The following is a 47,374-nucleotide window of genomic DNA, read 5'->3' as shown; positions in this document are numbered from 1 at the left end:
ACGCATCAACACTTGGTTGGTGCAAGGCGTATGTTCGCTCAATTTGACCATAGCGCGATTACCTGCTGCCAATGCTGTGACTAATGGAGCCATACTGAGCACGATAGGAAAATTCCAAGGCACAATCACCCCTACAAGCCCCAAGGGTTGATAGTGAACGCTCACTGTCGACGGCAATAATAGCCAACCGGCATGACGCGATTGCGATTTTGTCCACGATTTGAGGTTTTTAAGCGTGTAATTGATGTGTGAAACGGCTGGTAGCAGATCGCAAACCGTACTATCAAAGCGACTCCGATAACCATAATCCTGATTTAAGGCTTCAACGAGTGCGGCCTGTTCACTGAGTAACGCAGTTTTTAAGCGCTGCAACCAAATACGTCTTTGCTCAAGGCTTGGATATGGCTCTGCTATTGCCTGCTGTTTTAACCTAGTAAAAAGTGTCGTAACATCTTTAGTTAAAGGCTGTTGCTGTTCTGTTTCTTGCACCGTATTTCACCTCATTCGCAGCTAAGGCAGCGTCTTGGAAATGAGCTCAGGATTAATGCCAAAGCTGGCTTTATGTTCTTCAATCACAAATTCACTGCGCGTTTGAATCACTCCCGGCAATGTACCCAACTTGCCAGACATAAAACTTTGGTAGGCTTTCATATCTTTCACTCTCACTTTGATCATGGTGTCAAAATCACCGGACAATGAATAACATGCTTCAATCTCTGGGATGTCCGCCACTGCTTGTGAAAAACGCTCAAAAATAGAGAAACTGGTTTGATCCAATCGAATATGAATGAACACTTGTACATCCAGACCTAACTTTTCTGGGCACAGTTCTGCATGGTAGCCTTTGATATACCCTTCCTTTTCTAAGCGTTTAACACGATCAGAACAAGGCGATGTGGTTAAATTCACCAACTTTGCTAGCTCAACAACGGGAAGCCGTCCTTTACTGTGCAAAATACGTAAGATCTGTTGGTCAATGCGGTCTAGGCTCATGGTTTTGCACGGCGCTCTAAAAAGAAGTGATATGGCATACAATAATGGCTTACAGCCTTAAACCAACCTATCATCACAAGGCATTGTGATATAAATCACATAGAATAGGGGAACGTTAGAATAAAAAGACTGAGGAGAAAAAAGGAAAAGAAAGTGAGCAAGCACCCACTTTCTTGGTTGTAATCTATTTATCACCTCTTTACTTTGAGTATGTTGAGATGATTACAGTTTGAAACGAGAAATTTCTTTATCTAACTCATTGGCTAAACGGTGCATTTCATGAGCTTGTTGCACTGCATTTTGCGCATCACTGGCGAGTTGGTCGCTGACTTCACGTACCGATTCGGTGTTGCCATTAATGTCCGCTGTCACCAAAGATTGTTCTTCTGCTGCTGATGCAATTTGTGTCGCCATATCACTGATCATCTGAATGGCTTCGCTGATTGCGTGTAAGCTTTCTCCTGTGTGGTTCACATCTTGTACACTTGTTTCGACCAGTTTATGGCTTTCCGTCATGACAGAAACCGCATTGGTCGTTACTTTTTGCAAACCGGAAATTTTAGACTGGATCTCCTCGGTAGAGGCATGAGTACGCTGAGAAAGCACTCGGACTTCATCAGCTACAACGGCAAAGCCACGGCCTTGCTCTCCGGCGCGCGCCGCTTCAATCGCCGCATTCAAGGCCAACAAATTTGTCTGCTCTGCAATCGAGCGAATGGTCGACAGAATGGTTGAAATCTCATTAGCGTGCACTTCTAATTCACCAATGATACCCACAGCACTGCTAAGCTCTTGTGCTAACTGATTGATTGACTGTTTGCTTTGTTGCATCTGGCGATAGCCTTGTGCACCAAGCTCAACCGATTCATTGGCATTTTTAGCGGTATTATCGGCATTGCCCGCGATTTCAGCGGTCGCAGACGCCATTTCAGTGACCGCAGTTGCAACCATAGTAATTTCATCTTGTTGAGTACGAATCCGTTCACTACGTTGACTGGCTGAGCTTGCGGCCTGTGTCGCTCCTTGGTTAAGGGAGACGGAAACATCACGCACGCTTTGCACCATGACATGGATGCGATCGACAAATTTATTGAACTTATCCGCTAAGATACCGACTTCATCATCGCTGTGAACGGCTAAACGACGGGTTAAATCGCCATCACCTTCGGCGATATCTGACAAAGCTTGAGCAATATTACTCAACTCATTCAACTGACGAGCGACGAACCATGAGGTCGCTAATGCCAAGATCACTAAAATCATCAAGCCAATCAAGCTCTGTTTCAATAGCATGTCATTGAGTGGCTGTTCAAGAACCGTTTTGTCCATCACCATGACCAACAGCCAGTCAGTATGTTCAATACTTTGCGCCATCAATACTTTGGTCTGACCATCAATATCAACAAAGAGTGGTAATTGAGAATTTGCCGCCTCTGATATGCTTTGAATGGTCAGTTGTGAGGCCATTTCTTGGGTAGGTTTTAAAATAAGATCTTGATTGGGATGGGCAACAATTAGCCCCTTGGTATTCACCAAAATAGCATTGCCCTTCCCAGGAACCTCAATGGCTAAGACGTCCTTGATCAATTTACCCAAAGCTAAATTGGAAGCGGCGACGCCAATCAGTTGGCCATTTTGACGGACAGGTTCTGCCAATGTCACCACTAAGGTTTGCATGGTAACGCTGACGTAGGGGGCGGTTGTGATCGGTTTACCCACGACTTTGGCTTCTTTATACCAACCACGCTCACGGGGATCATAACCATTTTGGTTACGCGATCCGTCATTGCGGATCATATCGCCCTGTTCATTGCCGTAATAACTCAGCCCAAATTCACCAGACTCCAAGGTTTGGCGTAGGTGAGGAACAATGTCTAATTGTGGATTACGTTCGATTTCGTTTTTTAATCCTAGCAGCGTTTTTTGTTTGCCATTAAACCAGTCACCAATCCCTTTTGCATGAGCCTGTAATGTATTACGCGCTTCACTCTCAATCGCTCTCCAGCTGTCGGTTTTAAAGGTTTGATAGCCAACCATAACCAATGCAGCGGCTGTCAATGTAATAGCAGCAACCACAGAGAACACCATTTTTCTCTTTAAACTCAATTGCATTGCAATGCTCCTTGAAGCTTGTTCACCAAAGTAATGGGCTTGAGAATATTACAACTATGGATTATTACTTTGCCTAAGTTCCCAATACTTGACACTCGTGCAATAGAACGGTGGTGAATGTGCACTAAATCAAACTTAGTCAGCCGAATAAAAGCAAAATTATCTTTTGAGCGAGAGGCGCACTACGCCAAAAACCTTAGCGCAGTGCTGGAAGTATTTAGAGAACGCGGACGCGTGAGAAGTCAGTGTGGCTTAATGTTGATGAGTGATTACATACTCGGCAAAAACCTTGCTTTTCCATTTTGTAATGAGGTTCACCTTGTATAATGAGCGCAAAAAACTTTTGAACACCTTGCCATGTTGAACAAGGTTCTGACTGACAGCGCTTCATCACGACTTTATGCGGTGTCTCTTTACGACAACAGGTGCAATAAGCTTTTGACATGGTCCAATAATCCCTACAATTTGCATCATTATTGATAATTGACACATTTTGCTCCTACAGGTTCATTTTTCTCAAACTTTAGTGTGTGTTTCGTGAGCTATCTTCAAAAAACGTCCATCCCAATCTCCTTATTTTCTGCTAAGCACACTACACAATCTAACCTATACAAAAAAGCCCCTCAGAAAGGGGCTAGTTATTGAACAACGGTATGAATATCAATCTAGTTCAACCAGCTGCTTTTTAAAGGTCACGTGCTGCGCTTGTACGCTCTCTTCAGGTTCATCTGTCGCTAAGCTCACCACAAGAATCGCAATTGTCGAGAGAATGATCCCAGGAACAATTTCATACACATCAAACCAACCGCCGGACAGTTGTTTCCAAACCACAATTGTAACGCCACCAACAATAATGCCGGCTAGTGCGCCATTACGGTTCATTCGAGACCAATAAAGGCTCAATACAACTGCAGGACCAAATGCAGCGCCAAAACCTGCCCATGCATACGAAACCAAGCCAAGCACGGAACTATCTGGCGTCATAGCCAGCACTAACGCCACGATCGAAATTAGAATCACTGCAAATCGGCCAACACGAACAATCTCCTCCGAGGTAGCTTCTTGTTTGATAACTTGCTTGTAAAAATCTTCCGCTAACGCAGAGGAAGAAACTAATAATTGCGAGTCCGCGGTACTCATAATCGCCGCAAGAATAGCCGCAAGCAAAATACCAGCAATGACTGGATGGAAAATGGCATTCACTAGCAGCATGAATATTTTTTCACCATCTGCCAGCTCTAGCGAACCAGTATTGGTAACATAAACAAGCCCAACCAAGCCAACTAATAAGGCTCCCGCCATGGATAAACCGGTCCAAATGACCGCAATACGACGTGCTGTGGTGAGGTCTTTATTTGAGCGAGAAGCTTTGAAACGCGCCAAAATATGCGGTTGACCAAAATAACCAAGCCCCCATGCTACTAATGAGATGATGGCAATAGCGGTTAACGGTTCACCTTTTGCGTCATACCATAACGTCAATAAGTTAGGGTTAATCGCCGAAAGATCCTGACCCAGTTGACTCACTCCGCCGTTGATTGCTGCGATAGGAACGATCATCAATGCGGCCGCCATTAATAGGCCTTGCACTAAGTCAGTCCAAGAAACGGCTAAAAATCCACCAAACAGTGTGTAGGAGACCACACAAATGGTGCCAATAATAACCGCGGTTGAATAATCTAAACCAAATACCGTTTCAAATAATTTACCGCCAGCCACAAGGCCAGAACTGGTATAAAAGAGGAAGAACAGCAAAATAAAGAAGGCTGAAATGGTTTGAATCAGTTTAGATTTATCATTAAAACGGCGTGATAAAAATTCAGGTAATGTTAATGAATCTGTCGTGATGCTATAAGTGCGCAAGCGCTTAGCATTCACTAACCAGTTAGCCCATGTGCCCAATAATAAGCCACCCGCTAGCCAGAAAGCCTCAATACCAGCGGCGTACGCGTAACCAGGTAAACCGAGCAATAACCAACCGCTCATATCAGATGCACCCGCCGATAAAGCCGCAGGCCAAGGGCCCAGTGATCGCCCTCCTAAGAAATAATCTGCGGAGTTCTTCGTTCGCAGATACGCTGCCACACCAATAGCCAGCATCAAAATAAGATACAGGATAAAGGTGGTTGTAATAGCAAAGCTATTTTCCATTGTGTTTGTCCTCTTTAAAAGATCGCCTTCCATGTCCTCTTCCGAAGAAGAGGATAAAACAGAAAGGATTAATGGGTTTCGCTACCAAGCTCAAGCAAGGTCGCATTACCACCCACTGCTGTTATATTTATTGTGCGAGTACGCTCGGTAATAAAGCGCAACGATAAGTGAGGATCATGAGCCACGGGGATCGCGCTCAAGTCCGTTTCAGAAACTAGGCTGACAATCGCACCATTACGATCAGCTAGCTGACGGTTGAGGCTACGCTCAACCGAGGTGTTCCCAACGTAACCTACACTTCGAACATCCGACGCCATCAAGGGATGATAAGCATCAAAAGACGTAAACTGAATGAGATTAGTAGGGAGTGTTGACTGCTCAAATGCCGCTTGCAGTGTTCGAATCAACATCGCATCGTCACTACATAAGACGACGCTATTGCCTGCCACAAGAGCGGCACAAAGCTGAGCTGCCACCGCCTGTTGCGCTTTATCACTGTGTTCACCTTGGATGATCACAGCCACGCCCCGACCTGCGGTGTATAGCTCATTGGTTTCTCCAGTAGGGCCGATCAATTGGTGCGAATACGCCAACAACGCCGATGCCTGATGAAGATGGTAAGAAATCACTGTTGCCAGTTGTGGCATAGCGCTTTCTAGTAGATTTTTAAATGAAAGTAAGCACTCACATTTAGAATCAAAATCGGTGATATTCCAATTTTCCCATGCTGAAAAAGCGTCAGAAAAACGTGTTACTTGATGAACCATTCTAATTCTCCTGAGCCTTTATTACTGAGAAAATTCAGTTTGAGTAAAACGGTATAAGTAATGCGGGCCACCTGCCTTTGGTCCGGTACCAGAAAGCCCTTGCCCACCAAATGGTTGCACGCCCACCACCGCACCCACTTGATCACGGTTGATGTAACAGTTACCTACTCGGGCGTGTTTTTCTATCCAACGATACGTCGTTTCATTGCGGCTATGGATCCCCATGGTTAAACCAAAACCAGTTTGATTAATTTGCTGCACTACATCGGCCAGCTCACGCGCTTTAAAGCGCACGATATGCAAGATCGGCCCAAATTGTTCTTCGGTTAAGCAGTGAATATCTGAGATTTCAAAAGCCGCTGGCGGTACAAAATCACCGTGTTGGCACTCCGAACCGAGCTCTAATTGCGCAACTTTGGTCTGTGTCTTGGTCATCTGTTCAATGTGAGAGAGCAACTTTTGTTTGGCTTTTTCATCAATAACAGGGCCGACATCGGTACTGTGGAGGTAAGGAAGACCAATTTTGAGCTCATTCATCGCACCATGAATCAAGCTGATGATGCGATCGGCAATATCCTGTTGAACAAATAGCACTCGTAATGCAGAGCAGCGCTGCCCAGCCGAAGCAAAGGCCGAACGAATCACATCTCTCACCACTTGCTCGGGTAAAGCTGTACTATCAACGATCATCGCATTTTGCCCACCCGTCTCTGCAATCAGCGGCACTGGCGCGGCGTCACGTTGAGCGAGAGCTTGATTGATACGTTGCGCGGTCGCCGTTGATCCAGTGAACGCGACACCTGCAATGGCAGGGTGAGAAGTCAGCGCACTGCCAATTTCTGCACCACGTCCAGGTAACAATTGGATAACGCCAGCAGGAAAGCCAGCTTCCAACATCAGTTCCACGGCACGCGAAGCAATCAAACTGGTTTGTTCTGCGGGTTTGGCAACGACCGTATTACCCGCCACTAACGCTGCCGTGATTTGCCCAAGAAAAATCGCAAGAGGGAAGTTCCATGGGCTAATGCACACGAAAACACCGCGACCTTCACGGCTCACTTTACGCTTTTCATTATCAAAACTCGTCACTTCAAAAGGTGTTAAAGCGGAAACTTGTTTGGCGTAATAGCGACAAAAATCGACCGCTTCGCGGATTTCATCAATGCTATCGTGAATGGTTTTCCCTGCTTCGTGATGACAAATGGCGACCAGTTCAGCCAAGTTCTCTTCGAGTAAATCAGCAAGTTTATCAAGTTTGCCCGCGCGAACACTGTGCTCTTCTTGCTTCCAAGCGGCAAAGGATTGCTCTGCTATTGAGATAGCTTCGGAAACATGATCAAGGTTGGCAAATACCACTTGTCCAACATGCTTGCTACGGTCATACGGCGCAGTCACAACTTCCGGCGATGCCCCTGCCTTGATCATGCTTTCGAACTGAGCAACACCATTGATGATAGGAGAAGCATGCCACTGCTTATTGAGCCAACATTCTACTTTCGCTTCAAAAGGTGTTGCCTCACTTTCAATATCAATATTGACGCCATAGGAATTAACGCGTTCGGCAAAGATATGCGGTGGCAAAGGGATTTTGGTATTTGGTAAAGAATCAAACGAGAGCAACATATCGACGGGATGTTGCGTTAACGTATCAATAGGACAACGAGCATCGACTAAACGATGCACAAACGAACTGTTCGCACCATTTTCAAGCAATCTACGAACTAAATAAGGCAGTAAGTCTTTATGACTACCTACTGGAGCATAAATTCGCACCGATTGTTGATAGGCTTTCATTGCATGATGATAAAGAGCATCACCCATGCCATGCAGACGCTGGAACTCAAAATCTTTGTGTTGTGACATCACCGCAATCGCGGTCACGGTTTGTGCATTATGACTGGCAAATTGAGGGAAAATATGACCACGAACGCCCTCACTTAAAAGAAAACGAGCGCAAGCCAAATAGGCGACATCCGTCGCTTCTTTACGTGTGTATACCGGATAGTTGCTGTAGCCACTTTGCTGAGACCACTTCACTTCGCTATCCCAATACGCCCCTTTGACTAAACGCAGTGGGATCACATCACCTTGCTGTTTCGCCAACCCATTAAGCCAAACTAAAACGGGTAAAGCGCGCTTAGAGTAAGCTTGTACAACTAAACCAAATTTCCCCCACCCTTTCACGGGCTCACTACGATATATCTTTTCAAATAGCTTTAATGACAGCTCTAAACGGTCTGCTTCTTCTGCATCAATAGTAATCGCCACATCCAGCTCGATAGCACGGGCTAAAAGCTGTAGCAGTGTGCTATAAAGCTCGCTCAGAACGCGCTCTTGATTAGCCACTTCATAACGCGGATGCAATGCAGAAAGCTTGATGGATACGGACGGTGCCGGGCTGGTTGATAAGCCATATTTCTCGCGGCCAACCGCCTCAATCGCCATCAAATAATCTTTGAAATATTTATTGGCATCGGCCGTGGTTAACGCTGCTTCACCGAGCATATCAAATGAATAGGTATACCCTTTATCACGCATAGGACGGCCATTTTTTTTTGCTTCTTCAATGGTTCGGCCTAGCACAAATTGGTGGCCCATCACCTTCATCGCTTGGTGCATCGCCTTACGAATCACTGGCTCAGAAAGCTTATTCACTAGACGATTAACCGCCTGCGTTGGACTCGTAGTATCCACATCAGCAAGGCCAATCACTTTACCGGTCAGCATCAACCCCCACGTGGACGCATTGACAAAGACAGAGTCAGAATTTTTCAGATGAGATTTCCAATCCGCAACGCTGAGGCGATCTTTAATAAAAGCATCCGCGGTTTCCGCATCTGGAATGCGCATCAGAGCTTCAGCCAAGCACATCAACAAAATACCTTCTTGTGTATCTAAACTGTACTCAAGTAATAAGGCATCGATCATTTGCACCGCTTTTTTATCGGCTCGGATCGCTTCGATCAACTGAGTTGTTTTATTTAATATCGCCGATTTTTCTGATTCTATAGCTGTTGCCAGTGGTAATAACTGCTTCAGCCATTGGGATTCGTCCACCATATAAAGTGGCGAGATCAGCGACCATAATTTATCAAGCGGTTGCTCGATAAACTCTGCATTCAACACATCTGTTGCTGTAAACATGCGTTTTCCTCAATCTCACTCCCGAAAAAGGTCGGGTTTCCTACACTGGCTGGCAGTGTATTTTGAGCGCGAGAATAATACTTGTCAAAAACTCTGATATTTTTGTCAAAAACTCCTTTCATTAACAAAATAAAAACACAATCACATCAATTAAAGCCATTCAAAATGCGAAAATAGAAACATTCTCCCTAAGTTTAACCAAAGATAAGCAGGAGAAAGTGAGATAAAGAGTGCACATAAAAAAGTAGATAGAAAATTAGCGACGCGACAATTTTCGGTATTGAGAAGGAGAAATACCTTGTAAACGGGTAAATGAATGAGTGAAGGTACTTTGTCCAGAAAAGCCGGTTAATTCCGCAATTTGACCAAAGCTTAAACACCCTTGTTCAATCAGGTCTTTAGCCATATCAATGCGTTTACCTAATAGATACTGGTGAGGCGTGATCCCTATCTGCTCTTTAAATAACAGATGAAATTGGCTTTCACCTAAATAAACACTGCCAGCGAGTTGAGCCACTGAAATTTTACGTCCAAGGTGCTGCTCGATATAACGATCAATCGATTCAAGATCAAAACGAGATTCTTTGCGATGCGTTTCAAATGCAGAGATATGGCGTTGCAGTAATGCCATAACGGTGTCATTGCAGGCACGGCTCAACAATAAATCATCAGGACTCGATTGCATCTCTTTAACTAGCAATTGGATCAGCTTTTGGATTTGTCCATCCAGTTGAAAGTAAATATCCGCATTCGACAACTCATTCATTTTTTGTAGAAGCAAGGGATCATCTCCACTGGAGATAGGAAGGTTAAGCACTAAGATATCCGACTGGCCAACCACACCACCAAATGCATGGTCAGTTCCAGAGGTAACGACACAACCTTGCCCCGGGCCCACCAAATTGCCTAGACCTTGTACTTCAAACTCAGCTTTGCCTTTCAACCCAATTACAACTTGAGTATAACTATGATCATGGCACTCCATATAGGAAGGTAAAGTCACTAACTCGGCTGGTCTAGGCGACAAAACTTTGTCATTTTGTTGATAGTTAAATCGCTTAACCGAAGAAAAGTCACTCATATCGCCACATCATGGTTGAAATCAGAGTCTGATGTTATAACAAAACTATCAGGAGCGAAAACAAAGCTGTATTTTTTTGAAAGATACACATCAAGGTGTATATTAAACTTAAGTTTAGGAGTGAAAGAGACACTTTTTTCCAAAACGGAACAATGATCAAGTGCACATAAATTACGGTCAATGTGTGTTCAATCCCAAAACCCCTAAATAGATCGAAAATAGAGACTTGCATATTTCGCTATTAGGCTCAAAATGAAGATGCACAATTATAAAATTTACAAAATCAGTCACCTACTAATAGATTTCCGTAAATTTTTCTATTGTTCGGAATAAATTTTGCATTATGAATACAGCTTATCCATTCAAGCTGTCAAAAGTTTGTCTTTCCCACTTTTGTGGTTAAACGTTAATTTGTTGCAGGGACCTATGATCACACGTCGCATCCCAGCGCTATTGCTTGCGCTAAGCCCTTTTTGGGTATCTGCATCGGTGTACGCGGAAGAAATTGTTCAGGTAGATCCTGTCACCGCTATCGATGAAAAAATGACTACTAAACAGACGGAAATCGACGCGATTTCTGCAGAATACGAAGCCGAGGGAGCTAAGCTTCAACAACTTAAAAATGAACACGCTCGTATTAAACGAGAAAGTAAAGAACTTGATGCCAAACGCAATCGAGCCAAATCAGCTTTGGACAAACAATATAGCCGTCTTTTAGATGATCCAGATACAGATTTGGTCTCCTTTCAAAAGAAGTACCAAGAAACTTGGGCATCAGTGAAGCAAAACCAAGCTGAAAGCCTTGAGAACAATCAAGCGATGACTGAAAATGAAATGCGCTTGTCTCAAATCAAACAGAAACAAGCTCGCCTCAGTAATGAGTATGCGAACCTCGAAGAATCGAGCATTGAAGCTCGGGTAAAACGTCTCGAAGCCGAACTGCGTGAAAGTAGTGTTCTAGAAACAAGCTATAAAACCGCCTGTTCAACAACAATGACACTCGGTGAATGTTCAAATCAAGGACAGCACCTCACCAAACAAAAAGCGGTAAAAACGTTTCGAGCCAAATTGCTTGATGATCTAACAGAATCAGTGATTGCCAAGCAAAACCTGAAAGGTGTGGAACTTAACATCCATGTACAAGATAGCCAAATTATTCGCGGTGGTTTTGAAGGTAACAACGAATACTTCACCCAAATGCAAGCTCAGCTTCAAGCGAAACCAGAAGCGGTGTCTGCGTGTAAACTGCTTAACGTGTCAACTCGATACTGTTTGAAAGGCGGCGTGTCTGAAGGGACACAAAAGAATGACAAACAGTGGGCAAACGTCACTGTAAGATCAGATCAATACAACGATGCTGTAACCATCAACGGTATTAACTACGGCAGTACACCTGTTGAGATTGTTTTACCCAATGGCCGCCACCAAGTTACCGTCTCTAAAGATGGCTACGAAACCTACAATCGGGTGCTGACGATTAATGGTAATGATACGGTGTGGATTAAGCTAAGACCGAACAAAGAGGGCTAATTGCCTCAAAAAAAATCGGTTTTTCTATCGAAATTCACAAAGATGCGGTTAAAACGCCATTTTGTCATTAAGTTATTGAAAGATGACTTCAGACAAAATGGTGTTTTCGTTTAGAATAGTTACAATGAACTAATAACTTAACTGAAGTAGATAATAATGCGACAAGGTTTACCCGCTCTCTTATTAGCACTTTCGCCTTGCTTAGTGGCAACATCGACGATGGCCGAAGGAACGCCTTCTTCAGTAATTGCCATTGATGATGCGTTGTTTACTAAACAGTCCGAATTACAGGCCGCCCAAAAAGCAACCCATGAACAGCAGCTTGTGGTGAACCACCACAACAATGAGCTAGACCAGCTAACGAAGCAAGCCCAAAACTTTGATAAGGCACTTGTAAAAGCAAAAGCTGACTTAGAACGCGATTACATGAAAATGATTGACGATCCTGAACTGGACATCATGCCTTCACAAAATGCCTACCAAGCGGCTTGGGCCAGTGTAAAGCAAAATCAAAAAAACCGTTTAGAAGCTGAGCAAAAACGCCAAGAATCAGAGGCAGTGTTGGCACAAAAAAGGGCCGAACAGAACACTGTCAACAAAAGTATCAACGAGTTAGAACAGCATAAATTACGCGCGCGAGTTGAACGCTTAAGAGAGGAGCTCAAACAGAGCAGCACCGAGAAAGTTAGCTTTACTAACGCTTGCAGTGCCGATATGACATTGGCTCAATGCTCGAAACAGACTACCGACTTAGCGTTACAGAAAGCGGTTAACCAGTATCAAACCAAGTTAATAGCGGCCACCAGTGAAGCTAAACTTATCCAACAACATCTGGCTAATGTCTCTTTTAATATTCATGTACTACGCCATAAATCCGTCGATTCAGGATTCTACAATGGCAATAAATACAAAGCCGTACTAGATGTTCAGTTGGATGCAAGGCCGGATGAAAACACACCATGTCGGTTGCTAAACGTAGAATCACAATACTGTTTCGCCCCCGGTAAATATTCAACCGATACAGAAAAACAGAAAGAAATTGCTTGGATTACCCTAGCCATTCGCTCGAATCAATATAGCGACAAAGTCTCTATTGATAATGTTAACTATGGTAGCACCCCGGTCGAAGTGATGCTTCCTGTCGGACTACATATAATTACGATAGAAAAAGAGGGATATCACTCCTTTCATCAAGAACTAAAAATCACCTCAGATCACACACTAAGAGCGAATCTGCGAGAAAAAGACAACCTACTTAAACCTGGCCATAAATTTGCAGATACCCTTAAAGGGGACATTAAAGCTCCTGAACTAGTCACTTTAGTCTCCGGTGAATATTTGATTGGCGAACACGCATCAAAACAAGTTTTCCTTGATCATGCTTTCGCAATTGGTTCAACCCCTGTTACTGTGGGTCAATTTGAAACCTTTGTAAATCAAACCACCTACCAAACTGATGCTGAGCTCAAAAAACTGTGCACAACAGTTTCTGAATCTGAAATCACGCCGATTGCCGGCAGTTATTGGCGCGACCCAGGCTTCAAACAATCCAGTAATTCTCCAGTGGTGTGTATCAGCCAAAATGACGCCAAAGCCTTTGCTCGCTGGCTGAGCAAAGAAACGGGTTATAAATACCGTTTACCTACAGAAGAAGAGTGGGAAATTGCTGCTCGCGCAGGTACACAAACAGACTATTGGTGGGGAAATGATTTCGGAACAGGGAAAGCGAACACTGGCTGGAGTGGTACACCTTGGTCAAATAAAAGTACCTCGCCTGTGAAGTCTTTCGCTCCCAATAGCCTAGGCCTTTATGATGTTGTCGGTAACGTGTGGGAATGGACAAATGACTCAAGGGGTCAAGCAAAAGGTGGCGCATGGAGCTTCGCCCCCGCAACGGCTGCTGCCTATAGTAATTTGTTCATTGCTCCCGCTACTTCTGCTAATTATGTTGGCTTCAGGGTCATTAGGGAACTTTAGGCAAGCAGAACTAGTTCAACCATTTATATAACAAAGGGGGAATTCCCCCTTTGTTATTGCACTCTCATCGTCTAGGTCTCGAGTAGTGATAAATATCAATCGTGTTTGATATTTATCACTCAACATCGTACAAATTTGCAAAAATCCCTTCTACACGTCAACCAGAAGCCATTCTTCAGAGCAGTTTTTTAACAAGTGGGCATTATGGCGCTAAACGTTCAGTACTCCATTGCTGATCTTGTTGCGTAAACAAGAAGCGATCATGCAAACGGTGCTCACCACCTTGCCAAAATTCTATCGATTCAACCTTAACGCGATATCCTCCCCAAAAGCTCGGAACTGGAATCTCACCTTGTTCGAATTTCTTTTTTAACTCCAAGTATTTACCTTCCAAAACACCGCGTGCTGAGATACGGCTACTCTGGCGGCTCGCCATCGCGGCAATTTGGCTCTCTTTAGGGCGAGAAGTAAAATATTTTATGTTTTCAAAAGTCGACAATTTTTCAGCCGTTCCTGTGATGTGCACTTGTCTCTCTAATGGGTGCCAAGGAAAGTGCAAGCTGACTTTATTGTTGTGTTCAATGTGTTGTGCTTTGCGACTGCCCAAATTGGTATAGAAAACAAAACCGTCTTTTTCGACATTTTTTAATAGCACTATACGTTGGAAAGGCTGTCCATTTTCATCAACCGTTGCCACTGTCATCGCTGTGGGGTCGGTAAGACCCGCATCGATGGCCTGTTGTAGCCAAAGATTAAACTGCTCAATCGGATTTGAAAGCAAATCTTTGCGTCTTAAACCGCCTTTAATGTATTCGCGGCGGATGTCTGAAAGTTCCATCTCTACTCCTTATGAAATTTTTGACGATTGTGCTCCTATCATAGTCATAACTCAAGAGTGCTAAGGTTCAACAAAATCAGCAATTCACAGCTAAACTCTGTAGAACGTACACAATAGGAAGTACAATCAATCCAAATAGTAAATAGTAAATAGTAATCTCATGATAGGTAGCAAATCCTTAACATTTTGCTAGACAAATAATAAAATCAAGCAACTATACCCAAATAACTTACAGTTGTAGCTTCCCTCTACAACAGCTTCAAGTAACAAAGGGAAAGACACTACAATTAGGCGCAAAGGATAAGCGATGAGCAACAAGAGTTATAACAAACTCTCCTCGACAGAATTGGAGTACATAGACGACAAAACGGCGGCTCTGCTACTGAACACGCCCAACAGTGCACGTGTGATGCTCTGGGTTATGGTCTGTTTTTTTCTCTTAGCCATCGTCTGGGCCTCATGGGCACAGGTCGACAAAGTGACAGTTGGACAAGGCAAAGTCGTTCCGTCATCACAAGTTCAAGTGGTTCAAAACTTGGAAGGAGGCTTAGTCAAACAGATACTGGTTCGTGAAGGTGAACGAGTGCAAAAAGGCCAACAGCTGTTATTGATTGATGATACTCGTTTCCGCTCCGACTACCGCGAACGTGAACAACAAGTCGCTAACCTTACCGCCAGTGTCCTGCAGCTATCCGCTTCTATTACTAGCGTAATGATCAACGAAGAGATTGATGATGATAACTGGCAAAAGAGCGTCAAAATTGACTACAACAAACTCGCCTTTCCGCCGCTGTTAACAGACAACCAACCCGATTTAGTTAATAGGCAAAGGGCCGCCTACCGGCAAGATCTTAATAACTTACGCAACCAACTTTCTCTTTTAGATCAACAAGTCAAACAGAAACTACAAGAGTTGGTTGAAATACAAGCGCGCGTACAAAATTTGCGCCAAAGTTATGATTTTGCGAATAAAGAACTTGAGATAACTAGACCTTTAGCAGACGAAGGTGTCGTGCCACGAATTGAGCTGCTGAAACTACAGCGCCAAGTGAATGATACTCGCCGTGAAATGACCACCAGCGAGCTTAACATCCCAGTATTAAAATCGGCGATTCGTGAAGCGGTGCTCAACCGTATTGATGCGGCTCAAAAGTTTCGCTCACAACAACAAGACAAACTGAATGAAGCCCAAGATAGGCTTTCTGCAATCACAGAATCAGCCGTTGGGCTTGAAGATAAGGTAAATCGCACTGTTGTGCTATCGCCTGTGACAGGAACGATTAAAACGCTTTACGTCAACACCGTTGGCGGTGTTATCCAGCCAGGTATGGATATTGTTGAAGTAGTCCCAACAGAGGATACCTTGCTTGTGGAAGCGCAAATTGCCCCACAAGACATCGCCTTCTTAAGACCAGAGTTGCCTGCCATCGTAAAATTCAGCGCCTATGATTTCACCAAATATGGCGGCTTGGAAGGAACGCTTGAGCATATCAGTGCCGACACCACTCAAGATGAAGAAGGCAAAAGCTATTATTTAGTCCGAGTAAGGACCAATCAAACCAGCTTAGGGCATGATGCTAACCTGCCTATCATCTCAGGGATGACGGCATCTGTTGATATTATTACAGGTAAACGAACTGTGATGGATTATCTACTAAAACCAATACTTAGTGCGCAAAAAAATGCGCTAAGGGAGTAAGGTTCACTTATGCTTTTTAATATATTCACGACTGACGGTTTTTGATGAAGTTTTGGCTGCCACTGGTTTTATTGCTATTTATGCCTTCTCTCCCCCAAGCGCTCAACACCAAAGAGCAGCAGTGGGTCGATGCGGTGGCGCTTACCTATGGCACAAGAGCAGGGAAACGCGTCGAAACATGGCGCAAAGAAATTGCTAAACACCAAAATGTTCCCGAACGTGACAAATTGGCCGGAATGAATCGATTTTTCAATCAGCTGTACTTCGTTAATGATATCGATTTATGGGGAAAAAATGACTACTGGGCGACACCGCTTGAGTTTCTAGGAAGCAACGCAGGGGATTGCGAAGATTTCACCATTGCGAAGTACTTCTCCCTACTTGAACTGGGTATCGATGATAAAAAGTTGCGCCTCGTGTATGTTAAAGCCATTGAGTTAAATCAGTTTCATATGGTTCTTGCGTACTATTCAACACCCAATGCCGAGCCTTTAATTTTAGACAATATAAACCCTGAGATTAAGCCAGCATCAACACGCCGTGACCTATTACCGATCTACAGCTTTAACGGTAAAAATTTATGGCTAATGAAATCCAAAAATGACCAGCTTGCAGGAGACTCTTCACGATTAAGTCTTTGGAATGACTTACGTGAACGGGAACGCTCGCTAAAATTGAATAAACCAATTATAAGTTACGATGAGTAAGTAATATGACGCTATATAAACAACTTGTCGCGGGAATGATTGCCGTCTTCATTATGCTGATGACCTCAGTCTTCATTATTGAATTCAATACAACCCGCAACAACTTAGAGCAGCAGCAGCGCTCTGAAGTCAACAACACCATCAACACCGTCGGTTTGGCGCTGGCGCCTTATTTGGAGAAAAAAGATAAGATTGCGGTTGAGTCGGTTATCAATGCCTTGTTTGATGGCAGCTCTTATTCGGTCGTGCGCTTGATTTTTCTAGACGATAACGACGAGATTCTGCGATCTTACCCCATAAAACCCAGTAACGTTCCGCAATGGTTTACCAATTTACACCTGTTCGCACCGATCCATGACCAACGCGTGGTAACCAGTGGTTGGATGCAGCTCGCTGAAGTAGAAATTGTCAGCCACCCTGGTGAAGCGTATGCGCAATTATGGAGGGCACTAATTCGGCTACTTATCGCGTTTAGCACTATTTTTGTGATTGGCCTTGCTGCCATCGCTTTCATTCTGAAGCGTGCTTTACGCCCGTTGCAGATGATTGTCAAAAAAATGGAACAAGTAGCGTGTAATCATTTTGGTGAACCGCTAGCGCGGCCAGCAACCAAAGATCTGATCTATGTAGTTGATGGCATCAATAGCATGTCGGCACAGGTTGAAAAAGCGTTCAAAGCTCAAGCACAAGAAGCGCAACAATTACGTGAGCGCGCTTATATTGATCCAGTATCCCAGCTCGGTAACCGTGCTTATTACATGAACCAACTGAATAGTTGGTTATCAGAAAGTGCCATTGGTGGCGTAGCGATTTTGCAAGCGGAGTTTATTAAAGAACTCTATGAAGAGAAGGGCTATGAAGCGGGCGATGGTATGGTGCGTCATTTGGCTGAGCATCTAAAAGTGTCGATAACGTCACCCGATGTCACACTCTCACGTATTTCCACTGAAGAATTTGGCTTTATTTTGCCTAACATGGAAGAGAGTGAACTCAAAATTATCGCCGATAGTATTATGAATTTTGTGCAAGATACTCTAGCCGACCCAACCGGTATGGCATCAGCCAAAGTCTCTTTAGGTGTTGTTCATAATAAAGAACCAAAATCTTCAACGCAGGTACTTTCCTTGCTCGACAACGCGTTAGCCATTGCAACTGCAAATCCAGATCTGATTTACGGCTTCGTCAGCAGTGAAACCAAACAAACTGTGATGGGTAAACAGCAATGGAAAGCATTGGTTGAAGAGGCTATCCATAACGATTGGTTTAATTTCCGTTTGCAGTCAGCCAATAATAGCTGGGGACAAACTTTCCACCGCGAAGTATTTTCAGCAATTGAGCACGATGGCAAACGCTACAGCGCCAATCAATACTTATTTGCGCTCGACCAACTCAATGCCAGCCATATTTTTGATGAATATGTTATTGAAACGATGATTCGCAAGCTCGAAATAGGCGAGATAACCGAACCATTAGCCATTAATATTGCTCAAAGCAGCCTTTCTCAACCTAGTTTTATTCGTTGGGTCACTCAGACACTGGCGAAACATCGCTCTGTCTGTGAGAACTTACACTTTGAAATACCAGAAAATGCATTCCTCAACGCCCCTCACCATACGGCGCTGTTTTGTAATGCCATAAGAGCCGCAGGTGCAGACTTTGGTGTCGATAACTATGGCCGGAATTTCCAATCATTAGACTACATCAACGAGTACCGTCCAAAATATGTGAAACTCGATTATCTATTTACTCACCATCTCGACGATGAAAAGCAAAAGTTCACCTTAACGTCGATTTCTCGCACAGCACACAATTTAGGGATCACTACCATTGCGTCACGAGTAGAAACGCAAACCCAGCTTGATTTACTTTCAGAGCATTTTATCGAAGTCTTCCAAGGCTTTATTGTGGATAAATAATAAAAAGGTCAGATGTAATGCAAGACACGCTACTCAATTCGCTTATTTATGTGAGTCGTTACTATGGATTGGCGAATTCTCCAGAAGCACTGATCAACGGCCTACCTTTATCAGACGGCAAACTAACACCTTTTCTCTTTCCTCGAGCCGCAGAAAGAGCAGGATTAGTGGCTAAAGAAAATCGCTCGACATTGGATCAAATCCCAAAATTGGTTTTCCCCGTTATCTTAATTTTAAAAGGCGGTGAAGCCTGTGTGCTCAGCAGCATCAACGAAGCGAATCAAGAAGCTGAGGTCGTCACTGCGGAGTCTGGTCTAATCCCCGTTGCTATCCCCTTAGAAGAGCTGACTGAACGCTATATTGGCCGCTACTTCATGGTGAAAAAACAGTTTCGCTATGACGAGCGCTCACCAGAAATATTAAAGACCCGTGATGGCCACTGGTTTTGGGGTACGTTATGGCAGTCAAAGCACATTTATCGCGATGTGTTAATCGCTTCCATTTTAATCAATTTGTTTGCCATTGCGGCACCAATGTTCAGCCGTTTAGTGTATGACAAAGTCGTGCCTAACCTTGCGTTTGAAACCTTGTGGGTATTAGCGAGCGGGATTTTTGTGATCTTCTTATTCGATCTGCTCCTCAAACTACTTCGCAGTTATTTTATTGATGTGGCGGGCAAAAAATCCGACATTCTGATCTCTTCCAAGCTCTTTAGCAAAGTGATGGGAATCCGAATGGAATCACGTCCTCCATCTGTCGGGGCCTTTGCGCGCCACTTGCAAGAGTTTGAATCCATTCGCGAATTCTTTACCTCCGCCACTATATCCTCGTTAATTGACCTGCCATTTGCACTGCTCTTTTTAGTGCTGATCTGGCTAATGGCCGGTAGTTTAGTGCTGGTACCTATCGTCGGTGTACTGATCATTGCTCTCTACTCTCTTCTCATCCAAGCTCCTCTACGACGAGCCATTGAAGAGGGTTCTCGGCTGGCATCACAAAAATACGCCAATCTAATTGAAAGCTTGGCAGGGCTTGAAACCGTGAAACTCTTTGGTGCTCAAAGCCAGTTTCAATATCGCTGGGAAGAAGCGGTTGCACATATGGCAAACTGGAACATCAAAAGCCGCCGAATTACCGATGGCATTCAAAATACCGCTGGTTTTGTACAGCAAGCCGCAAACGTCGGAATGATCATTGTAGGTGTCTATTTGATCTCCAACGGTGATTTAACAATGGGTGGGCTCATCGCAGCAACCATGCTCAGCGGCCGTGCCATTGGTCCAATGGTCCAACTATCACTACTTTCAACACGCTACAACCAAGCCAAATCGTCCTTAAAAATCATTGAGCAAGTGATGCAGATGCCAGATGAGCAAGAAGAAGGTAAACGCTATATTCATCGTCCGATTGTGCAAGGCAAAATTGAGCTAGACAAAGTCACTTTCCACTACCCTAATGCTCCTGTTGCATCAATACGTGACTTAAGTATGACGATCCATCCAGGTGAAAAAGTAGCGATCATAGGCCGCATCGGTTCAGGGAAGACTACGTTAGAGCGCCTTATTATGGGGTTATATCAACCGACTGAAGGGCATGTTCGTATTGATGATACCGATATCGCGCAACTGCATCACATTGATGTGAGGCGTAATATCGGTTGCGTTCCTCAAGACAGCAACCTGTTTTACGGCTCTATACGCGATAACATTACGCTCGGGCGTCCTTTAGTCGATGATAGAGATGTGATGGATGCCGCCAACCGAGCGGGAGTTACCGCGTTCACACAACAAGATCCTTCGGGGTTAGAACGACAAGTGGGTGAAGGCGGCCTGTTGTTGTCTGGTGGCCAGAGACAAGCGGTAGCCATTGCCCGAGCACTGCTCGGACGCCCACCCGTTTTGCTACTTGATGAGCCCACCAGCGCCATGGATAATCGCTCTGAAATGCACATCAAGCATCAACTGTCTCAATTGACACCCAGTGAGACGTTAGTATTAATTACTCATAAAACATCAATGCTCGATGTAGTTGATCGCGTCATTGTGATGGAGAAAGGCTGTATCATTGCCGATGGTCCTAAATCGATGGTGTTAAACGATCTCAAACAGGGCAAAGTGAGATCCGTGCAATAGCCACCTTACTAGAAATAGCATAATCAGCAAAAAACGAGGCAAAATGCCTCATTTTTTGCTTCGCACCCTAAGATAATAATGTTAGATCCCTCCGACATCTTCATCTTCAAGCATCGAAGCACATTTAACCTCATACTGGTTAAATGTGAAGATACTGGCGCCATGAACCCGCTTGGTGATGATCCGCTCATCATCAAATTGCACCGAAACATGGGTATAAACTTTATTTTTAACTTCGATCGTATTCATTTCGAGCAATTGTTCAAACTCCTCCCCCAGCATATCCAACGCCAATTTTGCTTTTTCTAAACGATCATTAGTTTGTTTCTTAAATTCATCAATTTTTAACAGTTCCTCTTCCGAGCGTTCTGCTTTAGGCTTTTTCTTAAATTCAATCTCACGGCGGATCACTTCCATCGTCGCTTCTTGCGCTTGTTTATAATGCTCTTTATGTTTTGCAACCCGTTCTTTATATACGGCATAACGAGCAAAAGCCTGCACAGCCGTGGCGGTATCGCCTTCAACGCCTAAATTGAAGCAGACGATCTTACCGCCAACTTTCGCGTGACCACCACTGAGTGTGCCTTGCTTCTCTTTGTTATCTAGCACTTTTAGATCATTGCCACAACGCAATTCATTACTCATGCTGTGAACCGCTAGATTAATATCATCAGCCGCTTGCAATTCACTAAACTGAGCGTAGTTAGCCGTAATCGAACCTCCCGATTTGACGATACATGTTCTGGCTTCATCATCAAACACTGTGTGACCAATAATGCCTTTAGCAACATCAATATTACCTTGGGCTTGGACATCAGCCGATTCAATAAACCCACCAATAGTGATTGTTCCCGTCGCACGCACAATCATCCCGGGTTCAACGTCACCCGTGATGACCACACAACCTTTAAATTTCACGTGGCCTGTTGCGACACTTACATTGTTTAAGCATAAAGCATTATCAACGTCGACCGTTTTGTCTTTGAGTAACGGCATGCCAGCTTGGCTAGCCAGTAATACATTGGGATCATTAGAAGAGATGTAAGAACCCTTTCCAGCAACAAGTGCAGAATCTTTACCTGCTTGAGGCGCGATCTCTTTTCCTTGTACGGTATAGCCTGACGTTCCTTTTGTTGCAGGAATTCGACGCATTATTTCATCGTCTTGCCCGACCGTGATGGTTTCACCTAAGTTGCGCATATCAATTTTGTTCTGCCCTTGCTTTTTGGTCGGGGCTAACACGCGCTTACTGACATCCTCGACCAAGGGAATAAATTGTGCATCTTTACCTTGTATGGGTTCGCGCCCCTGCGCTACAGGCTGAGTGTAGACTTCTCCAGGCTTCAAGGTATTACTTACCATTAACACTTTCTTTAAAGCCAGTTTGTTGATGCCTTTTGTCACATGAGCGTGAGCCAATGCATACACCAACTCACTACCGCGCAATGCTCTGCCACCGTATGCACCCGTCACGACCATGCTGGCTAACATATCTCGATCGCTAAATTCAATCTCAACCGAAGCATTCTTTCTCTCTGCAATGGCGATTCCAGAGAATGCTTCGCCCTTGCCCTCTTTTGCACAGTTGATAAAACGGGTCACTTCCGTTTCATTTAAGAAAAATGTCGATGCGGATAACTCAAACAGCGCTTCTTTTAAGCCTGCTTGGTCAAAATTTTTGTCGATGGACTCAGCCCCAGGAAGCTGGGCAATGACTTGTTTTTTGTCCTCTGAAAGTGAAATTAAGCGTTTCCACATACTACTTAACCCATATGGTTAGATTCCATTCGTATGGCAGTGTATACAATTTACCGTATGGACTAAATCTTTAGACAACCAAATTAAGGGCTACATCACTTAGTCACGACGAAACTAACCATACAACCGAAAAATAAACGAAAAAATGAGTCCAACATGAACTTTACAGTGTAAATAATCTCTTCATCTGTTCGGTATTAGACTATGTCGGAAAATCATGTGTACTGTTAAAAGCGTAAGTCGCTTTAACAGCACAACCATTTTTTGAATACTCCAATGACTCACACAATTCAGAGACCAAAATAATTCCTCGTCCATGCGCTTGGTTGTTGTCCAAAACCGTATGCTGATAGTCAAAGCCTTCGCCATTATGCTCGAGTGAAAAAATGACGTGTTCCAACTTGGGGTTGTAATCGATATCTAATTTAACCCATAGATGCTCATCTAACTCCTCCATACACTCTTCACGTTGTTGATAAAAAGTAAGAAATCCATCCGGATCGTCTTTTAGCGAAGAATCCAATTTCAGTAACCCGTGCTCAATTGCATTGGCAAACAGTTCGGACAATACAGAACACACGAGATCGAGATGCGCACCACCACTGATAAAACCGCGAACAAGGTTGCGCATCTCAATCATAATTGAAATCTTTTTAAGAATTGAAGCCGGAAAAAAGAGTTGGCTCTGCATCGGTATCTGGCTAAGAAATTGATTTTTTTCCGGTTCCAATACCTCATTATCGTTGGTAATGGGAAACGACATCGAAAGAATCGATAAATCATCACCGTGGCCACGATTGGAAAACTGGCACACTTCATCGTACAAATCTGGAATTCTCGTCTTATCATTTCGTTGCAGAACTTGTTCGAGTCGCAACTGGCCAAATTGCTCCCCGTTTTCATTCATCGCTTCGGTAATACCATCGGTATAGCAGAGGATAGTTTGGTTAGGCTTTAATTTGAGATGAACCAAATTCACCTCAAATTCATCTGCTTCCAGCACTCCTAGCGGCATATGTGTGGAAACGAGACGGCGAATGATATTGCTCTCTTCATCTAGCAAATAGCCATCTGGTAAGCCGCCTCCCCACCACGAAACCTCGAAGCCGTTGGCCCGTATTTCAAACACACTTGCTGCAAGCATCATTCCGGCAGGTAAGAACTTCACCAGAGCATTATTAAGCTCAGCAACCATTTCGCCAAGCGACATCCCTTTTTCAGCCATTGAAAAAAAAGTACGCGTGGCAGGGATCGTTGAAATCGCGGCAGGTAATCCATGCCCAGTGGCATCGGCGATCATGATGTAGACGCCACCATAAGGCCGGTTCGCCACAATGATAAGATCACCATTAAAAATGGTCGAAGGTGTTGAGATATAACTGATGCCATAGATATTGCTGACTTTTGCACTCATCTCCTCCATTAAGTTGGTGAAAATGGATTCGGCGATGGCGTAGTCATATTGTACTTGTTCATTGAAATAATTGAGTTTATCTCGCTGTTGAGTGACTTCATTATGCATTTTCACAATACGGTAATGTGCCTGCACTTTGGCGAGCAGTACGCTTCGCTCTACGGGTTTAAGAATAAAATCATCGCCCAGCGATAAGCAGCGTTCAAATGAATCATGATCATCAAGCACTGTTAAAAATATAATTGGGATATGGTGATTTGGAAAAGAGTCACGGATCTCTTTTGCGGTGGTGAAACCATCTTTAACTGGCATCATCACATCCAACAAGATAACATCGGGTAAGACGTCCATGACGAGCATCGCCTCAACAACATCAGCGCCATTTTCGAAGGTATCTATATGCTCAGCAATAGGCAATAAGATGAACCGGCACAGTTCCCTATTCGATTTATGGTCATCAACGATCGTTACGCGCATCGGCTCACTCCTTAAACATTATTCGATACTAAATTTTTTATCAAACCGAGAAATCAGTAAGACTTTTCTTATTTGAGGTAACGTATTAGTAATTCGGATCATGCCATCACTTTGCTCAAGATATTTCTGCATATTGAGCAGCATGCCAAGGCCAGCACTGTCAATATAGTCCACCTTACGCAAGTCGATGGTGAATCGAAAACCTCGATACGGTGAATAGCTATTACGAAATTCTTTAACTAGATTAAAGCCAAAAGCACCCTCAATCGCGATAGTAATTCGCTTCGTATTGCTATCTATTTCTGTTTCTATACTCATCGTACTTCCTCCTAGAAAAGCTCGACTTCGCCTTCATCCATATTGGTTTGGATTGCGGCGGGGCCACTTCGATTGTGCAGGCGTTCTGTCAATTGGTTAAATTGTTCTATCCATGCTGCTTTGGTCATACTTTGTGTTAGTAAAGCGTTCAATAGCTCGTTTGCTTCCTGCAAATAATCAATTGACGCATGCGCATAATCACTTTGCTGAACCACTATGTCAGCAAACTGAAGAGCTCGAACACCATTGCTCACTTGCTGGGTTAATTCTTGTCCTAGCTCTTGAATTTTTTGCACTTCTTGCTCTATTTCTATATTCACTTGTTGAACACCACGCAGCATATGGTCTACATTCTGTTTCGATTCAATAACGTGAGTCATGTCTATTGATGCCATATCGCCAACGGTTTTATTGGCTTGCTGTACCGTTTGTTGCGCAACATTAATCTCGGATTCAATTTTGGTATTCAGCGTTCTTGCTTTAACCGACAAATCACGTACCTCTTGAGCTACTACCGCGAAACCGCGACCCGCCTCCCCCGCTCGCGCCGCTTCAATCGCCGCATTCAGCGCCAATAAGTTGGTCTGTTCCGATAAGCTTCTCACTTGATTTAACAATTTAAAGACCATATCCAATTTTTCTGACATATCGTGAATGCTGTGTACCGCCGAAATACTTTTCTCCGAAATATCAATCAGAATTTGTACAAAGCCATCAATAATCGCTTCTGTTCTTGGCAATACGGTGGTGAGATCATATTCGCTGCCCTGGTTTGCCAATAAGTTATTGACCAAGGTACTGGAAACGTGACTCTGTTTTTCACTGATATCTTGCAAGCCAAAAAATGCGTTATTTAATGTCTCTACTGAACCTTCAATCACGCTATGCTGCATGGTTAAAGGGCTACTCACTTTAGGTAGCGTCTCTTTGAACAGTTTTGCAATGCTCTGTAGATGTTGCTGCGTTTCAAGAGTGGACTCATCTCTAACCTTATTTTGTTTGGCTTTAGCTTTGTTTTGTTCACTAAAATTCATGGACAATACTAGCCAAGGTATTGCTGCCACAAAAATCATTAGCCCCATGCTCCATAAATTAGGGGAGTGAAGCATGACGGCAAAAAGGGCCATTAGCTGCAAAACTAAAGCTAAAATATATTTTGCCTTTGGTGTCACTGTTTTATTTATCATCACCCATTCCTTGCTTATCTATTTTGAGCTTATTTAATGAGACAGCACTAGCGATAGAGCTCATCACAAATCCATTGTGGTATGGCATTTAATGCTTTGATATTCTGTGTTGCGCCAATCTCTACTGCCGCTTTGGGCATTCCCCACACTACTGATGTTTTTTCGTCTTGAGCTAAAGTCAATGCACCACACAACTTCATTTTGAGCATCCCTTGTGCTCCATCTTTACCCATCCCGGTTAATAAGATACCAATGGCTTTATCTCCCACATTTTCGGCAACTGCATCAAACATCACATCTACCGAGGGTTTATGACGATTGACCGCAGGTCTATCGTCAACTTGACAGTAAAGGTGAGTGCCTTTTTTTATCACCATCAGATGCTTATCTCCGGGAGCAACATAAGCGCATCCATTCACTAAAGGCGCTTGGTTGACGGACAACTCTCTCACCTCTACGGCGCTACAAAGATTCAAACGCTCGGCAAAGGGACGAGTAAACATCGCACTGATATGTTGAGTGATCACAATCGGTGGCAACCCTGCAGGTAAAACAGAGAAGATGCTTTTTAATGCTCCCGTCCCGCCCGTTGAGGCTCCAATTGCGATCAACTGATAACGCGCCTCGTGATGGCTAGCAACCATCAGATCAACCTGATTAACCGCCGTTGAATGATGGGATTGAACGACGTTCGCCCCTGCCGCCATTTTTATTTTGTCGTTCACCAGTTCCCTATAACTTGCCATTTCAGCCGTGTTTTCGACCGATGGTTTAGGGAAGTAGTCCACCGCACCAAGCTCTAATGCTTCTAAAGTGGCTTGCGCACCATGCTGGGTCAAGGTTGAAATCATCACTACCGGCATAGGGCGTAACCGCATGATATTTTTGAGAAATTGGACGCCATTCATTTTTGGCATTTCAATATCTAGCGTTAGCACATCCGGGTTATGCAGCTTGATAAGATCTCGAGCTTGATAAGGATCTTGTGCCATTGCAACCACCTCCAGCATCGGGTCGCTATTAATCAGCTCGCAGAGTAGTGCTCTAAAAACGGGGGAATCATCAACAATCAGAACTTTGATTTTTTTCATTTAAATAACTCCACACCACCACTCTGTTTACGTGTTTTACGCTCCAACTGCGTGGCATAAATCTTTTCTTTAAAACTTAATCGACTCACTTCAGTCAATGGAATTCTTTTTAGCCACACTTTACCTATCATAGGTTCGAAAATGACTTTTCTCGGTTCTTCACCACCCAAGTCACTGGCTTCGACAATAAGCCGTTCTTGCTCAACATAGTTTTTGATGAAATCTATGTTTTTCTGGCCAACCATGGCTTTAAAACCCAGCATTTGTGCTCCACCAAAGAGTTTCACTCGTAAGCGCTGACGCTCAGCCCCCATTTTGATCAATTGGTTAATCAGTAGCTCCATCGCATAGCAACCATAACGAGAGGCGGTAGAGGTAATGTCATCAGGATGCCAGTGATCAATTTGCGAATGCTGATCAAAAGGTAGTAAAAAATGATTCATTCCTCCTAGCATAGCCTCTTGATCCCATATACAAGCTGCTACGCAAGAACCGAGCCCAGTACAAATCACCTCTTGTCTAGTCGTACAATACAACCCACCGGGCAAAACCTTTACCCAATCCACTTTTTGTTGGGGATGATAAAATCGGCTGAAATTCCGATTATCTGTTGCCAAATGCATCGCCAACGAGGTCATTACTTGTTCCTCATTTTTTTACGTAAATGGTGTGGCCGAGATGATGAAAAACATCAGCACAGCGCCCCACACTTTCTGAATGACCCAGGAATAAAATCCCATTCGGTTTCAACCACTTATGGAATCTTTCAATCAAAGCCTCCTGAGTGGGTTTATCAAAGTAGATCATCACGTTTCGGCACGAAATGAGGTCTAAATTCTTAGGTAATGTCCAAGGAGATAATAAATTCAGTTGCTGAAAATGGACAAAACGTTGCAATTGACTGGCGATTTTAATTTTTCCCTGTTTGATACCGCGCCCTTTTACAAAGCACTTTTTGAGATAGTGCTGCGGAATAGTAACCACGGCCTCATCGGTATAAATGCCCGCTTGTGCATGTGCCAAAACCTGTGTGTCTAAATCTGTCGCGTAGATATCAACATTGTCCGCGAAATCAAATAAACCGCTGCTGTATAGCGACGCAATAAAACTGTATGGCTCTTCACCGCTAGAGCAGCCAGCAGACCAAATTTTAGGATAACGCACGCCCTGTGATCGCCACTCATCAAGCAACACTTTTTCCAAAAATTCAAAGTGGTGATACTCGCGAAAAAACTGGGTTTTGTTAGTCGTTAACGCATTGATGAAGTGGATCCGCTCTTGCTCATTATGCTCAATAAGCTCCTTGTAATCACAGAAACGCTGAATCCCCCGCCGACGCATCTGACGACTCAAACGGCCGTAAACCATCGCTCGCTTCGCATCCGACAAGTAAATGCCGGCCGTTTTATGCATAAACCACTGGATGAATTTGAAATCCTTCTCGGTGAATTCAAATTCTTGATCATTGTTCATCATGATTGGATGGCTATCAGTTAGAACTCTTCCCATTCATCTCCATCCTCATTGAGGTTGAGCCTAGAATTGGCAACTTTATTGGTGGATCTAATGCCTACCACTTTCTTGGTCTTGGGTTTGGGTTGACGGGCGGAGATGGCGGTGTTTTGGGGCTCGAACGTTTTGATGTTGTCATCGGTGGTGAAATAGCTCATCAAGCTAATCAGCTCTTTCCCTTCGTCTTTCAACGATTGGCTCGCCGCGGAGGTTTGTTCAACAAGAGAAGCATTTTGTTGCGTCATCTCATCCATGGCTGTAATTGCACGATTGATTTCGTCAATGCCCGTCGATTGTTCAATACTTGATGCTGCAATTTGGGCGATGAGATCAGACACCTTTGCCACAGCGTCCACAATCTCATTCAATGTTGCTCCTGACTCATCGACTAAACGCGAGCCCTCTTCTACTTTCTCAACACTATCTTTAATCAGCCCTTTGATCTCTTTTGCCGCCGCTGCACTGCGCTGCGCAAGGTTTCGAACCTCTCCAGCCACAACAGCAAATCCACGCCCTTGCTCCCCAGCTCTTGCTGCTTCGACGGCTGCGTTTAAGGCCAATAGATTGGTTTGGAAAGCGATTTCATCAATCACACCAATAATATCGGCGATTTTCTTACTTGAACGATTAATTTCTGACATGGCCGAGATCGCTTGCCCCACCACTTCACCACCTTTACTGGCTTTTTTAGCAGCATCACCCGCCAGATCGTTCGCACCCTTGGCGTTATCTGCATTTTGACGCACGGTCGCGGTCATCTCTTCCATACTCGCGGCGGTTTCTTCTAAATTGGATGCTTGAGCTTCCACTCGTTGGCTCAAGTCATTATTACCTTGCGCGATTTCAGTTGACGCCGTGGCGACTCTAGCCGATAAGATGGTGATTTTTTCGACCATACCGCGCAGGTTAGCAATGGACGTATTAACTGCATTTTGCAGCTGCCCAAACTCGCCTTGGCTACCTTCTTCCATTTTGGTATTCAAATCGCCATCCGCCACTTTGCTCATGACATCAATGCACTGAGCCAATGGTGAAACTAACGTGTCGAGCAAGTTATTGATCCCCTCTCCGAGCTCTCGCATAAATCCGCTGTATAACGAGGTATCAATACGTTCGTTCAGTTGACCAGCAATCGCTTTTTGAATCAAACTCTCAACTTGACGCTGACCATCTTGTTGCTCGGTAATATCTATCCATTGCAATGCAGGGCCAATGTATTCCCCTTTGTGATTGCGCATCGCAATACAAGTTAAATTAAATTGCAGCGCCCCAACTTTGATGTTGGATGAAAATGGCAAGCGATCAGGGTTGGCAATAATACTACGTTGATGTCCCGGGTTTTTATGAAATATATCAATACTTTGCCCGACCAGATTATTGACATCAAAGCTTGTCAGTACCTTCCTCAACTCACTTTCTCTTGTACGCATCAGCTTGGTCAATGAAGGGTTTAAGTATTGAATAACACCCTCTTTATCGGCCATCATCAGGTTGGTTGTCATCCCTTCGACGGCTGAAGCCAAACGGCCAATTTCTTGTTCTTTGAGTAACTCTTCGGTCACATCTCGCCACTCTAATGTGTTCCCGATATAAGTACCGTCTTCATCAATAATGGCACCAACATTCAGTTCAATTTTTACCCCTTTGATATTAATCGTGGTGGTGAATGGTAAATTTGCTGGGTTCGACAACATTTGGCGTTGATGTTGTGGATTGACATGAAATCCATCAATGCAGTATCCAATCAATGACGACTCTTCTGCTTTAAAACCCGGCCATACGCTTTGAAAAAGCACTTCATGCTGCTTAAGTAAAATCAATGATTGCTTATTGAGATAGGTGATTTTAAAATCTCGGTCAATCATCATCAATGCGGTTTTTGCTGCATTAAGTGCAGAAAGAAGCTGCTGATTAGAAAGCCCTTCATTCTCATCGACCAATGGATCTTCTATCTGCTCAACAAATTTTTTTGGTTCTGGTTTACGGTTCCAAAATGCCATGAGTATTCCCTCTCAAAATAACGTCTTCTACAAATGTCTGATTTAACCCAGGTACATCAAAAAGGGTCTCGATATTAATTAGGAGCAAATGGCCGTTAGCCACACTAGCAATTCCCTTCATAAACTGTGGTACAACCGTGATGGACAAGGCTGGTACAGGTTTTATCTCTTCAGCAGCTAAGTCATACACTTCTGAAACACCATCGACAATAATGCCGAGCGGATTGCGTTGCGCGTCATTCAAAACAACAACAACTGTTGTAGCTCCAATCTGTGCAGGGGGCAGATGAAAGCGAATTCGAAGATCAACAATCGGTACATATTCCCCGCGGATATTGAGTAAACCAACTAAGTAATCTGGTGCATTGGGCACAGAGCGCACATGACTCCAGCCGCGAACTTCTCGAACCTCTAGGATTGGTACCGCATATTCTTCGTTATCCAGCACGAAACTGAGAAACTCTTGTTTAGCCATCAGGGTTCCTCACTCAGAATTCGGTGCATATCAAGGAGCCCTTGGGTATCGAGCAGTGACATGACCTCTTCGCCAACATTGAGCAAACCGAGCGAATACGCAGCGGCTGTTGTTTCACCCACGGCAGGAAACAGCACATTATCTCCCTGACCAATCACATCACTGACTGCATCAACGACTAAGCCCATGATGCGTGGTCGATCTTGTTGCATAGAGCGAAGCACCAATACGACCGTCGTGGACAAGTAGTCGCAAGCCGCCATATAAAATCGAAGGCGCAGATCAATAATAGGCACAATCATGCCGCGTAAATTAATCACACCTTTCACAAAACTAGGCGCGCGAGGGATTGGCGTGGGAGCCTCCCATACTCGTATCTCTTCGACATCTCGAATTGCTACCCCGTACAACTCATTTGCTAACCGAAAACTCAGAAAATCGGCCTCACAGCTTCTTTCTTCATACACAGCATTCAAAACACTCTGTGTTTGATTCTCTTGTTGATGATTTGGTGAATAATCATATTCCATGGCTCTTCTCTGTCACCTTCGCTAAGCGGCAATAATCTTGGGAGATAAACTTGAACGTCGATTCGAGTACGTGGCGATTAACCCTTGAATATCTAAAATGAGCGAAACGGAACCATCTCCCAAAATCGTAGCTCCTGATATGCCTGCCACTTTGCAGTAATTTGACTCCAAGCTCTTTATAACCACTTGCTGTTGGTCTAGTAGCTCATCAATCAATAAGCCAACGCGGCACCCAGCGGCTTCAACAAAGCAGAGTATTCTATCGGGCAAAGCTCCACTTGATCCCATTTCTAGTTCATCTTGCAGACGTAAGATAGGAATGTTTTCGTCACGAAGCCGGTACAGCTCAACCCCACCGGCGGCATACTTCACATTAGCTAAGTTGATTTGGATAGATTCGATAATGGTGAGCAGTGGGATGATGTAAACCACTCCTCCTACTTTGATCAGTTGCCCATCGAGAATGGCTAAAGTGAGTGGTAGACAGATGGTGAAATGGCTACCTTTACCTAACGTGGATTCGATATCAATATGGCCACCCAACTCTTCGATATTACGTTTCACAACATCCATGCCGACGCCACGACCTGAAATATCAGACACTTGTTCTGCCGTTGAAAACCCTGCGGCAAAAATAAGGTTAAGGATCTGTTTGTCGGTGATCTCTTCACGCCGTGTATCTTTAGGTAATACACCTTTTTCTAGCGCCTTTTGAAATATTCTTTCACAGTTGATCCCCGCGCCATCATCTTTCACTTCAACAACAATCGAGCCACCTTGATGATAAGCATGTAGTTCAATGGTGCCCGTTTCGGGTTTGCCTTGTTCAAGGCGAATGTGTGGCTGCTCAATTCCGTGGTCAATACCATTTCTGACCAAATGAACCAATGGATCAACAATACGTTCAAGGACGGTTTTATCGAGCTCGGTATGCTCACCAATGATGCTCAGCTCCACCTTTTTTTCAAGTCGGCCACACAAGTCTCGTACCAAGCGAGGAAAGCGGCTAAAAGCAAAGCTCATCGGCAACATACGAATATTGAGCACATTTTCTTGTAAATCTTTACTGTTTTGCAAAAGCTGAACTAGGCCTGCTTGCAACTTTTCTAATTTATCCATGGTGAAATCGTTGCCGATTTCGGTCAGCATTGATTGAGTGATAACAAGTTCCCCAACCAAATTAATCAGGCTGTCGACTTTCTCAATATCAACGCGAATAGAGCTTACGCTGGATTCTGCTTTCGCCACTTTAGGCGCAACAGCGGGCGTAGACTCTATTGATTTTATGAGATCGATGGGTTTTATGAGATCAACTTGCTCTGCTGATTCGGTAGGGGAAAGCGCGTTCTCATGAAACGTAGGTTGCGCCTCGGCCAAAGATTCCTCGCTCTCGCTGATCATATCTTGGGTCGTCGATTCTTGTACTAAAGGTTCAACAATTAAGTCACATTCATCTTCAACCCATTCAAAGATTTCGCGAATATCACTCTCTTGCACTTGGCCACTGAGAAAAATCGTCCAGCTTAAATAACAAAGCTCAGCCTCTATTTCCGCCAATTCGGGAAGGTGCTCAAGCTGAGCTTCCGCCCTGCACTGATCATCCAGTTCATAAAGCTCTCGAAGCAACCGAAGTGGATCATTACCACTGAAATAAAGTTCTCTATGCGGAGTAAAAACGACTTTCCAACCTAAGTGGTTCTCGTTGGCAGAAGCCTTTAAGAGCGATGGCGTCTGTTCATCTTCGGCGTCAAGCGGGTGATGGTCTGCTAACTCATGATCAACTGTCGAATTGTCGGCAAGTAAAGCATGCAGTGACTGGCTGACTCTCTGCTGAAGCTCACTATCAACCTCACCATGGCTCTCATGCCCCGCGAGCATATTGCGAATGCAATCACCGCTTTTAAGTAGAACATCCACACTTTGAGCGGTGAGAGCTAATTTCTCGTTACGGACTAGGTCAAGATACGCCTCAACAGAATGAGTAAATTCACTGATATCCAGTAGACTAAAGGTCGCAGCGCCACCTTTGATAGAGTGAGCAGCTCGAAAAATGGTATTGATAGTCTCCTTCTCAACCTGATTGGGGTCAAGATTGAGCAGTACATTTTCAAGCACTTCAAGATTTTCACGACACTCTTCGTAAAACATCTTGCGCAACAGTTCCATGTCTAAAGCCATAGCTCTTCCTGCCAGTTAACGTCATTTAACGAATGAAGCTTTTAATAAGATACGGTGTTCTATATGACCCGTTTTAGTGTTTTCAATAACGTTTCAGGGTTGAATGGTTTAACTAACCACCCGGTTGCCCCTGCGAGTTTTCCCTCTTGTTTCTTTTCCATACTCGTTTCGGTGGTGAGCATCAAAATAGGAATAAACTTATATTGAGCGTTACCACGTATCGCTTTAACTAACTCAAACCCACCCATCACGGGCATGTTGACGTCCGAAATAACAACATCAAATTTGGTTTGTTGTGCCTTACGTAATGCATCACTTCCATCAATAGCGGTTTCAACTTCATAACCTGCATCTTTCAATGTATGGCTTAGCATTTGACGAATTGAAACCGAATCATCAACCGCGAGGATCTTTGTCATAGCCCCTTCCTTGCAAAATCTCATTACTCTGCGAACAAGCTTTCTAAACCTAGTAGCGCAATACCTTCATTGAGCGTGTTTGTTGCGTGAACTAAAGTGATCTCAATTCCAGCTCGCTTTGCTGTCATGAACAAAGAGGCGAGCAGTTGCATACCTGCAGCATCCACGCTATTGACTTGAGATGCATCTATCGTTAAAGGAGGAGCCAGGCTTAGCCATTGAAGATAGTTTGCTTTGGAATCTAATACCGTTGAAATTTCCAAAGACTCCACCAACAAAAAATTCATATCTCATCCTTAAGTACTATTTATATTCTATTTTTAGGAGAACACCTGACCTTGAGTGTAGGAGGGAATACTCATTAAGCAAATGATTGAACACGGTAGGAACAAAAATAAAAACCTTACAACAACAGTGACCGTACGGTTAACTTATTAATATAGTTTGGATTTTTTATTCTGTGACTAGAACAAAAAAACCTACTCTTAAGACGTAAGTAGTAGGACTTTTTTTGTCATATGACAAGCACAGTACATCGAGAGAAAGCGTCTTCTCTTACATTGTTCGCGCTTTACAGTGTAAATTGAGTGTGGTTCATTGCGTTGAATGGTCCACTTTACACTGTAAATCACCTAACAGTCGGTTGAGGTCATGACGGAGGGTAGCCTCAATCATTTTCCGTCCAGTGAGATTTAATTGACTGGCACACTCTTGCCAGCTTTTCCTTTGCAATACTTTGACAATAAGTACATCAGATACCAGTGATAGAGCAGCTTTATCCAATGAAGTAATTAGCCGATGAATCCATACACTCACACTTTCATAATCCGCACCACCTTGCGCGTAACAACGCAGCAATGAATAAGGTAGGAAATCAACTTCATTTAAATCTGAGCATATGACACGATTTCGAACTAATAACAGGATGCTCCGCACTAAATCCGGCTCTAGACTTTGCAAAGGATCAGATAAAGAGAAAATGAAATGTTGTTCGAAGATCTGCTCTGCCCGAGTTAACCAATCCAATTTTTTTGCTTGGACCATGATTAAGGAAAAAAAACCACTCGCACTATCTCGGTGACTCCCTAGTTTTATCGGAACAAATTGGTTCTTAGCCCAAAAAGCCATTAAATCGCTCGTTGCGCCAAAACTCGTCGCTAAATAGTCGGCATCATTTTCCAACATGCACGCTTCAATCAAGCGGCTGCCTAACCCTTGATTTTGTAATTCGGGATGAACAGCAATACGCATGATGCGCTGACAAACACTCTGCGCAGCCTGCGTAATACCAACCTGATTAGCTAAGCAGACTGGAACAAGATGGCCTTTAGGGCGTCGTTTTCCTCGTTGGATATCTTCCACTAAAGCGTTGCAAAGCCCACCTTCACGTACTGTCAGCAAACAACCGACACAAACCTCGCCTACCATTGCAGCAACTAGCTGAACTTTATCGTCCGCTAAAAAATGAAATAGATCGTTCGGTGATGTCTGGTAATGAGCATTCACTAATAACGAAAAAATAGCGGCTAAGCGTGTCGGGTTGGCAATGAGTTGAGCCTTATCCAGATGCTCAATTTTAAGTGTCGCTAACTGTTCTGATGTCATCGTCGGCAATGTAGCTAAATCATAGCGAAGGAGGAAAGTATCGTAATGCCACGCTTCTAACGGATCACCCTGACGCCAACGGATCGGCTGATCTAAATGGAGAGTTCGAGTCCCAGCTCGATGGTGTGCTAACCAAGTTTGAAACTTAAGCGTGAACCCTCTCCCACATCCTTCGTAGCCATGAATGGTGGTAGAGAAGACCGCGCGATGATAGTGCTCAACCCAGTTTTTTAACATAGATAAAGGCAGCGCGGCCGCTTCATCTACCAATAGAAGATCACACTGTGGCCGATGCGAAATCAGCTCATCTGGTGCCACAAACGTCAATGACGAGTTTTGCCAAGTAAGGGATAGCCTGGTGACGTAAGCGCCTGTTAAGCCTCTAGCCGCATGTTCAAATATCGGCGCTACGGCATGGATTGAGGGTGCCGTGACCACAATATCTAATGAACGAGACGCCATCAATTTAGCCGCAGCAATACCAAGCGCGCTGCTTTTCCCTCGTCCCCGATCGGCAGTGAGAACCAATGGCCGCCTGCGATGTCCGTCCACCACACGAAGGATTGCTGAAACGGCATCGGATTGCTGTTCATAAATTGGGAATTGAGAACTGACTCGTGGATAAACGGGTAAAGGAGGGCAGGGTTGATTCTGCTCTATAACAACGAGCTGCTCGAACGCTCGCGTCAACCAGCGATCAGCTAAAGAGTCGTTACGCTGAGGGGCTTCAATGATCAACAGCAACCCACCACCGACCAATGAACCCAGCGCAGCACTGAAACTGTTCGCATCAAAACCGTGGTAATTGTCACAAATAAGTAAATGGCATTCTTGACCAAGAAACTGCTGTCCCTTGTTGAAGGGAGCATAACGAACGCATGGTAACGGTTCTCCGCCTAACTGAAATATGGCTTGCCCTTCACTTTTTGCGAGAAAATGCATAAGCATGTGTTGCTGCCATTGCGGCTCACCACGGATTAAGAGCCCAATACGCCATAGGCTACGCTCAGCCTGTACCATCAAATCATCTAAATAAGCCGCTATCATGTTCATATTTACGCCACCTCGCTGAAATGCAATGGTAGCACAGCCGCTATAATCACTGTGCGTCGTTAAAAATATTTTTCTTTACGACAAATTATATTTGCTTTAATCGTGACCATTTTTAACTAATTATTCACCTACCCCAGTATGGTTCTGGGCTATTTAAGGAATTCAAATGCAATGAAAACTTTCATCAAAGGATTGGTTTTGACAGCAGTTCTAGCCTCTTCACACGTAAGCGCGGACAACAAAACACTCAACGTTTATGCATGGGGAGGATATCTACCAGAAAAATCCCTCAAGCAGTTTGAGCTGCAGGAAGGGGTAACAATTAACTATTCGACCTTTGAAAATAACGAGTCAATGTATACCAAGCTCAAGTTGCTCAAAGGCGGTGGTTATGATGTGGTTTTTGCCTCAGCGTATTTCATTGAAAAAATGGGACGTGAAGGGTTACTAACCGAGCTGGATCATGCACAAATCCCGAACATGAAAGATGCTATGCCTTCACTACTCGGCCAAGCACACGACCCAAAAAATAGTTATTCCCTCCCTTATATTTGGGGGATCACTGGCCTCAGCTACAACGAAGCGTTAGTACCAGAGGGTGTCTCTCGCTGGGCTGATTTATGGGATAAGAAATATAGCCATCAAGTGATGTTGATTGACGATATTCTCGATGTTTTTGGTATGGCACTGATCTTAAATGGCTTCAGTATCAATACAAAAAATGAAAAGGAAATTGAAAAAGCCTACCAAACATTGGTCGCATTAAAAGATAATGTACTGCTGTATAACTCTGATGCGCCACATGTGCCTTATGTATCAGGTGAAGCGGCGTTAGGGATGCAATGGAACGGGAATGCCTACCAAGGCCAAGTTGAGATGCCAGAGCTAAAATTTGCAATGCCGGAAGAAGGCGCTGTCTTATGGATGGACAACTTTACTATTCCCTCAGGCAGCAACAACAAAGCGTTAGCGCATAAATTCGTCAACTTCATGTATCAAGCAGAAAACCAAGCTGAGATTGTGAATAGCTTAGGCTATGCATCGGCAACAAAAAGTGGACGAGCGTTGCTTCCAGCAGAGCTTCGCAACAATCCAACGATTTTTCCAGCCGATGAAGATATGGCTAAAGGGGAATTCATTAATGATGTTGGGCCTGAAGCACTCGCTATCTACGAAAAATACTGGCAGCGTTTAAGAAATCAATAGATTCGAACTGAATAGACTTAGTGAATAAAAACCCGCCGTGGCGGGTTTTTATTCTTTACATGATGGATGCTTAATCAAGCTTAGATTGAATAAAATCTAATATTTCTTGCATCGTAGCATCATCCACCTTTTTCAAATTCAGCGCTAAATTACTGCCTTTACGACTGTAATTTGCGCGGCCTTTGATCAGATCAATTTTTACATGCTCGGTGCGTTTAGGTGGCAACAACTCTTGTATCCAACACTCAATTGTCTCCGAAACTTCTTTGGTCAATCGGGCAACACCTTGTACGCTACTACGCTGCCAAACAAATCCATCTTCAGATTGACACTTTTCCAGCAAATTTGCTTGTTGCTTTGCATCGAGTTCATTAAATTGTTTATGCAATTTAACTATGGTTGGACGACCTAATTCAACCACATTTGGATAAGCTTGCAACAGCTCAAGCGGCAAAGCCGCCGCTTTTAGAGCACCACTTACTAGGGACTCACTGCATTGAAATATCTTGGCTAAAGCTTTTTGGTCTTCCGCTTCACCGTTATCCAGCTTCGCTTGCATCTCTTTACCCTTCTCATACAGAGAAAGCGGCTTGTGCGCATTTGCCACATCCGAAAGAAACTTCGCATGTTCTGAGTTTATGTCTTCAGCAACATAAACCAAAAACTCTTTACCCGCCAAGATGCAAGACATTCGACGACGGCTGCCATCAAGGACTTCAATTTTACCCCCAGCGGTTTTACGACCAACCGCAGGATATTGCTGACCACGCTCGCGTAATGTACTCAATACATCAGATAGAGCATGCTCATTCAGAAAAGCTTGTTCACGCGCATTCTGCGTAAAAACAATCGTCTTTTCCGCTACTTGATCTGCGGGAATCCTGACCAGTTCGAAAATGACTAATTCTTCTCCCGCAACCGCCAATTCGATGATTTGCGCTTGTTCTTTCGCTGCCGTTTGGGCTTCTTGCGGGGTGGTTGCACGTCGCTTATTCGCTTTACCAAACAGTTTCGCATTTAGCTCAGACGTTTTAATTGCCATGTTTTACTTACCCCTGATTTAGTGATGACCAATGACTGTGAAGCACTCGCTCAAGCTCCAGTGCACTTTTTTGTACAGCGTCTTGCGCAGTCGCTAGCGTCTTTTTACCACCTTCAAAATCGCTGGTGGTGAGATCAAAAACGGTGCTGTAGGTGTCAGCACAGGTTTCAAATGCTCGGCTACGCGGAATCGTCGCCATCATGACTTGATCACCCAAAAGGTAATTCATTTCCGTTAATACCGAGACTTGCTTTTTATTATCATCTTCAAACATAGTCGGCATCAAACGTACAAATTCTAACCCTTTCCAATCTTCTGGAAACATTTCATAAACCGTAGGAAGGTGTTGAAAGAAATTGACGGTTGACGCCCAATCTAATCGCTTAGCCGCGCACGGGATCAGTAATCCATTGGAAGCATACATCGCATTCCATACCAATGGGTCAACGTGTGGGCCAGTATCAATCATAATGATGTCAAAATCATTGCCAATCTTATCTATAAGTTTCTCTTTCAGCAGTCGAACAATATCAAGCGATTGGTTTTGCGAAAGATACTGCCACGCTTCTGCGTTAAACATTGCATCTTCAGGAAATGCAGAGATGGTTTTTAAATTGGGATATTGGGTTGGCAACATCACGTTCTTATGTAAGAACGCCTTGTCCACTTCAGTGTCTTCAGGCACGTTGTCTAACATAATATCAACGGCAGAATAGATATTACTGTGCTCTGATAAACTGATTTGCGGGTTGAGAAATAGCCGTAATGAACCTTGCGGATCTAAGTCAATCAAGCAGATACGGTAACGCTGATCCAAATTAAGGGCTAGGCACGCAGCTAGATGGACAGCCGTCATTGATTTACCTGTCCCCCCCTTTTGGTTCTGAACATTGATGACCCAAGGCTTATGATCACCATGCTTTTTCCTTTGGTTGAATTTAGGCACACCAGCGGCATCCATGAGCATATGGGCTTCCGCTAAAGAAATTGAATAGTGATTTGCATTGTTTTTAGTAAATTGATGGCCAGCTTGTTCCATTTTGGAAATGGCATCATCTAGCTTACGGCGTGTTAAGCCTGAACGAGTTTCCATTAACGCTTTTGACATCGCTGGGAAATGGTCATCACTACGTTCTTCTAAAACAATTTCAATTCGGTCAGCTTGCACCTGTTGAGTTTGCTCGGCGAGCTGGTAGAGATTCGCTATGGTTTGTTCTCTTTTCATTGCCAAATTCCATAATAAGTACCTAACGAAAATTGTACAGCAAAAAAATTAATACTCAACAAAAAGGTGAACATTCACTTTTAGATTAATATCACAATAAATAGAAAAACATATCGGAATTTAATGAATTGGCCTCATTATGGTCATCGTTTTTCCTTAAATAATAGCTAACGTAGTCCATTATTTATTTGAACATTTAAAATATTACAACGTAACTTATTTACATTGTAAATAAGCTTAAAATACCCGGAACGATTAGAGAAGCAGCATAATTTACGGTATGTGTCATTTGGAATGATGTCACACCTGTAGGTCGGTTAAATAAGCATAGAACATGGACAACAGTAACTAGAGCGACAGGGCAGGCAAAACTGGTCCTTTTAGTCAACGTAGCAGGACGCATGATCAAGGCTAACATGATGATCATGCGTCCGAAGAGATCCCACGCCATAGGAACAATGATCAAGAGAAATTCGCATCGTCTTTATCGACAAATGATCAGAAAACAAATGGATCTTCATCGGATCAATGATCAAGTGTGATTTAAGCTCGGAAGCATGTAAAAATAGCGCATAATTACGGATGATTGCAGATAGAGTCGGGGCTGAGCAGAATACCTAGTACATAATAAGTAAAATTTGAAACGCACCAAATCACAAAACCTTCTTCAATACGCTCTTGATCATGCTTTCGTCACACTCTCACTCCTTATAACAGAAGCAGTAAAAAGAGTTATTTGTCATTTCAATTCGTGTTTATACAAAAATCGACTTTGAAACAGCATTTCACGCACTTCCTTGATCATCTTTCCAAAGAAAAACCAAGCCAACATTCGTCATCGAGTTCAAATAAAATCATCACTTCAACTCATCATGTGGATAAGTTGTGCATGAGCCATGATCATGCTTTAAGAAAGTGTTTGATCATTGATTCAGTCGTCTGATGATCATCGTTCAGCATATTATTGATCATGCTTTCTTCTCTACAATGATCATGTGTTCCGTTTTCTATGATCATGCTTCTGAAGAGGATTATTTTTTATCCCTATAAAACAAACAATTAGAATGCTCATTAAGGCCAGATCATTAGATCATATAAACAATATAGATCAGAATAATCAAAAAGATCAGTTATTTAAAAGCAATAAGTTTTTCTTTATTTATGATCTTTTTTTCTTTATTCTATTGGAACTATAGCGATATTACGGCCAGTGTGACACGGATCTAATAATGAACGCAGACGAAAAAATATTGATCAAAGCACCAAGGAGCCACAAAGATGGCCATCTTTTTGAAGTTTCAGAAACCGCTGTTGATTGGGTTGATCAATACCAACATTTTAAAGGTGTTACAAAAAGTATCGTTGAACTTCTTAACCTGATCTCACTAAGAGGTTTCCGTAGCCAAGATGGGTTAGTCTCGACAACAGAGTTAATTGAAGCAACCGATGGCCAATTGACCAGAGCGGCTATTCAGCAACGGCTGCGTGCTGCAGTAAGTATCGGTTTATTTAAACAGATCCCAGTTAGATTTGAAGAAGGTTTAGCTGGCAAGACAATGCTGCATAAATTTGTGAACCCAAATAAGCTCATCTCTGTGCTAGGTTCAACCAGTCTGTTAACTGAATCAGTAAAACAGACAGAAAAACGCAAGCGTTCAAAAGCGCTGGCTCAAACTCAGGTCAATAAGCGTTTGTTGACAGAACATGGGCTAAATATTCCACCAGCGATGAAAGACGAAGCGGATCAGTTTGTGGTTTCACCGACCAATTGGGCTGGGATCATTGATCAAGCATTAGCTCCACCAAGAACTCGTAAAAGCTACCAGAAATCAATGGTGTCGATTTCTGGTACCCGTGCGATCATTGAAACTCGTTCTTCCAAAAATATCATGACAGTGGATGATCTAATGACACTGTTTGCACTGTTCACCTTAACGGTGCAATACCACGATCACCACCAAGAAGATTACCAACTTAATACCAAACACACACCGAATAAAACCCCACTGTATATTACTGACATTTTGTCGCTTCGTGGTAAAAAAGATAGTGGCCCAGCAAGGGATTCTATTCGCGATAGTATTGATCGAATTGAATTTACGGACTTTCAATTGCATGAGTTAACCGGCCGTTGGCTGAGTGAAAACATGCCAGAAGGATTTAAGAGTGATCGTTTCCGGTTCATAGCAAGAACGATCACCGCTTCTGAAGAAGCACCAACGGAAGGGGCTGATGGTGAAATTAGGATCAAACCTAATTTGTACATTTTGGTGTGGGAGCCTTCATTCTACGAAGAGTTGCTCACTCGCGATTACTTTTTCTTGTTTCCACCTGAGATCCTAAAGCAACATACGTTGGTCTTCCAACTCTACTCCTATTTTCGCAGTCGCATGTCGCGTCGCCATACCGACAGCATGCTACTGAGTGAATTGAACCAAAAGTTGGCCCGTAATATCGAATGGCGTCGTTTTTCGATGGATCTTGTCCGTGAGCTAAAACGATTATCGGAAGGAAAGGGCAGCGATTCGTTATTTGTCGTCAATCTTTGGGGCTATCACTTGACGGTCACCACGCTGATGGATAAAGAAAAAGTGATGGATTATCAAGTCGATATTAAGTGCGATGTGGAAGAAGTTCTACGCTACTCACGCGCTCGTACCACCAATGCGGGCAAACGCAACATGGCCCCAACGTTACCTAACCCACTGCGCAATGAGATGGTTTCTAAGCAAAAGCTAGAAGAACTTTCGGAGATCATTGATGGTGAATTTGAACCGATTCAGCGTAAAGCACCGTCCCCCAAGGGTAAGCTAGGACGGAGAGTCAAGCAGCGCAAACACCTAGTAGAGATCAATGCCGATGAAATTACGATTACCTTATCTAAATATACCTCTCCAGAGGCCCTAGAACGCAGTATAACGGCGTTATCAGCAATGACTGGACACCCGCCATCCTCAATCAAGGAAGAGTGTACAGAGCTGATTGATAAGCTTGATTGGCTGAGGGTTGGAAATGAGGCGATCTCTTATGAGACGTTAAGTAAATTGATCGAGCTCTACAACACGAAAAATGAGAATAAACATTTGTCGATCGAACGTTTGATCTCTGGTCTCGCGGTACGTCGCAAAGTGTGCAAGCAAGTGTACGAGGGGCATTTAGATGAATCCGTATTCCGGGCACTTGATGAAGTCGCTATTGGTATTTAAAAATCAATTTACAACACAACATTGACAGATAGCTGACATTTTGTTTAGAAGGTCCACTAGTATAGAAAGCGAATAGACAACCTTTTGTCCTATCTGATCAATTAATAGATTGGCTCATGTATGTTTTTAGCGAGTGATATAACTCGCTATTTTTTTATCTGTTGATCCCTGTAATCAATTAATACCCTCGCTTTATACCTTGATCATCGTTCCATGCGTGATATGCAAGAAATTGAGCATGAGCATCAATTAAACTTCGGGATAAGGCCTCATCAACGTGCTGTTGGTTGAGATGCTCCAAACTCAGTACCATCAACTGCTGCATCCGTTTTATACACCAAGCTTTTAACTCAAGTTCACTACCCGGCTCCGACACACAACGCTGAAAACGAGCGTAAGCAAGCTGCAGATATTGGAAGGCAAGCTCACCGTCAATGAGCTTGTAGTACTCATATTGGCTCAGGCAAGCATCAAGCCAACAAGCAATAGCTTTACTTTGATCATCACTCAGACCAGGCCCCCAGATCTGCTGTGGAACATTAAGGATCAGCGGTTGTAATTGAGCTACCTGATCATAGCGCTTGTTCAGATGCCATTGATGGATCTCAGTTAACCAGTCGTGAAGTTTATACATGACGTCTTACCTACAACTTTAAATGCATTAACTACAGTCTGGTGTATTTCAAGCTTATTTGCCAAACAGAAATGGGGAACCATGTGCTAAAAATCAGCACATTAAAAGAGTGTGGGGTAGGGGGGACTACGATAGTATGCAACAGAATAAAATGAGCGCTAAAACGCTTGAATTCATGCATGCAATATTTAAATTTAGCCTCGTCTAGCAAGGTTGGCAAAGTAATATTAATAGTTTTAAAAATAAGGTTTCTAAACCATCGCCAAAATCACAATATGAACTAAATATACTTAACAAATGAAATGCCGTTTGCTACAGATTACATGTCCCTTACGTGGTTTGTTCGGAGGTAACGATGTCCATAAATTCTATTGACCATGACGAAATGACTGATATTGCAAATAAGTGGGACTTCACGGAAGAAGTAGAAACACAAAAACCAGTTAAAAACCTTAAATCATCCGAAGCTCGTCGTCGTATTGAAGCATTAAGAGAGATTCGGGAAAGTGGTTTAACTATTGAGGAAGCGAAGGAGTTAGGCATACTTCACTGACGAGTTCTCACCATTGATCCCCCAAGGGTGGCGCATAGCCACCCTTTATATTTTCCAATTTTCTTGATTTCATTCCGATAAATTGCACATTTATGCTCTTAATTTTCCCATGTCCTATGCTATATTTCGTGCCACGTATTTACCGATCTAGGCTAACTCATGTCCTTCAACCTATCTTTACTTGCCACTGAAGAGAAAAACAAAGTAGAGCTCGATAAACAAGCTTCCTTTCTTGTTTGGAAACTCAAGCAAGGAAAAGCAGGGCCTGAAGCGATCACTCAGCAGCAGTCTAAAATTGCCAGTGAGGCCGAAAAAGAGTGGTTTGTACAATCGGTGAACAAATACAAAAGAGTGATGGGTGTTGCGTAGCATTCATGTCTTTGCTAAGTGGAAAATTGAAATGATCCCACTTTTTGCTAAAATCCCTCGCATTAAATTGAATTAGAGAGATCATCCCTATGGGAAGAAGTTTTGAAGTGCGCAAAGCCTCAATGGCGAAAACTCAAGGCGCAAAAATTAAAGTCTATTCCAAATACGGTAAAGAAATTTACATGTGTGCGAAAAATGGTGGTTCGGACCCAGACATGAACTTGTCTTTACGCCACCTGATCACAAAAGCGAAGAAAGACCAAGTTCCAGGCCACGTTATTGATAAAGCGCTAGATAAAGCCAGTGGTGGTGGTGGTGAAGACTACCAACCTGCTCGTTACGAAGGTTTTGGCCCTGGCGGCGCAAGTGTTATCGTTGACTGCTTAACAGATAATGGCAACCGTACGTTCCAAGATGTGCGTCAATGCTTTGTTAAAACGGGGGCGAAAATTGGTACTCCAGGTACCGTATCACACATGTTTGATCACCAAGCGGTATTTCAGTTCAAAGGGGATGATGAAGATTCTATCCTTGAAGCACTGATGATGGATGATGTCGATGTGACGGATGTTGAACTGGAAGAGGGTGTGATCACTGTATTTGCACCTAACACTGAATTCTTCAAAGTGAAAACATCGCTCAATAATCAATTCCCTGATTTGACTATCGATGTCGAAGAAATTACGTTCGTTCCACAAACACACACACCGGTTACGGGTGAAGAGGCGGAGAAATTCCAGAAGTTCCTCGACATGCTAGATGACTGTGATGATGTACAGCAGGTTTACCATAACGCTGAGCTGTAATAGAGCGAATTAATGAGAAGCCGAGTGATTGACTCGGCTTTTTTTTATCTGTGCATTGCTAACCGTGGTCTTATTCATAGAGAATAACGCAAGGATACATACAGCTTACACTCAGTTGCGTGTGCTCGTCCGTTTGGGTTGCTGGGTAATAATAAAAGGAGAAATTAATGAAAGTCAGTTTTATTGGATTAGGAGTCATGGGATACCCAATGGCTGGGCATTTAAGAAATGCAGGATTTGAGGTTAGCGTCTACAACCGCACTCAAGCTAAAGCACAGCAGTGGGCGCAGCACCATCATGGGCATGCAGAGCAAACCGTCGCAGAGTGCGTGCAAGATGCCGACGTGGTTTTAACCTGCGTTGGCAATGATGATGATGTCCGCAGCATAACGACCAGTGACGGCGGCGCGATAGGGGCGATGAAACGCGGCGCAATTTTGGTTGATCACACCACCACATCGGCACTGTTAGCCGAAGAGCTGGCGGCTGTGGCTCATAAAGCGGGGATTCGCTTTATGGATGCTCCTGTTTCTGGTGGCCAATCAGGGGCTGAAAATGGTGTGCTAACCATTATGTGTGGTGGAGATGCCGAACTGTTTGAGCAGCTGCAACCCGTATTTCGTGCTTATGGCAAGTCATCGGTGCTGATGGGGAAAGCAGGGCAAGGACAACGCACAAAAATGGTCAATCAAATTTGCATTGCTGGCGTATTAAATGGCCTGTCGGAAGGGTTGGTCTTAGCGGAAAAATCAGGGTTAGATATTGGCGTTTTGGTTGATTGTTTGAAAAATGGAGCGGCAGGTTCATGGCAGATGGAAAATCGCGCCGTCAACATGTCAATGGGCAAATTTGATTACGGCTTTGCCATTGATTGGATGATCAAAGACTTGGGTTTTTGTTTGGATGAAGCGCAACGAAACGATCTCAAATTGCCGATGACAGAAAAAACTTATCATGCTTACCAAGCCTTGTCTGAGCAAGGTGAGGGAAGAATGGATACTTCTATCCTTATCAAAGCCGTTAATTCATAAATATCACAGCTCAGAGATAGACTCAATTGGCCCTATTTAGGGCCATTTACACTGTAAACCTATAAATCGATTCCTATTTCTCTTCTGGCCCTGCATACCTACAGTGTCTATCTGTGTGCCTCTTTTCGAAAAACGATTCTATAAAATCATGATCGCCTACCGATTAGGGAGGACAAATGTCCTTCATTTTTGTTTGCTGTGCGTGACTGGGCTGGATAAATCGTAAGCGCATCATAAA

38 protein-coding genes are annotated in these 47,374 nt (G+C 43.6%); 12 read left to right on the top strand and 26 right to left on the bottom strand.

What is annotated here, in order from left to right; genetic code table 11:
- The 8 genes from VOR_RS0101100 to VOR_RS0101065 all read right to left on the bottom strand — a co-directional run.
- A partial coding sequence (locus VOR_RS0101100) for an aldehyde dehydrogenase family protein (RefSeq protein ID WP_010317307.1) occupies positions 1-489 on the bottom strand: 489 nt, incomplete at its 3' end.
- A 21-nt stretch (positions 490-510) separates the two neighbouring features.
- Positions 511-993, bottom strand: a complete 483-nt coding sequence (locus tag VOR_RS0101095) for an Lrp/AsnC family transcriptional regulator (protein WP_010317305.1) — start codon at positions 991-993, stop codon at positions 511-513.
- A gap of 222 nt (positions 994-1,215) precedes the next feature.
- The gene (locus VOR_RS0101090) at positions 1,216-3,105 is read right to left on the bottom strand and encodes a methyl-accepting chemotaxis protein (protein WP_010317303.1); all 1,890 of its coding nucleotides are present in this window, start codon (positions 3,103-3,105) and stop codon (positions 1,216-1,218) included.
- A 217-nt stretch (positions 3,106-3,322) separates the two neighbouring features.
- Positions 3,323-3,550 carry a hypothetical protein gene (locus tag VOR_RS18140; protein WP_010317302.1) on the bottom strand — a complete coding sequence of 76 codons (228 nt, stop codon included), beginning with the start codon at positions 3,548-3,550 and terminating at the stop codon, positions 3,323-3,325.
- Between the two features lie 215 nt (positions 3,551-3,765).
- Positions 3,766-5,256, bottom strand: coding sequence for a sodium/proline symporter PutP (putP, locus tag VOR_RS0101080; RefSeq protein WP_010317301.1), 1,491 nt, complete (start codon positions 5,254-5,256; stop codon positions 3,766-3,768).
- 68 nt (positions 5,257-5,324) lie between these two features.
- Positions 5,325-6,023, bottom strand: coding sequence for a 1-pyrroline-5-carboxylate dehydrogenase (locus VOR_RS0101075; RefSeq protein ID WP_010317300.1), 699 nt, complete (start codon positions 6,021-6,023; stop codon positions 5,325-5,327).
- Positions 6,024-6,044: 21 nt separating this feature from the next.
- A complete protein-coding gene (gene putA / locus VOR_RS0101070; RefSeq protein WP_010317299.1) occupies positions 6,045-9,167 on the bottom strand; it encodes a bifunctional proline dehydrogenase/L-glutamate gamma-semialdehyde dehydrogenase PutA in 3,123 nt (1,040 codons plus the stop codon).
- Between the two features lie 256 nt (positions 9,168-9,423).
- Positions 9,424-10,248, bottom strand: coding sequence for an AraC family transcriptional regulator (locus VOR_RS0101065; RefSeq protein WP_010317297.1), 825 nt, complete (start codon positions 10,246-10,248; stop codon positions 9,424-9,426).
- 426 nt (positions 10,249-10,674) lie between these two features.
- Here VOR_RS0101065 and VOR_RS0101060 point away from each other — a divergent pair, with 426 nt between their 5' ends.
- Together VOR_RS0101060 and VOR_RS0101055 are read left to right on the top strand one after the other, a co-directional pair.
- A complete protein-coding gene (locus VOR_RS0101060; protein WP_010317295.1) occupies positions 10,675-11,778 on the top strand; it encodes a PEGA domain-containing protein in 1,104 nt (367 codons plus the stop codon).
- Positions 11,779-11,934: 156 nt separating this feature from the next.
- Complete coding sequence (locus tag VOR_RS0101055; protein WP_010317293.1) at positions 11,935-13,755, top strand: SUMF1/EgtB/PvdO family nonheme iron enzyme; 1,821 nt, start codon at positions 11,935-11,937, stop codon at positions 13,753-13,755.
- 202 nt (positions 13,756-13,957) lie between these two features.
- Here VOR_RS0101055 and pdxH read toward each other — a convergent pair whose 3' ends face one another.
- Positions 13,958-14,593 carry a pyridoxamine 5'-phosphate oxidase gene (pdxH, locus tag VOR_RS0101050; RefSeq protein ID WP_010317290.1) on the bottom strand — a complete coding sequence of 212 codons (636 nt, stop codon included), beginning with the start codon at positions 14,591-14,593 and terminating at the stop codon, positions 13,958-13,960.
- A 307-nt stretch (positions 14,594-14,900) separates the two neighbouring features.
- Between pdxH and VOR_RS0101045 the strand changes: the two genes are divergently transcribed.
- The 4 genes from VOR_RS0101045 to VOR_RS0101030 are packed head-to-tail and all read left to right on the top strand — an operon-like array spanning position 14,901 to position 21,047.
- A complete protein-coding gene (locus tag VOR_RS0101045) occupies positions 14,901-16,292 on the top strand; it encodes an HlyD family type I secretion periplasmic adaptor subunit (protein WP_010317288.1) in 1,392 nt (463 codons plus the stop codon).
- Positions 16,293-16,336: 44 nt separating this feature from the next.
- Positions 16,337-16,999 (top strand): transglutaminase-like cysteine peptidase, encoded by a 663-nt coding sequence (locus tag VOR_RS0101040; protein ID WP_010317287.1) that lies wholly within the window; start codon positions 16,337-16,339, stop codon positions 16,997-16,999.
- Between the two features lie 5 nt (positions 17,000-17,004).
- The gene (locus VOR_RS0101035; RefSeq protein ID WP_010317286.1) at positions 17,005-18,915 is read left to right on the top strand and encodes a bifunctional diguanylate cyclase/phosphodiesterase; all 1,911 of its coding nucleotides are present in this window, start codon (positions 17,005-17,007) and stop codon (positions 18,913-18,915) included.
- Between the two features lie 17 nt (positions 18,916-18,932).
- Entirely contained in the window at positions 18,933-21,047 is a 2,115-nt protein-coding gene (locus VOR_RS0101030) for a type I secretion system permease/ATPase (protein WP_010317285.1), read from the top strand.
- An 81-nt stretch (positions 21,048-21,128) separates the two neighbouring features.
- Here VOR_RS0101030 and VOR_RS0101025 read toward each other — a convergent pair whose 3' ends face one another.
- The 14 genes from VOR_RS0101025 to VOR_RS0100960 form a co-directional block, all read right to left on the bottom strand.
- Positions 21,129-22,805: a flagellar assembly protein A gene (locus tag VOR_RS0101025; RefSeq protein ID WP_010317284.1), complete on the bottom strand. Its 1,677-nt coding sequence runs from the start codon at positions 22,803-22,805 to the stop codon at positions 21,129-21,131.
- Between the two features lie 202 nt (positions 22,806-23,007).
- Positions 23,008-24,696 (bottom strand): SpoIIE family protein phosphatase, encoded by a 1,689-nt coding sequence (locus tag VOR_RS0101020; RefSeq protein ID WP_010317283.1) that lies wholly within the window; start codon positions 24,694-24,696, stop codon positions 23,008-23,010.
- An 18-nt stretch (positions 24,697-24,714) separates the two neighbouring features.
- Positions 24,715-25,014 (bottom strand): STAS domain-containing protein, encoded by a 300-nt coding sequence (locus VOR_RS0101015; RefSeq protein ID WP_010317282.1) that lies wholly within the window; start codon positions 25,012-25,014, stop codon positions 24,715-24,717.
- An 11-nt stretch (positions 25,015-25,025) separates the two neighbouring features.
- Complete coding sequence (locus VOR_RS0101010) at positions 25,026-26,204, bottom strand: methyl-accepting chemotaxis protein (protein ID WP_029626782.1); 1,179 nt, start codon at positions 26,202-26,204, stop codon at positions 25,026-25,028.
- Positions 26,205-26,248: 44 nt separating this feature from the next.
- Positions 26,249-27,292 (bottom strand): protein-glutamate methylesterase/protein-glutamine glutaminase, encoded by a 1,044-nt coding sequence (locus VOR_RS0101005; RefSeq protein ID WP_010317280.1) that lies wholly within the window; start codon positions 27,290-27,292, stop codon positions 26,249-26,251.
- Positions 27,289-27,930, bottom strand: coding sequence for a chemotaxis protein CheD (locus VOR_RS0101000; protein ID WP_029626780.1), 642 nt, complete (start codon positions 27,928-27,930; stop codon positions 27,289-27,291). The genes VOR_RS0101005 and VOR_RS0101000 overlap by 4 nt, the downstream gene beginning before the upstream one ends.
- Before the next feature lie 10 nt (positions 27,931-27,940).
- Positions 27,941-28,801, bottom strand: a complete 861-nt coding sequence (locus tag VOR_RS0100995; RefSeq protein ID WP_010317277.1) for a CheR family methyltransferase — start codon at positions 28,799-28,801, stop codon at positions 27,941-27,943.
- Complete coding sequence (locus tag VOR_RS0100990; RefSeq protein ID WP_010317276.1) at positions 28,786-30,804, bottom strand: methyl-accepting chemotaxis protein; 2,019 nt, start codon at positions 30,802-30,804, stop codon at positions 28,786-28,788. Before VOR_RS0100990 ends, VOR_RS0100995 begins: the two co-directional genes overlap by 16 nt.
- On the bottom strand, positions 30,785-31,279 hold the full coding sequence (locus VOR_RS0100985) for a chemotaxis protein CheW (RefSeq protein WP_010317275.1): 495 nt from the start codon (positions 31,277-31,279) through the stop codon (positions 30,785-30,787). The genes VOR_RS0100990 and VOR_RS0100985 overlap by 20 nt, the downstream gene beginning before the upstream one ends.
- A complete protein-coding gene (locus VOR_RS0100980) occupies positions 31,279-31,809 on the bottom strand; it encodes a chemotaxis protein CheW (RefSeq protein WP_010317274.1) in 531 nt (176 codons plus the stop codon). The genes VOR_RS0100985 and VOR_RS0100980 overlap by 1 nt, the downstream gene beginning before the upstream one ends.
- Before the next feature lie 21 nt (positions 31,810-31,830).
- Complete coding sequence (locus VOR_RS0100975; RefSeq protein WP_010317273.1) at positions 31,831-33,987, bottom strand: chemotaxis protein CheA; 2,157 nt, start codon at positions 33,985-33,987, stop codon at positions 31,831-31,833.
- 59 nt (positions 33,988-34,046) lie between these two features.
- Positions 34,047-34,406: a response regulator gene (locus tag VOR_RS0100970; RefSeq protein WP_010317272.1), complete on the bottom strand. Its 360-nt coding sequence runs from the start codon at positions 34,404-34,406 to the stop codon at positions 34,047-34,049.
- A 23-nt stretch (positions 34,407-34,429) separates the two neighbouring features.
- The gene (locus VOR_RS0100965) at positions 34,430-34,693 is read right to left on the bottom strand and encodes an STAS domain-containing protein (RefSeq protein ID WP_010317271.1); all 264 of its coding nucleotides are present in this window, start codon (positions 34,691-34,693) and stop codon (positions 34,430-34,432) included.
- A 307-nt stretch (positions 34,694-35,000) separates the two neighbouring features.
- Complete coding sequence (locus tag VOR_RS0100960; RefSeq protein ID WP_010317263.1) at positions 35,001-37,064, bottom strand: tRNA(Met) cytidine acetyltransferase TmcA; 2,064 nt, start codon at positions 37,062-37,064, stop codon at positions 35,001-35,003.
- Positions 37,065-37,235: 171 nt separating this feature from the next.
- Here VOR_RS0100960 and VOR_RS0100955 point away from each other — a divergent pair, with 171 nt between their 5' ends.
- On the top strand, positions 37,236-38,270 hold the full coding sequence (locus VOR_RS0100955) for an ABC transporter substrate-binding protein (protein ID WP_010317262.1): 1,035 nt from the start codon (positions 37,236-37,238) through the stop codon (positions 38,268-38,270).
- Between the two features lie 70 nt (positions 38,271-38,340).
- Here VOR_RS0100955 and VOR_RS0100950 read toward each other — a convergent pair whose 3' ends face one another.
- Both VOR_RS0100950 and VOR_RS0100945 read right to left on the bottom strand, forming a co-directional pair.
- A complete protein-coding gene (locus VOR_RS0100950) occupies positions 38,341-39,312 on the bottom strand; it encodes a ParB/RepB/Spo0J family partition protein (protein ID WP_010317259.1) in 972 nt (323 codons plus the stop codon).
- Between the two features lie 7 nt (positions 39,313-39,319).
- Positions 39,320-40,537 carry a ParA family protein gene (locus VOR_RS0100945; protein WP_010317257.1) on the bottom strand — a complete coding sequence of 406 codons (1,218 nt, stop codon included), beginning with the start codon at positions 40,535-40,537 and terminating at the stop codon, positions 39,320-39,322.
- Between the two features lie 1,229 nt (positions 40,538-41,766).
- Between VOR_RS0100945 and VOR_RS0100935 the strand changes: the two genes are divergently transcribed.
- A complete protein-coding gene (locus tag VOR_RS0100935) occupies positions 41,767-43,743 on the top strand; it encodes a replication initiator protein RctB domain-containing protein (protein ID WP_010317255.1) in 1,977 nt (658 codons plus the stop codon).
- A gap of 178 nt (positions 43,744-43,921) precedes the next feature.
- Here VOR_RS0100935 and VOR_RS0100930 read toward each other — a convergent pair whose 3' ends face one another.
- A complete protein-coding gene (locus tag VOR_RS0100930; protein WP_010317253.1) occupies positions 43,922-44,377 on the bottom strand; it encodes a hypothetical protein in 456 nt (151 codons plus the stop codon).
- Positions 44,378-44,732: 355 nt separating this feature from the next.
- Here VOR_RS0100930 and VOR_RS0100925 point away from each other — a divergent pair, with 355 nt between their 5' ends.
- The 4 genes from VOR_RS0100925 to VOR_RS0100910 all read left to right on the top strand — a co-directional run bounded on the left by VOR_RS0100925 (position 44,733) and on the right by VOR_RS0100910 (position 47,136).
- Positions 44,733-44,930, top strand: a complete 198-nt coding sequence (locus tag VOR_RS0100925) for a PA3496 family putative envelope integrity protein (RefSeq protein ID WP_010317251.1) — start codon at positions 44,733-44,735, stop codon at positions 44,928-44,930.
- A gap of 159 nt (positions 44,931-45,089) precedes the next feature.
- Entirely contained in the window at positions 45,090-45,299 is a 210-nt protein-coding gene (locus VOR_RS0100920) for a DUF3283 family protein (RefSeq protein WP_010317249.1), read from the top strand.
- Positions 45,300-45,388: 89 nt separating this feature from the next.
- Positions 45,389-46,105: a YebC/PmpR family DNA-binding transcriptional regulator gene (locus tag VOR_RS0100915; RefSeq protein WP_010317247.1), complete on the top strand. Its 717-nt coding sequence runs from the start codon at positions 45,389-45,391 to the stop codon at positions 46,103-46,105.
- A 167-nt stretch (positions 46,106-46,272) separates the two neighbouring features.
- Positions 46,273-47,136: an NAD(P)-dependent oxidoreductase gene (locus tag VOR_RS0100910; protein WP_010317245.1), complete on the top strand. Its 864-nt coding sequence runs from the start codon at positions 46,273-46,275 to the stop codon at positions 47,134-47,136.
- Positions 47,137-47,374 lie beyond the last annotated feature (238 nt).

It is taken from the genome of Vibrio ordalii ATCC 33509 (assembly GCA_000257205.1).
Lineage (GTDB): Bacteria > Pseudomonadota > Gammaproteobacteria > Enterobacterales > Vibrionaceae > Vibrio > Vibrio ordalii.
Note: the sequence above shows the minus strand (reverse complement) of the source record. Positions and strands in the feature narration are given on the sequence as shown.

Bases quoted from the DNA above. Each gene is read 5' to 3' on its own strand.
- VOR_RS0101000 (WP_029626780.1), bottom strand. From the start codon at position 27,930: ATGACCTCGTTGGCGATGCATTTGGCAACAGATAATCGGAATTTCAGC.
- VOR_RS0101015 (WP_010317282.1), bottom strand. From the start codon at position 25,014: ATGAGTATAGAAACAGAAATAGATAGCAATACGAAGCGAATTACTATC.
- VOR_RS0101020 (WP_010317283.1), bottom strand. From the start codon at position 24,696: ATGCGCGTAACGATCGTTGATGACCATAAATCGAATAGGGAACTGTGC.
- VOR_RS0100945 (WP_010317257.1), bottom strand. From the start codon at position 40,537: ATGAAAAGAGAACAAACCATAGCGAATCTCTACCAGCTCGCCGAGCAA.
- VOR_RS0101060 (WP_010317295.1), top strand. From the start codon at position 10,675: ATGATCACACGTCGCATCCCAGCGCTATTGCTTGCGCTAAGCCCTTTT.
- VOR_RS0101095 (WP_010317305.1), bottom strand. From the start codon at position 993: ATGAGCCTAGACCGCATTGACCAACAGATCTTACGTATTTTGCACAGT.
- VOR_RS0101065 (WP_010317297.1), bottom strand. From the start codon at position 10,248: ATGAGTGACTTTTCTTCGGTTAAGCGATTTAACTATCAACAAAATGAC.
- pdxH (WP_010317290.1), bottom strand. From the start codon at position 14,593: ATGGAACTTTCAGACATCCGCCGCGAATACATTAAAGGCGGTTTAAGA.
- VOR_RS0100990 (WP_010317276.1), bottom strand. From the start codon at position 30,804: ATGGCATTTTGGAACCGTAAACCAGAACCAAAAAAATTTGTTGAGCAG.
- putP (WP_010317301.1), bottom strand. From the start codon at position 5,256: ATGGAAAATAGCTTTGCTATTACAACCACCTTTATCCTGTATCTTATT.
- VOR_RS0101045 (WP_010317288.1), top strand. From the start codon at position 14,901: ATGAGCAACAAGAGTTATAACAAACTCTCCTCGACAGAATTGGAGTAC.
- VOR_RS0100965 (WP_010317271.1), bottom strand. From the start codon at position 34,693: ATGAATTTTTTGTTGGTGGAGTCTTTGGAAATTTCAACGGTATTAGAT.
- VOR_RS0101040 (WP_010317287.1), top strand. From the start codon at position 16,337: ATGAAGTTTTGGCTGCCACTGGTTTTATTGCTATTTATGCCTTCTCTC.
- putA (WP_010317299.1), bottom strand. From the start codon at position 9,167: ATGTTTACAGCAACAGATGTGTTGAATGCAGAGTTTATCGAGCAACCG.
- VOR_RS0100980 (WP_010317274.1), bottom strand. From the start codon at position 31,809: ATGGAATATGATTATTCACCAAATCATCAACAAGAGAATCAAACACAG.
- VOR_RS0100950 (WP_010317259.1), bottom strand. From the start codon at position 39,312: ATGGCAATTAAAACGTCTGAGCTAAATGCGAAACTGTTTGGTAAAGCG.
- VOR_RS0100995 (WP_010317277.1), bottom strand. From the start codon at position 28,801: ATGGGAAGAGTTCTAACTGATAGCCATCCAATCATGATGAACAATGAT.
- VOR_RS0101035 (WP_010317286.1), top strand. From the start codon at position 17,005: ATGACGCTATATAAACAACTTGTCGCGGGAATGATTGCCGTCTTCATT.
- VOR_RS0100970 (WP_010317272.1), bottom strand. From the start codon at position 34,406: ATGACAAAGATCCTCGCGGTTGATGATTCGGTTTCAATTCGTCAAATG.
- VOR_RS0100935 (WP_010317255.1), top strand. From the start codon at position 41,767: ATGAACGCAGACGAAAAAATATTGATCAAAGCACCAAGGAGCCACAAA.
- VOR_RS0100925 (WP_010317251.1), top strand. From the start codon at position 44,733: ATGTCCATAAATTCTATTGACCATGACGAAATGACTGATATTGCAAAT.
- VOR_RS0101090 (WP_010317303.1), bottom strand. From the start codon at position 3,105: ATGCAATTGAGTTTAAAGAGAAAAATGGTGTTCTCTGTGGTTGCTGCT.
- VOR_RS0101055 (WP_010317293.1), top strand. From the start codon at position 11,935: ATGCGACAAGGTTTACCCGCTCTCTTATTAGCACTTTCGCCTTGCTTA.
- VOR_RS0100915 (WP_010317247.1), top strand. From the start codon at position 45,389: ATGGGAAGAAGTTTTGAAGTGCGCAAAGCCTCAATGGCGAAAACTCAA.
- VOR_RS0100960 (WP_010317263.1), bottom strand. From the start codon at position 37,064: ATGAACATGATAGCGGCTTATTTAGATGATTTGATGGTACAGGCTGAG.
- VOR_RS0100985 (WP_010317275.1), bottom strand. From the start codon at position 31,279: ATGGCTAAACAAGAGTTTCTCAGTTTCGTGCTGGATAACGAAGAATAT.
- VOR_RS0100930 (WP_010317253.1), bottom strand. From the start codon at position 44,377: ATGTATAAACTTCACGACTGGTTAACTGAGATCCATCAATGGCATCTG.
- VOR_RS0100955 (WP_010317262.1), top strand. From the start codon at position 37,236: ATGAAAACTTTCATCAAAGGATTGGTTTTGACAGCAGTTCTAGCCTCT.
- VOR_RS0101075 (WP_010317300.1), bottom strand. From the start codon at position 6,023: ATGGTTCATCAAGTAACACGTTTTTCTGACGCTTTTTCAGCATGGGAA.
- VOR_RS0101005 (WP_010317280.1), bottom strand. From the start codon at position 27,292: ATGAAAAAAATCAAAGTTCTGATTGTTGATGATTCCCCCGTTTTTAGA.
- VOR_RS0101030 (WP_010317285.1), top strand. From the start codon at position 18,933: ATGCAAGACACGCTACTCAATTCGCTTATTTATGTGAGTCGTTACTAT.
- VOR_RS0100920 (WP_010317249.1), top strand. From the start codon at position 45,090: ATGTCCTTCAACCTATCTTTACTTGCCACTGAAGAGAAAAACAAAGTA.
- VOR_RS0100975 (WP_010317273.1), bottom strand. From the start codon at position 33,987: ATGGCTTTAGACATGGAACTGTTGCGCAAGATGTTTTACGAAGAGTGT.
- VOR_RS0101025 (WP_010317284.1), bottom strand. From the start codon at position 22,805: ATGTGGAAACGCTTAATTTCACTTTCAGAGGACAAAAAACAAGTCATT.
- VOR_RS18140 (WP_010317302.1), bottom strand. From the start codon at position 3,550: ATGTCAAAAGCTTATTGCACCTGTTGTCGTAAAGAGACACCGCATAAA.
- VOR_RS0100910 (WP_010317245.1), top strand. From the start codon at position 46,273: ATGAAAGTCAGTTTTATTGGATTAGGAGTCATGGGATACCCAATGGCT.